This window comes from Lepagella muris, assembly GCF_004793975.1.
Taxonomy (GTDB): domain Bacteria; phylum Bacteroidota; class Bacteroidia; order Bacteroidales; family Muribaculaceae; genus Lepagella; species Lepagella muris.
Map to the genome: position 1 here is coordinate 57,672 of NZ_SRYB01000007.1, position 57,671 is coordinate 115,342.

The following is a 57,671-nucleotide window of genomic DNA, read 5'->3' on the forward strand; positions in this document are numbered from 1 at the left end:
TCTTCTTTCAGCCAAGTGGTAAGCATCTCATAGTTTGCATGGAACGGCACACCATTGTTGATGCCTGAATTGACCATGACTGACAGTGCTCCGGCGCGTATAGCCTCCTTGAAAGGATGGAAATATTTCTCACGCAGGTCTACCGGATTGATTGATGACGGGGTGCGGTCTTTTCCTGTGACGGGGTTGCCGTAAGCCATATAGTGCTTCAGACAGGCAGCCACGTTCTTGGAGCCGACATGATTCGGGTCATCGCCCTGATAGCCCTTCACCATCTCGATAGCCATCGCACCGTTGATATACGGGTCTTCACCGAAGCTTTCCCATATACGGCTCCATACCGGGTTGCGTCCGAGGTCCATCACGGGATTATATACCCAAGGGATTGCACATGCACGCGATTCGTAGGCGCATATCTCCGCACCCTCTCTTACGAGATCACGGTTGAAGGATGCAGCCATATTGATTTCCTGCGGGAACAATGTTCCCCCCTTTGTATAGGTGGTGCCGTGGTTCTGGTCAACACCATATATGTCGGGCACTCCGATATATTTCATTGAAGCGTCTTGGATTCCGCTGATGATATTATACCATATTTCAGGGTCTTGAGCCTCTCCGAGAGGAGTGTTGAGTACGGAACCGACACGATATTTCTCGAAAGCGTTCTGCACTTTTTCCGGATTGAGGGTCACTTTCCCGTCGGTAAGTGAGTCTGCGAGTATGACGTCAATGTTGATCTCACACATCTGTCCCACTTTATCGTCGAGCGACATTTTGGATACTATTTCCGACACTCGTTTTTCAAGGTCGTTGTCAGCCGGTATTGCCGGCGACATGGCTCTGTCAGACGTGTTGCGTCCGCAGGCGAGCGCAAGCAAGGATAGAGCTGCAAAGGATAATTTTTTCATTTGAGAAAAGTTGGTTAGGTTATACTGAGTTAGTAGTTCAGCAAAGGTACGAATTATATTGTAAAAATGGAAAGCTTTGATGTGAAAATTATTAAAAAATACTTCCATTGCTTCCGGATGGATGGCATCGGTTTGGTTAGCAACCGAAAAATTGTTAAATTTGCGTCATGTTTGGTAGTAATAGAGGAGGTTTTCTGGCGTCGATACCGCCGGTGACTAAAAACCTTATAATAATCAATCTTATAGTCTGGCTTGCGGAAGCATTGTTCCCACGATTTTCGGACACCATGATTCGCGTGCTTGGACTTCATTTTGTATCGGCGTCTGATTTCAACCCCATTCAGGTGTTGACCTACATGTTCTTGCATTCGCCGCAAGGGGTGGCGCACGTGCTTTTCAATATGTTCACTCTCTGGATGTTTGGATCCACGCTTGAGAGAGTATGGGGCGCACGACGGTTTATTGTGTTCTACCTTGTATGCGGCATTGGTGCGGCTATAGTGCAGGAGGTGGTGTGGACCTTTACCTGGGAGCACGAATATATAAGTGGTATCGCGCCGCTCAACGGACTTACATACGACCACATGAAAGCAGTCGTTGACAATGCGTTGGCAAAAGGGGATCCTCAATTCTTGTCGGCAGTGGCGCAGATGAAGAACCACATGGTGACAATCGGTGCATCCGGTGCGGTGTTCGGTCTGTTGCTTGGATTCGCTTTCGTTTTCCCCGACATGCCGTTGTATCTCTTCTTTATTCCGGTGCCGATAAAGGCTAAATATATGGTCATAGGGTATGGAGTGATAGAATTTTTCCTTGGAGTAGGAGCCAGCGATATGATAGCACATTTCGCTCATCTCGGCGGAATGCTGTTCGGACTGGTTATATTGTTGTATTGGAAAAAGAAAGGCATATTGAGAGGTGGCGGCTTTTATTGACAAATTCAGAGAGGCGTGTGGCTCGCGTGCATTGGCATGGCTTCTATTGGCAAACTGTGGCATATTCCTTGTAGTGTGGATGATAGTCATCATCGGCAACTATGCCGGATATCCAGGTAATTTCACTATGCAGTGGCTCTGTGTGTCGTCGTCTGCTCCGGTGGCATTGCGCCATTTCTGGACAGCTGCCACGTATATGGTGACACACTACGGATTCCTCCATCTCCTATTCAACATGCTATGGCTTTTCTGGTTCGGACGTATCCTTATGACGTCATTATCCGACCGTCATCTGACATGGATATATGCCGGAGGTGGATTTGCCGGAGCTGTGCTGTACGTGGCTGTTCATGCGCTTGTGACAGGTATGTCTGATTCCGGATCATATCTATGCGGGGCATCCGCATCGGTCTTGGCTGTGATTGCAGCCTCTGCGATTCGCACTCCCGATCTGAGACTATATCTGTTTCTGATTGGTGAGGTGAAATTGAAATGGGTTGCGCTTGGATGTATTGTCTTGACCTTTGCCGGAGTGGGTGGAGGTAATGCCGGAGGGCAGGCGGCTCACGTAGGCGGTGTGCTTTTTGGCGTGCTTTTCACGTTGGCAATCAACGCCGGATATGATCCGGTAAAGAGGTTCGCAGATAAGATGCGTGATGTCAGTAGCCGTGAGCCCATATCAATGCCAAGGCGGAAGAATGTCAGGCGCGACGGCAATGCAGTGGCAAGGGCTGCGGGGGGGAGGTTATCCGACATGTCGCGTCTTGACGAGCTTCTTGACAAGATACGTCTTTCCGGCTATGCCTCACTCACCGACGTTGAGCGGCGTGAACTGAATGCCCTGTCGCGGAAAATTGAGAAGTGATAGATAAAAACAGATACAAAATAATTTCATAAATAACTTAAATCGAGAATGTTTACAATTCCACTTGTAAATCCTCTGTTGCGCATGGCGCTGAGGATTATTTCGATAGTAGTGTTTATTCTGACGCTTATCTCCGCATACGGCGGTAAATGCAATCCGGAGTATCTCACGATTCCGGCGGTGCTGTGCCTTGGATTCCCTTATTTCGTGATACTTACCGCATTGTTGTCATTGGCATGGATACTGATGCACCGATTGTTTTTCTCTCTGCTTGGAGTGCTCACTCTTCTGGCATGTGCCGCCCCGATGTCGGTAGCCGTGCCCTTCAAATTCTCCAAGACGGCATCTCCCGGTGAGCAGACCTTCAAGATCATTTCCTGGAATGTGCTCCACACGGATGATGTCAGGAAACCGGATGCACCGACCAACAGGGCGGTGGAATATATGGTCAATTCCGGAGCTGATGTTATATGTCTGGCAGAGATGAATAATTTCAGTCCTGCAGAGTTGAAGAAGGCGAGTCCTGCCTTGATCGACAGCCTTATCCGGAAATATCCGTTCCGTGCAGGATTGTCGTCTACGGATATTAAGATATTGTCGAAGTATCCGGTCGACCGCTCGGGATTGTCGCTTGTAAACGACGGCGGTCATCACAGATTTGACTTCTTCAAGGTCAATTTCCCGAATGGGAAGATATTGAACGTCGGCATGGTGCATCTCTATTCCTACGACCTTTCGGAAGAGGAACGTCAAGTAGTGAAGGAGATGAAATCGGTCAACGGTGCCAAGTCAAGTGTAAAGGAGCTTAAGGGCACAATATTGTCGAAGTTGAGAAACGCATTCCGTCGGCGTGCGGAAAATGCACGCGATCTCCGGGCTGCCATCGACAGCATACGTCCTAACGCGCCCTTGATTATATGCGGAGACTTCAATGACGTGCCGGCATCGTGGGCATACAATATAATAAAGGGTGAGGATATGCGGGATGCGTATGCCGAGACGAATTTCGGACCGACGTTCACGTATAATCTCCATGCCTTCTATTTCCATATCGACCAGATGCTCTATAGAGGGAATCTGGAGGCATTGAGCCTGAAGGTAGGGAAAATAAATACATCTGATCATTATCCATTGGTAGGCGAGTTCGCCTTCACAAAATAATAGTCTAATACTTTTTCAGAATGAAAAAAATCTTATTGTCAACGGCAGCCGCCCTTCTTCTGGGCATGCCACTAACCCAAACAGTGATGGCTGATTCACAAAATCCATTCCTGACGGAATATACCAATAAATATGGTATTCCCCCTTTTGAGAATATCAGTATATCCGATTTCATACCTGCGATAAAGGCGGGTATAGCGGAGCAGAAGGAGAATATCTCCGCGATAACAATGAATCGTGCTGTGCCCGATTTTGACAACACTATTCTCCCGTTGGAGAATCTGTCGCCGATTCTCGACAGGGTGACAAGAGTGTTCTATCATTATGACAACGCGCTTTCAACTGATGAGTTTGCCACAATGGCAGAGGAGGCTATACCTTTGCTCAATGAGGCATCCAACGAGCTGAATCTTGACGAACAGTTGTTTGAGAAGATAAAATATGTGTATGACAACCGCGACAAGCAGAAACTGACTCCTGTGCAGAAGCGGGTCGTGGAGAAATACTACAAGAAGTTTCAGGAACAGGGTGCGGCTCTCCCTGCTGAAAAGAAGGCTCAGCTGATAAAGGTGAATGATGAATTGTCGAAGCTCTTCATCCAGTATAATAAGAATCTTCTGAATGCCACCAACTCATTCTTCGTGACGGTATATGACAAGGCGGATCTTGCCGGTCTGCCGGAATCATCTGTAGCGCAGGCTGCCGATGAGGCATCAAAGCGTGGTCTTGATGGTCTTTGGGTCTTCACCCTCCATGCTCCGAGCCGTCTGCCTGTGTTGCAGAATGCCGAGAACCGTGGTTTGCGTGAGGCTATCTATAAGGGCTATACGAACCTTGCGTCATACGGGGAATACAATAATTTCCCGGTGATAGAGAAAATCGTGAAACTGCGTGCGGAGAAGGCTAAAATCATGGGCTTTGACAACTTTGCGCAGATGATGACTTCTCGCGTGATGGCAAAGACTCCCGAGGCTGCCACGAATCTGTTGATGCAGGTGTTTGAACCGGCTGTACAGAGAAGCCATGAAGAGGTTGCCGACATGCAGGCTGTGGTCGATGCTGAGAAGGGTGGCTTCAAGATTGCACCCTGGGATTATTATTATTATGCCGGAAAGGTGAAGAAGCAGAAATACAATCTGGAGGAATCGGATGTCAGACCTTATTTCTCACTTGAGAACGTGCTGAAGGGTCTGTTCTATTGCGCTGAGAAACTTTACGGTATAAAGATGGTTGAGATGCCGGATGCCCCGAAATATATGGATGAGGTGAAGGTGTATGAGGTGGTTGACGCCAAGACCGGCGAACATATTTCAGTCTTCATGACAGACTATTTCCCACGTGCAACAAAACGTCAGGGCGCATGGATGGAGGAATTGCAGAATGCCGGACTTTATGAGAATGGCGAACAGCGTCGTCCGATAGTCTATAATGTCGGTAATTTCACCCGCCCGGTCGGCGACACTCCGGCTCTTCTCACAATAGATGAGGTGGAGACTACTTTCCATGAGTTCGGACACGCCCTGCAGGGAATGCTCACCCGCGCACCTTACCGTTCAATCTCCGGCACAAGCGTAGATCGCGACTTCGTGGAGCTTTGCTCTCAGATCAACGAGCACTGGGCTTTTGACCCCGAAGTGCTTAAGGTGTATGCCCGTCATTACAAGACAGGCGAGGTGATTCCCGATGATCTCGTAGAGAAACTTCAGAAATCATCCAAGTTCAATCAGGGCTTCGTGACCACAGAGCTTGCAGGCGCGGCTCTTCTTGACCTTGAATGGGGTCAGACAGACGGAAACGGTATAGACGTGCCGTCGTTTGAGGCAAAAGTGACAGAGAAAATCGGTATGCCGGAGGAGATCACATACCGCTACCGTTCTCCATATTTCAAGCATATATTCGGAGACGATGGCTATGCATCGGGTTATTATACGTATCTTTGGAGCCAGGTGCTTGAGGCTGATGCATGGGAGTTGTTTGAGCAGAAAGGTATTTTCGACAAGAAGACAGCAGATTCCTTCAAGAAAAACATCCTTGAGAGCGGCGATACGGAAGATGCTATGGTTCTGTTCAAACGATTCCGCGGACATGAGCCGGATGCCGGTGCACTCCTTCGTCTGCGTGGGTTTGCTAAATAATTGATAATTGATAATTGACAATTGATAAGAGACGCGGCTCCGTCAAGGGGTGCGCGTCTCTTTCCAAATAAAGCCGATATACTGTTATGATAGAGGAGAAATATATGCGCAGGGCATTGCAACTTGCCCGAGGCGGAGAGGGACGCGTCGCGCCTAATCCGATGGTGGGCGCGGTGGTGGTCGCTAATGGCAGGATAATAGGGGAGGGTTTTCATCGCACGTATGGCGGTCCTCATGCAGAGGTCAACGCGATAGCCTCCGTGCTGCCGGAGGATCGTGAATTGCTCTCCGAAGCTACAATCTACGTCACGCTTGAACCATGTTCGCACTACGGCAAGACGCCGCCGTGTGCGAAACTGATTATCGATACCGGCATACCGCACGTGGTTGTCGGTGCTCCCGACCCGAATCCGCTCGTGGCAGGACGCGGCGTGAGGATGATGCGTGAGGCTGGCATAAGGGTGGATGAGGATGTGCTGAAGGATGAGTGCATCGCGCTGAACAAGCGTTTCATGACGGCGCACACTTCCGGCAGACCGTGGATACAGCTCAAATGGGCTGAGAGTGCCGACAGACGCATGGCGGGTGTAGACGAGGAGGGGCGACCGGTGCCGGTAAGGCTGTCGTCGCCGTTGTCGTCGGTATGGATGCATAGGGAACGTGCGAACGTTGAGGCTATCATGGTGGGTGCGAATACGCGCCGCATCGACAATCCGCGTCTTGACGTGCGCTATTGGGGTGGTAGGAATCCGAGAGTGGTTGACTGCTCCGGAGAAGTGGATTGCCGCCGTCTCGTGGAAGACTTGCGTAAGGAGGGGGTGACTTCCCTTATGGTGGAGGGTGGGGCGAAACTTCTCAATTCATTTATCCGCGAAGGGCTTTACGATGAGGTGAGAGTGGAGACCTCTCCTGTGGTTTTAGGCGAAGGATTGCGCGCCCCGGCTCTTCCGGAAGATGTGCATTTGGAAAAAACTGAGAGGTGCAGAGGGAACATTATTGCTTTTTACAGACGTTAAAAAGCCCTAAAAAAGACTTATTTGTTAAAATGAAGCGAATTTGTGCTGAATATTTCCCCAAGAAATACTAATTTTGCAAATTGTAACAAGTGCGTGGAATAGAGATATGCGGGTATACCGCCTGACATCATCCATGCAACTAACCAATGTCAAAATAGTGAAAAAGACAACAACCCGTCGCATATCGTATCTGATTCCGGCCGCCATCCTGCTGTCGGGAGGCATATCATCGTGTAATAAATCAACGACACCTACAGATGAGGTGGCAGTCACTATTTCAAATGTGGCAGTGAAGAATTTCAATCTTAAGGCTGACACAAAAGTGATGGCAAACCTTGATTCCGTATTCTTTTCTATAAATCTTGAAAGCGGAGTGATATTCAATGCCGATTCTCTCCCGAAAGGGACAAAGATAAGCCGTCTCATACCGGTCATCACGTTTGCCAATGGATTGTCGAAGGCAGAGATTGTGATGAGTGGGGGCTCGGAGGAGTCGAAGACCGTCGACTATCTGAAGAATCCCAACGATAGTATTGACTTTACAAGGGATGTGAAGCTCAATGTCACGGCTGCCGACGGCACCAACACCTACACCTACACGATAAAAGTAAACGTGCATAAGGAGAATCCCGATTCATTGATATGGGATAAACTGGCAGTGACCAATCTTCCGTCGCGTATCGCCAACCCCGTTGATCAGAAGACTGTTGAGAGGGGGGATAGAGTCTACACGCTTATAGAGGAGAGCGACGGCACATACACATGGTCGTCGACCGAATCCATATCAGAATCCGTATGGGATAAGAAAGAGGTGAGTCTTCCCTTTGCCCCGGCGATAAAGAGTCTTGCCGCAACGTCAGATTCGTTCTGGATGCTTGATACAGACGGACTCCTTTATGAGTCGGCTGACGGCTTGGCATGGAGTTCCACCGGCGAGAGATGGGTGACATTGATAGGCAGCTATCTTGAATCCGTGTTGGGTGTGAAGGATGCAGGCGGCGTGATGATGCATTGCCATTATCCGGCTAATCCGATCATCAAAGACACCGAGATGGCTCCGGACTTCCCGATATATGCCCGTTCGGAATTGCGCACAATAGAGACAAAGTGGACGGAGATTCCCACTGCCCTGTTTGTCGGTGGATTGACTTCGGCAGGGGTGCGTTCCTCCCACACATGGGGCTTCGACGGCTCAACATGGACCACCATAGATTCCAAGCCTACCCCCGGACTTGAGGGCGCGACATTGTTTAAATACACGGTCTATCGTAAGACCAGCAGTGCATTCAAACAGGTGGCGTATGATGCCTGGGTGGTGCTTGGCGGCATACTCGACAACGGTGATTACAATCGTAATCTCTACATATCGTTCGACAACGGCGTTTCATGGCGTCCGGGCAGCAGCATGATGTCGCTCCCCGACGTGTTCCCGAAAATATCGGAAGCGAATGCTGTAGTGATCGACTCGCAGCTTGATGCCGATCTCAGCGACGCCTGGACCGTGACTCCCTCGCCTGATCCCGGCAAGATGATGAAGATCTCGTATGTCACCGATGGCACAGAGATAACGTGGGATTGCCCATATATCTACATACTCGGAGGAGAGATGCCCGGAGGCACATTCTCCAATGCTATATGGAGAGGCGTGCTTGCGCGGCTCGTTTTCACTCCCATTATCTGAAAAAGAATAATATAACTAATCAAAGAAAATCCCAATCGATTGAGCAGAGGTCTGATAATAAAGGTTATGACTACGGCGGCAATTACCGCCGCATTCAGCAGTGTGGCAGATGCACAGGAGGATTATCGGTTTGATGTCGGAGGCGGCATAGGGATGACCGGTTATCTCGGAGATGCCAACACGTCAAACCTGTGGAGCTCTCCATCGTGGGATATGGAGATTCTTTTCAGATATATAGTGAATCCGCGTTGGGCATTGAAGACGAATTTCTATACCGGAGGGCTTTCCGGCGATTCGTCGAAAATGACCAATGTGTTCCCCGACGGCAATACGTATAAATTCACCACCAATTTCTATGAATTTGGAGAGATGGCGGAATTTAACTTCTTTAATTATGGCATGGGAGAGAGCTACAGGCAGCTGAAGCGTATCTCTCCCTACATTACAGCCGGCGTAGGGGTGACGATGTGGAGCACGGGAGGAAAGACTTCCGGCGCGTTCACGCTCCCATTCGGTATAGGAGTGAAATATAAGCCGTCGCGCCGCCTGAATCTCGGGTTGGAATTCTTGATGAAGAAGACCTTTTCCGACCGCCTGGACGGATCCTCGCTCGATGACCCCATGGGTATAGAGAGCTCATTTATAAAAAATACAGACTGGTATTCTACGCTGACGTTCACCGTCAGCTATGAATTTAGCAAACGTTGCGCCGTGTGCAACTATAAAGACTGAATCATTATGGACGAACTTCAGAAAAAGATATCGCAGCTTGACCCGGATCGGATGCCGGTCCATGTCGCTATGATTATGGATGGCAACGGGAGATGGGCAAAGCGGCAGGGTTTCGCTCGAAGTGACGGACATGCCGAGGGCGTGTCGACGGTGCACCGGGTGACCAAACTTTCTTCAGATCTCGGAGTGAAGTATCTTACCCTTTATGCCTTCTCGACGGAGAATTGGAACCGTCCGGCAGATGAGGTCGACACGCTGATGTATCTGATAGGATGGGCAATCGAACGGGAACTCCCGGAATTGCTCCGTAACAACGTGCGGATTCATCTTCTTGGCGATATCGAAAGGATTCCGGAAGACGCACGCAACCGTCTTCTCTATGCAAGGGATGCCACCGCGCATTGCACCGGACTGCAGCTAAACATGTGTCTCAGCTATTCGGCACGTTGGGAGATAACGGAGGCGGCTCGCAAGATTGCCTGTCGTCTGGCTGCCGGAGAAATCTCGCCGGAGGATATATCGGAGGATATGGTGTCGGAGAATCTGACAACCGCCGGAATCCCCGACCCCGACCTGCTGATACGCACCGGAGGCGAGGAGAGAATTTCGAATTATCTACTGTGGCAGATCGCTTACAGCGAACTGTATTTCACGCCTGTGCTGTGGCCTGATTTCTCGGATGAGGAATATGTGGACGCAATACTCGATTTCCAGAGCAGAGAGCGTCGGTTTGGAAAGACGAGCGAACAAGTGCAGAATAACAATAATATATCATCAGAATGAAGAATCTGCTGAAGGTTTCATTGATTGCAGCCACTATGTCGGCAGCTCCCGGGGCTTTTGCCCAGGATGCTGTGCCGTCGATAGTGAACGATACAATCTATAATCCCGACATAATCTATTCTCCTATACCGAAAGTATATGAGATTGCCGGTATAAGGGTGGAAGGCATAAATCATGTTGACGACTACCTTATCATCGCCCATTCCGGGCTCTCTGTCGGTGAGAAGGTGGAGGTGCCGGGAAGTGCGCTTACCAATGCCACAAAACGCCTCTGGCGTCAGGGTCTGTATTCCAAGGTGCAGATTTCTGCCGAAAAGGCACATGGAAATAAAATCTGGCTCGTCATTTCGCTCAGGCAACAGCCCAGAATGTCGGAGATGCGCTTCAATGGCGTGAAAGGTGGTGAGAAGAAGGATATCACCGACCGTCTGTCGATGGTGCCCGGACAGCAGATCACTCCGAATATCGTGGCGCGCGCTACTCAGATCGTCAAGGATTATTATGGCGCGAAAGGTTTCAAGAATGCTAATGTCACAATCCATCAGGTGCCTGATCTCTCGAAGGAGAACGAGGTGTATCTTGATGTGAACGTCGACCGTCACAACAAGGTCAAGGTCCATAAGATATATATCGGCGGCAACGAGGTGCTTTCCGACAGAAAGGTGAAGGGAGCGATGAAGAAGACCAACGAGAATGGCAACATCCTCAATCTCTTCAAGCAGAAAAAATTTGTCGACAGCGATTATAAGGACGATAAGGTGCGAATAATCGAAAAGTACAACGAGCTTGGCTATCGTGATGCACGTATCGTGAAGGACAGTGTCGTGAAGTATGACGACAAGACTGTCGATGTCTACATCGACGTGGAAGAGGGTAAGAAATATTATATCAGCGATATAAACTGGGTTGGCAACTCTGTATATCCTACTGAAATCCTTAGCAATGTGCTTGGTATATATCCAGGAGATGTCTACAACCAGAAATTGCTTGAGAAGCGTACCACTCAGGATGATGATGCCGTCAACAGCCTTTATCTCGACAATGGCTATCTCTTCTTCCAGTTGGTTCCTATTGAGGAGCAGGTGAAGGGTGACAGCATTGCGCTTCAGATGAGGGTCATTGAGGGTCCGCAGGCAAGAATCAACCGCGTCGTGATTAATGGTAACGACCAGCTCTTTGAGAAGGTTATCCGTCGTGAACTTCGTGTGCGTCCCGGTGACCTATTCTCTAAGACCGACCTCATGCGTTCTGCACGTGAGATAGCAGCGTCCGGACATTTCAACCCGGAGACTATGGGTATAAATCCGGAGTCTAATGAGGAGGACGGAACTGTAGATATTGTGTTTGACCTTGAGTCAAAGGCAAACGATAAGGTTCAGTTGTCGTTCGGTTGGGGACAGACGGGCGTAACGGGACAGGTGTCGCTCTCATTCTCCAACTTCTCTATAAAGAATCTCTTCAATCCCGGATCCTACCGTGGCATTATCCCGCGTGGCGACGGTCAGACATTCTCAATATCTGCCCAGACCAATGCGAAATACTATCAGAGCTACAGCATCTCGTTCTTCGACCCATGGTTTGGAGGCAAACGTCCGAACTCATTGTCGGTGAGCCTTGACTATAGCCGTCAGACCGGTATCAACTCCAGCTTCTACTCGAATCAGTTCTGGAACAGTGGTTATAGTAGCCTTTGGAATTACGGTTCTTATGTCAACAATAATTCTGGCTATTATTATCAGAATGCCTACGACCCCAACAAGGTGCTTCAGGTGGCAGGCGTGAGTGCCGGATTCGGTACGCGTCTCTCCTGGCCTGACGACTATTTCCAGTTCCAGGCATCACTTTCCTACCGTTGGTATTATCTGAAGAACTGGGAGTATCTCTACTATATGAACAACGGTGTGTCAAACTCCATAATACTCGGTTTGGCATTGTCGCGTTCAAGTGTTGACCAGCCGATTTATCCGCGTCGTGGTTCTGAGTTCTCCGTCAACCTGACGATGACGCCTCCGGCAAAATGGTTCTCCGGTAAGAAGAACTGGGCAGAGCTTGCCCGCCTTGCCAACAGTGCCACCAACAGAGACACTGAGACTCGCGAGGCAGCCGCCAAGGATATGTATAAGTGGATTGAATATTGGAAGGTAAAATTCAAGAGCAAGACCTACACTCCGCTCACCGACCCGCAGGGACAGTGGACTCTCGTGCTCATGACGCGTGCCGACTTCGCTCTGCTTGGATCATGGAACAAGCACTTCAAGACTCCGTTCGAGACGTTCTACTTCGGTGGTGACGGTATGTCGGGAAGCTACACATACGCTACGGAGACAGTCGCCATGCGTGGTTATGAGAACGGACAGTTCACACCATGGGGATATGAGGGCTATGCCTACGGACGTTTCGGCATGGAGCTTCACTTCCCATTCATGCTTCAGCCTTCTACCACGATCTATGCGTTGGCATTTGCCGAGGCGGGTAACTGTTGGACCTCTGTCAAGCAGTTCTCACCGTTTAACCTGAAACGAAGCGCGGGTGTCGGTATCCGTCTGTATCTCTCCATGCTTGGTTTCCTCGGCATCGACTGGGGCTACGGTTTCGACAAGGTGTGGGGCACACGTGGCGGCAGCCAGCTTCACTTCGTGCTCGGTCAAGAATTTTAACACTTTTTCAGATGATTTTGAACCCCATGGGGAGTGCGTATGTTTAAACTATGGAGTCCCCGATGGGTCTTATAGATAAGACACGGCGGCCGTCAGATGAAGATTAAGAGTTGTCTGTCGGCCGTCGGTATCAGATTGAAGAAACAAAATCAAAACAGAAAAGAATATGAAAAAGATAATCCTTACCCTTTTTGTGGCTCTTATGGCAGCCGGTATGGCAACAGCGCAGAAGTTTGCGCTTGTCGATATGGACTATATTCTCCGCAACGTTCCCGCCTATGAGATGGCAAACGAGCAGTTGAATCAGGTGTCGCAGCGATGGGAGAAAGAGGTCAACGAGTTGTCAAAGGCAGCGGAGACAATGTATAAGAACTATCAGAGCGATATGGTCTTCCTGACCGACGACCAGAAGAAGAAACGCGAGGAGGAGATTGTAGCCAAGGAGAAAGAGGTGACCGACCTCCGTTATAAATATTTCGGACCGGAAGGGGAGCTTTACAAGAAGCGTCAGTCGCTGATGAAGCCTATCCAGGAGGATGTCTACAATGCCGTGAAAGCTGTTGCCGAGGAGAAGGGGTATCAGACCATTTTTGACCGTGCATCATCCCAAAGCATCGTTTTTGCATCACCGAGAATAGATGTGAGCAATGAAGTGCTCGCAAAATTGGGTTATTCCAAATAAATTAAGTAACTTTGCGATTATAATCCAAGGTTGCGCAAGTAATCCGGAAAAGATAGAAATTTAAATAACAAACCAAACGAAATGCTTAAGAAACTATTGTTAGTGGCAGCCGTGCTCATCCCTATGCTGGCTTCCGCACAGACACTGAAAATCGGACTCGTTGACACAGGCGAAATCTTCTCAAAGATGCCGGAATCCGCAGCTGCTCAGAAGCAGGTGGAGGATGTCAACAAGAAGTATGAGGATGAATACGCTAAACTCGGCGAGGAGATGAAGCGTATGTATGACGAGCTCCAGCAGATGAAAGAGGATGAACTCCCTGCAATCCGTGAGCGTAAGACCCGTGAGTTTACTGACTATCAGCAGAAAATCTCCCAGTTTGAGCAGCAGGCGATGCAGGATCTTCAGAAGCTTCAGCAGGAATTGATGGCTCCTATCATGCAGAAAATCCGTGGTGCTGTAGAGGCTGTAGGCAAGGAGGGTGGCTATTCTCTCATTCAGGAGAAGAATCCTCAGCTCACAATCTATTTTGCCGCTCCAGTGGTGGATATCACCGGTGAGGTAAAGGCAAAACTCGGTGTGCAGTGATTTTGCATGTGTGAAGATATTGGAAGCGGGACCTCATGGTTCCGCTTTCTCTTTTGTAAAACCTATTTCTTTTGAAAACCGCGATGACCACATGCCGGTCATCCCTCATTTTTTAAGGATATGCCAATAGGAATATTTGATTCCGGCTACGGAGGGCTTACTATTCTCCGGGAAATAGCGGAGAGACTGCCGCAATATGATTATCTGTATCTCGGCGATAATGCGCGTGCCCCATACGGTACACGTTCGTTTGACATCGTGTACGACTTCACGCTGCAAGCAGTGAAGGCTCTCTTCGAGAGAGGATGCCACCTCGTTATATTAGCGTGCAACACGGCTTCGGCTAAGGCCTTGAGATCGATTCAGCAGAATGATCTCCCCGGTATCGACCCGTCGAGAAGGGTGCTGGGGGTGATACGACCCACAGTGGAGATCCTTGATGAGGTGTCGAATTCCGGACATGTGGGGCTTCTTGCCACACCCGGCACCGTGGCGAGTCATTCGTATGCGATGGAGCTTGAGAAGATGAAGCCAACTATGCACATAACGGAGCATGCCTGCCCGATGTGGGTGCCGATTATTGAGAATAATGAGGCAGAGGGGGAGGGTGCGGATTACTTCGTCATGAAGTATATCGACGAGATCATGAAGAAAGATCCGGAGATAGACACTCTTGTGCTTGGCTGCACACATTACCCCTTGCTGATTAACAAGATAAGACGTTACACTCCGCCGGGTGTGAGGATATTTGCGCAGGGGGAGCGGGTGGCGGAGAGTCTTGCCGACTATCTTATACGCCATCCTGAGATTGAGGAGAGATGTGAGAAGAATGGGAAGATTCAGTTTCTCACTACGGAAAGCCCGGATAAATTTGATGCTCTCGCATCCATTTTCTTGGGTAAGGAAGTGAAGTCTTCAAGGATAATTTTAACCTAAGACACTTATGGATATCGAAACGATTAAGAAAATGCTGCCGGGAGAAGCTATCCCGGCATTTGATGAGTATCTGAAGAATAATCCGGATGATGACGAGGCATACCTCATGCGCGGACTGAAGCATTGGGCTGCCGGACACAGGTCGTTGGCAATCAACGACTATCTGAAGGCTATAAGCATAAACCCCGAAAGCCGTGCGACACAGGCTCTCGAGGCTGCCAACAGTATACTTGATTTCTATAATAAGGATTTATATAATCCATGATAGGCCGGAGCGGATGGATGTTATGCCTTTGATGCCTTACGCCCGAATTTCGCGCATTTGGGCGAATAGGCTATCGTGACGCAGCATCCCTCCGATTCGTAGGAGTAAAGCTCCATCTCCACAACCTCTTTCCTTATTTCGGTCGCCGGTGATTCATCCTGGTGATTCCTCATGTCGGCAACAAGCACTTGGGCTTTACCGATTACCGGGGCGGGGGCACCGGGGAGGTTCATCTGGCGGTCGATGGCAGGAAGACTCTTGATCGTGATGTCGTTTCTGAAATCAAGACCTTCGGTCATTGCTGCCTTGTAGAGAGCCTCCTTAGAGGTCCAGGCTATGATATTCGCTTCAAGGCTATCTTCACTGACTATTGCCTTCTCCTCGTCGGAGAGGAACTTATCGCGCACTCTAAGCACCTGCTCACGGTCAAGACGTTCGGCATCGATGCCCATTGCGGTGCGCGGTGCGAATTGACTGAGATTTGCTTCCGGAGTTTTCGGCAACGTAGCCACTGCGAGAAGGTGTGCGGTGTGGGTGATAGATATGCGGGATGTAAGACCAAACAGGAATGGTGCTCCGTTGGCAAAATGCCCGATTTCACGGAATCCGTCGACTCCATTCTCACAATAAATCTGCATCGCCATGTCGCGCCATAACTTTCCCGACTTGTTTTCCATGCCGGAAATCTCCTCCACCTTAATGCCGACCGGGGTAGGGTGACGCCAATAAATGAATTCAGTTTCCATTATTAATTCTGATTATCCGGTTGTTCCGTCGTCTCTTTTGGGGTATTGTCGACGGTGACTTTTACTTTGGTGATACGGTGACGTTCCACCTGCATTACCTGAAAATTGAAAGGTCCGCGTTTAAGGTTCTCTTTCAATGTCGGGAAATCCCCTTTTATCTCAAGAAGCAGTCCTGCCAATGTCTCAGCCTCTCCGTAGTCGCCGAGCACCTCCTCTTCCACGCCGGTGATATGACAGAAATCGCTTATCGAGATTTTTGCGTCGAAGATAAAGGTGTTGGCATTTATTTTCTTATATACGGATGTGGATTCGTCATATTCATCATCGATCTCTCCGACAATCTCCTCAATAATATCCTCAAGGGTCACCATGCCGCGAGTGCCGCCATATTCATCGACCACGATGGCGATGTGTATCTTCTTCTTGCGGAAATCCTCAAGAAGATCGTCGATCATGCGGTTTTCCGGCACGAAATATGGCTCGCGCAAGAGAGTCTGCCAGCGGAACGAGTCACCCTGTTTGCCGATATACGGCAGCACGTCTTTTGAATAGAGTATACCGCGTATGGTGTCTTGCGACGTGTCATAAACCGGTATGCGGGAGAATCCGGATTTCAAAATCACCTCCATAGCTTCGCTCCAGGTGTCGTGGTACTCAATGGCTGTGATGTCTACTCTGGATATCATGATGTCGCATGCCTCTTTCTCCCCGAAAGTGAGGATACCTTCCAGCAGCTCCTTATCCTTCCCCTCCTGTATGTCGGAAATCTGGAGAGCCTTCTCAAGCTCGTCAGTCGATAGGTTTTCATTCTTTTTGGTTACTACCTTGTTGACGAGGATAGATGATTTCACCATCAGCCTTGCGAGAGGGGATGTGAGCCGATAGATGATGGAGAGTGGTGTTGCGGCAGTCTTCACCCATTTCACAGTGTTGTTGCGGGCAACGAGTTTCGGGAATATCTCCCCGAAAAGCAATAATAGGAATGTCAGGAATACGGTCTGGCATAGAAAGTCTACGACCGGGCTCAGAAAGCTGACCGCCTGGTTGATTGCGTAGCTGAGCACCACGACCATTGTGATGTTGACCAGATTATTGGATATGAGGATTGAAGCCAGCAACTGCTCGCTGTTGTGCAGGAGGGTACAAACTTTTTTTGATTGTGAATCCTCTTCCTCTTCAAGAGTTTCGATCTCGGAATCGTTAAGACCAAAATAGGCTATCTCACTGCCGGAGACGAAAGCCGAGAGCATAAGGCAGCATACCGCTACAAATAGAAGGGTGCCCCACGACACCCAATTTTCCGGAGCATGCAGTTCGATTGCCTGCAAGAGTAAAGACATTAGTGTGATTGTGGGAGATGGTAAAGGGTCTGTGTCCAAAATATAGTGTATTGGTTATTATGCTGCAAAGATAATAGTTTGGCATGAGATATGCAAAAAAATCATCTTTTATACGGTTTCTACGAGGTTTTGGCGCACGTACCAGATGTAGCCGCGTATGTCGCGTATGCCCGAAGCCTCATGGAACGTCCGTATGTAGTCTGCCACCTGTTTATGATAGGATTTCACGCCTGTGTTTGAGCCGAATTTATAGTCGATTATGATGGCCTGCTTACGGTCGGGCGAAATCATGATGCGGTCCGGACGGCGATCAGTGGAATATGGGTAGAGTATCGGACGCTCATTGATCACTTTCCAATCACTCTCGAACCATTCCCGTGCCAATGGTGATGCGATTGCCTTTTCAAGCAGCTCACCCCATTCCTTAAATCTTTCGCGAGGAGCCAACCCTTTCATCTTTATGGCGGTCAATGCCCTCGGCAAGTCGTTGCTTACCTTCACCATACCCATTATGGCATGAAGGATGTTGCCTTCCGAACGTGGGTCGTTGTCAATGGCATCCGGACGTGTTGTCTCATCATCATCATTACCATCCTCCGCAGGAGTCGGTATTTCAAGGTCTCGCTCAACATACTGAAGTATTGCCGGGCTGCTGTCAACTCCATATTCCTCTATCACCAGTTCCCCCTCCTGCATGGCTGCATCCGAAGCATCAGTAGCTATCTCAACATGAGATTCCACTTCCGGTCGCTCCCCGAAAGAGAGTATGTCGGCAGTCTCATTCCAGTGAGAAATACCTTTCGGGAGCATGAAATCACTCTTGTCGGGCATCTCTATCTCATCGAGCAGCTCGTCGGCATTGCCGCATATCTCCTTCAGATAGCTTCCGAGGGCCGTGCTTACACGTTTGGGAGCCTTCGTGAAGATATATAGCTCGCTCACGGCACGGGTGAACGCCACGTAGATGGCATTCAGATTGTCCATGATGAAGAGGTCATGATATTTGAGGTACTCCTCCTCATGTTCGGTGCCGAGAAGCTGCGGCGTTGTCTCCACAGGGAGATATTTCGGCAGACCTTCATCGACGAATGATTGCGCCGTCTTTACCCATCTCCATTCCTTCTTGCGTGCGGAGGGGGTGAGGGCTGTGTTGGCGTATGGCATGATCACGCATTTGAACTCCAACCCCTTCGCCTTATGGATGGTCATGATCTGTATGGCATCCGTACCCTCCGGCGATGAGATGGATTTATCCTTCCCCTTGGTGTCCCACCAGTTGAGGAAAGAGGCGAGATCGGCAGATGAGCGTTCACAATAATCGAGCACCATATCCTGAAGCGCGGCGATGAATACCGCCTGCGACTTGCGAAGGTTCTCCGGCACGAAATTCTCCGTGATTGCCTCGATGAGAGCCGGAAGAGCCACTGATTGCATCTTTGCCAGCATATTGTTGATCACGTCGTCGGGCGCCGCCTCATTCAGGAACCCGGAGATCTGCTCCGCCACGCTGAGATTGGAATTGCGCAGTGAGTAGAACGTGAAGTTTGTGCGTATCTCCTCCCAGTTTTGGGTCTGTATGGTCTCTGTCTCCTCCTCCGGATTTACGGATAGCCCTATTGCCATCTTTCGCAGCACGCTGATGATTATGCCTGTGGCTTCAGCGGAGGATACGAGCAGGGATTCCTCACTGATGAAGTCTATTTTCCTCTCGCCGCGAGGCAATGCGGAATTATAGGCTACAATAGCGGAGATCACATCTTTGCCGAGCTGGTTCGTATCTACGAGCACGGCTATGTCGCGGCATCTGTAGCCGCGCTGCATAAGGTCGGAAATCAGCGGACAGACATCCTCTATCATGCTGTTGCCACTCTCTTCCTCCTCGCCGTCGCTACTCTCTCCACCCTTATTCTCAAAGAAGCGAATCTCCACGTAGCCACGTTCCTCTCGGTGGCTTGGAAATTGCGCCACATTATTGTAAAGGTTGCCGAAATCGAGAGTCCCCTTCACTTTATCGGTTGAGAGAAGCTGCTTTATGAGGGAATGGAAGAAGAAATTGTTGAACTCCACGATTCTGCGGTCAGACCGCCAGTTGGTGTTTTCCGCCTTGCTCATTCCGGCGGCACGATGGCGCGAGAATGTGGAGGGCACGACGGTGGTGATCAGCGACGGGTCGGCATTACGGAAACGGTAGATACTCTGCTTGGCATCGCCGATGATAAGGTTATCCTCTCCACGGCTGTCGCTCTCCGAGAGGAGCGGTTTCAGAATGTCCCATTGCATCTTCGAGGTGTCTTGAAACTCATCAATAAGGAAATTGTCGAGAGTCGTGCCGAGACGTTCGTAGATGAATGGGGTGTCGTCATCCCCGATGATTCTTTTCAATATTGAGTTTGTCTCGCCAAGCTGAATCATATTGTTGGCATCGAGAAACTCTGTCATCATTTTGCGCGCCTCTCCGAGCAATCCGAGGTAGGGGAGAAGTGTGGAGTAGATCGTCCAATATTTCCAATCCCTTGATTCGCGCAGGGCGATCCATCGGTCGTAGGCGGCATACATTATTGCAGCGGTGCGGTTGATCTCATCGGCATCCGGGCAACTTACTCCCTTCTTGAGAATCGGTTTGGTGTCGGCATCCTTCAGCGACTTGAAGAGATTCTTCGAGGATGCAGATTCGTTGATTTTTATCAGCGGGAGCTTGTTGATGTGGGAATGGAAATAACCCCGGCATCCCTCCTTCGGATTTATACCGTTACGTTTCAGCATTCGAGAGAGACGGTTGCAACATTCCTGTGCTTCCTTCAATGCCTCTATTATAGGAGGCTCGATACGGTTCTTTATCTTGAAATAAGCGTTTACGAGCGGGTCGTATTCCTCCGAAGAATCGAAATAATTGTCGAGATCGGCGCGTATCTCTTTGAAACTCTCATTCTCCAGACAATGTATCGTCTTCCGGAGTCGCGTATAGATGGATTGCCTTGTCTTGCTGCGTTGGAACACGTTCCAGTTTGAACCGGCACCTGCTGCATCATCCATCAGGCATCTCAGCCATATCTCGGCGGAAGCACCGGATTGAGGGGTATTGTTGATGGTGTCGAGAGTGGCGTCTACCGCAGCTGTGGCGAGATAGTCGGTGTCGATCTCCACCTGATAAGAATCGTTGAGGTTAGCCTCGTAGGCGAAAGTGCGCAGGATCGATTGGAAGAAAGAGTCGATTGTCGACACCTTAAAGTCAGAATAATTGTTGAGGAGCATGAAAAGTGCGTCACGGCATGCGCGTCCCACTTGCGAGGGCTCTACGCCAAGTTCCTCGGAAAATTCCTTTAGATAAGCCGTATTCTTAAGCATCTCCGGAGTCACATTCCCGGATGCTGCAAGGGCAATATCAGCAAGCTTCGCCACGATACGCTGCTTCATCTCGTTAGTCGCCTTGTTGGTGAACGTGATCGCAAGTATTCGCGGAAGCTCGTATGCTATCTCCTTCGACGTGCGTAGCCGGCATGTGGTGTTGTTTCTGAACGTGATCAGAAACCAGATGAATTTCTTTGCGAGGGTATATGTCTTGCCCGAACCGGCAGATGCGCGTTGAAGTTGAAGCATGTCTTTAATTTTGTTTTGTAACTATTTCGTCTTGTATCCGAGGCTGCGGAGTATGTTTGTCACGTCGTTCTTGCGGTCGCCCTGTATAAGGATCTCGCCGTCGCGGGTGCTCCCTCCGGTGCCGAGTTTCTGTTTGAGGGTCTTGGCGAGCGATTCGAGCGCGTCGTCGCTCCCTTCGAAGCCCTCTATGATTGTGGCGGTCTTGCCTTTTCGTCCCTTCCTGTCGGTAATGACGTATAGGGGCGACTTCTGTACAGATCCCTTCGTTGAGCCTTCATCCTTTTGGGAGCTTTCATCAGTGGGTTCCGGAGAGTTGTCTTCCGGTATTGCCCCGGAGCTTTTCAAGGCTCCGAGGGCATCTTTCCAGTCAATATTCATATCGGTGGATTTATCAGAACAAGAGCATCAGGCGTGCCTGAAAACCGTTGAGGGTCATGGGGTCATGCCCCTCGCGGTTCCATACGTGGGTGTATGAGTAGTTAAGACGCGCCGTGATGTAGGGGTTGAAATAATAGTTGAAAGTGACGTTAAACCCGTTTGCACACCCTCCGAAGATATTAGCCTTGCTATCCGAGAGAGTGGCATAGTTATAGTTTACGACACACTCAAGAGTGTTGTTTTTCGGATTAGCCACCTGAGCGGTCGACGACACATAGCTGTATCTGTCGCCGAAGAGTATGCCGCGCAGTGAGGCGTAACCGCTCTGCGCATGATAGGCGGCGAGATTCTCCCGTCGGTTGATCTGCTGGAAGAAATATTGTCCTTCAAAAGCGAATCGGTCGTATGCGAAGAGAAGTTCAGGCGAGAATTTGAATGAGTTCATAGCCTTGTCTACCGTAGCGGAGACAGCCGTCTCCTGCACTACCTTCGTTGGGAAGTTAGCCGATAGGGTGAACCCGTCATGCACGTCCTCCTCCCCCTCGAGCCTTCTTTGCGGGGTGGCGAATCCGCCGCTTATCCCGGCATGGAATGCTGGTGCGCCTTCAGATGCCGTGCGCCATACGAGGCGGGTCAGGAGTCCGTAGCCCTGTTGGTTGAAGAGCGGGGCGTTCATGACGTTGGTCCTCGCGCTCGACTCCACGTGTGCGCTTACCGCACCATAGAAGGCGGGGGTATAGTTGACGTACATCACGCCTAACTGCAATCCGGGTGTGAAGAGTGCGCTGGCGAGCGGCTGTTCAAACGTGCTTTTCAGCGAGAGGGATGTAGATTGCAGTCCGAACTGGTGGATGAAGTTGCCAAACCGTATGGAACTGTGATTATTGAATCCATATTCGAGCCAGATGTTGCGTAGCCCTAACTTGGCGTAGGCATATCCCATGTCGATGTTCGCGCTCCATTTGCCATATTTGAACTTGGCACCCAGCCTCACCTCCGGAATCGCCATTCCGTCGGGAAACTGTTCCTTCTGAGGGGATGCGTATAGCGCACCGTCCATCAGTATCCTTCCCGAAGGCGTCACCTGTAGCTTCGGGGAATCGTCGGCTATTGCCGACGCTGAGGCGAGAATAAGGGGGAGAGCCGGTAAAATAAATTTAGCTTTCATCATCTGTAGTCAGTTCGGATAGATTAGTTGTCTCGAGATTGTGATGTGTCAACGCAGCTCCTTGCGGAGGTCGTCTACAGTCATTGCCCTTGCCTTCAGCTCGCCGTCGGCAGAATATACGAAATATGTCGGAAGTACGGATACATTATATTTCACAGCTGCCTTGGAATACTCGCCGTCGGGATCAAACACCGTCACCCACGGCAGGTTCTTTGCTGCGTCGCGCCAAGAATACTGGTCGGGGTCGAGAGAGACGTGATAGAAATTCACGTTTGATCCCATCGATGAATATAGTTTCGACAGTTCAAGGTTGAGAGCCGGGGAATCGGGGTGGGTTAATACCGAAAAAATCACCACAGTCGGTTTGCCGTTGCCCACAAATTCGGAGAGCTTGCGGTTTTTGCCGTTCTCGTCGGGGAGGTCGATGTCGATCATGGTAAGTTCCTCTGCTTGGATGGTATATTTAGGACCATTGCCGGCATTGCGGCGTTTCATTGCGCTGATTGATGTGTTTTCGAGAAGCGCAGTGTGGGGATCGTCGGGACGGAGCTGCTTAAACCCGTTAGCCACGGCAGCGAAATAGCGATAGTCGCGGTCGGGATCAAACAGAGGTCTGTTGCCTATCAGCTTTGTCAGGATATGGTAGCTGACGATTGATCCTTGTCCGTCGCGCATATATTTTGTGTAGATGTCGCGTTTGAAGGAATCGAGAGAGTCGGGGTTTGCGTCGGCAGGGAGAGCCAGGACCTCCTTCTCGAAGCGTTCGAGAGCCTCCGCCTTCTGGGAGCCGGAGAGGGTGAACTCAGTGCCGAACTTGTCGAGAGAGGATGTCAGCGTGACAGTCTCTGTGGAGTCGATGGGAACGTAGATGAATCGACCGTCGATCTCGACGCGGAAAATTTCGGGAGCCGCCGGCGCGGGGCGTGAGATGGAGAAAGCTCCGGATGAGGATACGCGTGCGGAATCGATGGCTACCCATCTTCCGTGGAAATCCGACTTGGCGAGCACAACGGAGCGGTTTTCCGCTCCATAAATCTCACCTTTAATCTTGAAATCATCATTGCCGCAAGAGGTTGCGAAGACAGAAATCAATAGGGAAGCTGCTGCGAGATGCCCTGAAAAGTATGTAAAATTCCGTTTCATGTCGTAAATAAATCAGTTTTCGGGGTGCAAATATAATAAGAATAAGTGGTTTAATAGGAATAAAAGTGTTAACTTTGCGCTAAATTTCATACAGCGAAGAAAAAACAAGAAATAATTTTATATGTTAAAGCCAGTAAAGAAGACCATTGAGCTTGGCGATGGCCGTCAGATTACGATAGAGACGGGCAAACTTGCAAAGCAGGCTGATGGCGCGGTGGAAGTGCGCATGGGCAACACTATGCTCCTTGCTACCGTATGTTCTGCCAAGGAGGCAAACGAGGGGGTTGACTTCATGCCTCTCACAGTAGAGTATAAGGAGAAATATTCCTCCATCGGCAGATACCCGGGCGGTTTTCTCAAGAGAGAGGGTCGTGCGAGCGATTACGAGATCCTCACATCCCGTCTTGTAGACCGTGTGCTCCGTCCGTTGTTCCCTGACAACTATCATGCGGAGACCTTCGTCAACGTGACAATGTATTCCGCCGATGCCAATGAGGCTCCCGATGCGCTTGCGGGCATCGCCGCTTCCGCTGCGTTGATGTGTAGCGACATTCCGTTCCAAGGTCCTATCTCCGAGGTGCGAGTTGCGCGTGTGGACGGTGAGTGGGTGATCAACCCGACTTTCGCACAGATGGAGCGTGCCGACATCGAACTGATGGTAGGTGCAACCTACGACAACATCATGATGGTGGAGGGCGAGATGAACGAGGTGTCGGAAGCTGAACTTCTCGAAGCTCTCAAAGTGGCTCATGATGAGATCAAGAAGCATTGCCTCGTGCAGCTCGAGCTTATGAAGGAAGCCGGCAAGGAGGTTAAGCGTGAATACTGCCACGAGATCAACGACGACGAGCTCAGAAAGGATGTTGAGGAGAAGTGCTACGACAAGGCTTATGCCATTGCACGCACAGGCTCTGCCGACAAACACTGGCGTGCCGACAGTTTCAAGGCTGTATGCGATGAATATATCGAGAATCTTCCCGAGATGACAGAGGAGCAGCTCGCTCTCTACACTCCCGAACAGCGCGTGGCAATGGTGAAACGCTACTATCATGACGTGGAGAAAGAGGCTATGCGCCGTTGCGTGCTCGATGAGGGTATCCGTCTTGACGGTCGTAAGACCACCGACATCCGTCCCATCTGGTGTGAGGTGGATTATCTGCCGGGTCCTCACGGAACTGCGATATTCACGCGTGGTGAGACTCAGGCTCTCGTCACTGCAACTCTCGGCACCACTCTCGACGAGAAGATAGTAGATGACGTGCTCAATCAGAACAAGGAGCGTTTCCTCCTTCACTATAATTTCCCCCCGTTCTCTACAGGCGAGGCACGCGCACAGCGTGGCGTAGGACGTCGTGAGGTGGGTCATGGTAATCTCGCTCACCGTGCGCTCAAACGCATGTTCCCCGACGGATTCCCCTACACCTGCCGTATCGTCAGCGATATCCTCGAGAGCAACGGTTCTTCATCAATGGCTACAGTCTGTGGCGGCACTCTCGCCCTGCTTGATGCCGGCGTCAAGATGAAACGCCCTGTTGCTGGCGTGGCTATGGGTCTTATCTCCGACAAGGGTGCGGTGAAATATGCAGTGCTTTCCGACATCCTCGGCGACGAGGATCATCTCGGCGACATGGACTTTAAGGTGACAGGCACCGAGAAGGGTATCACTGCCACTCAGATGGATATCAAGTGCGACGGTCTCAGCTACGAGATTCTGGAGAAGGCTCTCGAACAGGCACGTCAGGGACGTCTGCATATCCTCAATATCATTAAGGAGACTATTCCGGAGGCTCGCGAGGATTACAAGCCTCATGTGCCCCGTCTGTTCACTCTCGAAATCCCGAAGGAGCTTATCGGTGCTGTCATCGGACCGCAGGGTAAGATTATCCAGGGCATTCAGGAGGAGACCGGTGCCACTATCTCTATCGAGGAGGATGAGAACCGCGGTGTAGGTATCGTGGAGATCGCTTCCAAGGATAAGGAGAGCATCGATGCCGCTCTTGCCAAGATCAAGGCTATCGTGGCTCAGCCCGAGGAGGGTGAGGTGTATGACGGCACAGTCCGTTCGATCCTCGATTTCGGTGCGTTCGTGGAGTTCATGCCCGGACGCGACGGTCTGCTTCATATCAGCGAGATCTCTTGGAACCGTCTTGACTCTATGGAGCAGAGCGGTCTGAAGGAGGGCGACAAGGTGAAGGTTAAACTTATCGAGATCGACAAGAAGACCGGTAAGTATCGTCTCTCCATGCGTGTGCTCACCGAGAAACCGGAGGGTTACGTGGAGCGTGAGGCACGTCCGCGTCGCGAAGGTGGCGACCGTGGACCGCGCCGTGAGGGTGGCGACAACCGTCCGCGTCGTGATGGCAACGGACCACGCCGCGAAGGTGGCGACCGTGGACCGCGCCGTGATGGTGGTGATCGCGGACCGCGCCGTGACAACAACGGACCGCGCCGTTTCACTCCCCGCAACAACAACGAAGAGGAGGCATAAGCCGACAACTACATAAAAACAACGGAGGGATTGACGACCGTCAATCCCTCCGCTGTTTTTTTAATTTAGAATGTAGGAGTTTGCGGAGATAGACGTGGAGAGTGGATTGATTGTCATCAATGCCGAGTTTCCTGCGTATGGTGGTGCTGACGTTGTAATGGCGTTTCAGCTCAATGTAGTTGCCGACATCCTTCCCCCTCAGACCGAGGGCATAAAGACAGGCATAGTTGATCTCATCCTCGTCAAGCCCATGCTCCGTGAGATGGCGTATGAAATGCGGATGTGAAGCGGTGAAAGTCATACGTGTGGAATCCATGAACTCCTTCTTATCCCTTTTTACCGACTCAATCCATTTCTTGTAAGGTATGGCGTATGATTCATTATTCGTAATCTCCATTGCAAGTCGAGAATTGAGCATATCAAGACGTTTCCTTATAGTCTCCTGCATCTCCGACGAAAGTTTCCGATCCTGTTCAAGCAATGTGCCGAGATGCTCCATCTCATCCTCCAATTGAGATTTCTCCAGACGTAGGTTCTCCAGTTCGAGAGCCTGACGCTCCAGTGCATTCTCGGCAGCAATCCTCTGTAGCTCGCTATTCTCTTTCTCTTTCTGAACCGTCTTAATCTCCATATCGCCCATGGCTTTCTTTGATTTCATATCCCTGAAGAGATAATACAAGGTGGCGGATACCAATGATAGGAATAGGAACGTAATGACAGATACCCATATAATAGAATATCGCTTCTGCTTCTCCATGAGATTGCTGATCTCAAGCGCGTATTTCTTCTCGGCAAACAGTAGGTCGCTTTCAAAAAGGTTGGTGTCATACCTTGCCAAATGTCGGGTAAAATTCACCTGGCAGTCCAACGCCTTGCGGAAGTCACCGATACTCTCGTATGCAGATTTCATTACCGAGAAATACCTCAATGAATCGGTAGGTTCCAATTCAATCCCTTTGAGGCATTCCAATGCTTTCTCCCCCTCTCCTAAAGTGGAGTAGCCGTAAGCCCTGCTGAGCCGCATGGTCTTGGATGAATCCGTGGCGCAATAATTGTCAAGCAGCTCTCTCTTTTCCGAATCTGAGCCATACGTCATTATGTAGGTTATATACGACGGTAGGAAATCCTCCTCCGTTTCGGGATACTCCTTCACCAATCGTTGACAGACCTTCAATATGCTGTCTGCCCGCGATTTCTCTTCAAGTATAACATTGTTCACCAGTGCATTAGTATAACTTCTTACAGCGGGACGCATTTTATGTAATGATTCATATATCGGCGCAGCGATCAGTCTGATTTCAGCTTCCTCCTTCAGTTTATATTGTCGGTCATATAGCACAGACTTTGCCACAAGGAGATGGGCGAAAGTCAATGAATCGGTTATACCCTTGACTTCCGACGCATACATATATGTCTCCATCGCCTTGTCATCCTCCCCTCTGTTTCGGAATATTCGTCCTTGATAATATAAGGTTCGCAACCTCTCATCGGGAGAGCCGTTTTCAAGATAGTAGTTGATTGCCGGTTGAAGCACATCAAAAGTTGTCGTATCGATATATCTCTTATCCAAAGCCATTGACTTCAGCAAGGAATGTCTTGCCTTCATCTCCCGATTGTATAATTCATCCTCTTTGATCGCATCAAGAATAATCAATGCACTGTCGGGTGCTGTATCAAGAAGATTTTCCGCTATATTCATCTGTTGACTCGCTTCATTCTTCTCACCTCTGTTGCATCCAACAGAGATAGATAAGAAAATCAGAAGAACAAAGATGAGTAATGCTATATGTATAGGATATTTCATAAATATGGACTGATTTTTATGATTTAAGTGCAAAATTAAGCAAAATTTGATGGAATACAATATTTTAGCCTATAATAATGCTGACCGGATGCCCGTCAGCCGTTAATAAAAAAGTGGTCCTGTTAAATATTGCTAAAAAAATAAATTTATATATTATTGATAATCATAAAAATAAAAATCACTCCGTTAAATTTTTTTTCTTGCTGTTAAATGCTTTTTTATTTAACTTTGCACCGAATCAAACAAAAATAACTTGAATCATCATGAAGAAACTTATCCTTTTATGTATGTTCCTCTTCTCATTCTCAATCTCGACATTTGCCGACAAGGAGGAAATCATAATAACGAACCACAATAAACGGAATCCCTCTAAGGAGGAACGTGCACCAATGCGAATACCGTTACATGTGGTGTATGATACCGACACTCATATAATGGAAGTGACGGCACCGGAAACAATAGCAGCCGAAGTGTTCGTATATAATGCAGCAGGGACAATCGTCAGCTATTCCCCAGTGCTTAACTCAACCCTAAACATTCCGGATGATCCCGGCACATACACAATCCTCATCCAGTCTGATAGCTGGTATGCAGATGGTGAGATAATATTTTAAAATGTTAAAAATCCATATACTCATAATTATACTGAGTATAAGAATACCAATGATGTCACAATTAAATATCATTTTTTGAATTTCCATATTAACAAATTTCCTTTTGTTTCAGCTATGGATAATGATCATTTATTCATAATTTAACAAAGGGATAAATATTCACAAACTAAATTTTTTAAATTATGTATTTTTTATCAAAAGACCTTCTTGAAGAGATATCCAGAGACGGGATGTCACAAATCTTTGGAGGAGTAAGCGAGCCCGATGATGGGGACAAGGAAATTGACAACGGGAGAAATTGCGATGAAATCAACAATGGCATCAATTGTGATGTCATCAACAATGGAGTGAATTGCTCAGTGATCAACAATAAAGTTAATTGCGCACAAATCAACAATAAAGTTCATTGCGAGGACGTGTGATAGCCGCAAAAATCTGTGAAATTAGTCAGTCCTACCAGACTGTAGGGCTGACTATAAAAAAAGAGACAATGAATGAATATGAACTGAATCCCTTCGTCATAACCCAAAAAATCACAGACGACATCTGTCTGTTGACTAACTTTGTGGATGGAAGCCATATCCTTTTGAATTCCGGTATAGCCAATATCATATATAACCAGGAGAAATGCTTGTCCTCCTTATCAGAAACCCATCCTGATATATTCCGGCGTCTGCTGGATGGTCAATTCATAATCCGGGAGAATAGTGAGGAATACAGGGAGAGGATCATCAAGCAAATGAATTCATCACGGAATGACTCTGAACTATACCATGTCATTGTTAACCCGACATTGGATTGTAATCTTGACTGCTGGTACTGCTATGAGAATAAGATACCGGGCAGTGCAATGTCTACGGAAGTGACAGATGCTGTCTGCAAAAATATTAAAACTCATTATGACTCCAATCCCTATAAGGTCCTGAAGGTCTCTTTTTTTGGTGGAGAACCGTTCCTGCGTCCCATGGCGATTCAACGTATCGTGGAGTTCTGCAGGAATTTCTGCCTCCTGAACACAGTCTCTCTCATCCTTGACTTCACCACAAACGGTACACTGATAACAAGAACAGTCCTTGACACGATCAGGGAGTGCACCTGCATGTTCCAGATCACCCTTGACGGTAATAAGGAACAGCATAACCGCATCAAGAAACCCAGATATGGTGATCCGGACTCATTTGCAATGACAATAAACAATATACACAGGATACAGGAAACAATCCAAAATTCATTTGTCGCTGTCAGGATAAATTTTGATGGTGAGACCCTGAATCGATTTGATGAGATACTGGAAAAGTTGGATGACCTTGACAGAAAACGAACAAAGATAATCCTAAAAAAAGTCTGGCAAATCGATTCCGAATCCATATCGCCAGATATTGTCAACAGGTGCATTGACAAAATACTTGATAGAAATTTTATATTGGACTATTACAGTCAGGGAGGTGTATGCTTTGCCGACCGCAGGAATCAGATAACAATAAATTTTGACGGGAATATATACAAATGTACGACAATCAAACGTTTTGACAATGATAATGCATTAGGTCAACTTGATTGTAACAACGGCAATGTAATCTGGGATGAGAGTAAAATCGCCTATCTTTCTAACGAGGGGATACCCTCAGGATGCCATACCTGCCAGATGTTTCCATCCTGCGGCGGTCCCTGCAGGAAAAAGACACCCGGATGGAAAGATGAGGACTGTTTCCTTAAATCCCAAAGAATGAGTATGGAGGAGTATGCCCTGATACAATTTAAGGCCGAGATGACAAAAAGGGGAATCATCAGAGCAGGTGCCACAACGGCATGATTATGAAATAATCATGCCGTTACACCCATTTCCTTCAGTAACAGACCATATCGATTAAATCCATTGACCCAATCAAAAATTACTATGTACAAAGTAAAGAACATAGACTCCCTGCTCAAGATGTTGATATTTCTATACGCGGTATTGGCGGGAGAGGCACACTCGCTGATAAGGGTAGACTGCCGCATAACCACTGATGACGGCTCCTTCACAACAGGGAATATCTCGGTGAGCGATTCCGTCGGCTCCCCGGTGCAGTCTCTGTCAGTATCCGTACCGGACTTCAGTCTCACGCTGCCCGGTGCAGGAAGCTACGGGATCTCTGTCAACGCATTGGGATACAAGGACTGGGAGAGGCAGCTGACCCTGACCGGCGACACGACACTCGACATCCGGCTCGTCACCAACTCACGGATGCTCCAGGAACTGACAGTGACGGGCAACACATCCTCAAGGACAACGGCGACAGGGGAGGTCTTCAGACTCTCACGGCAGGCAAAGGCCTCGGGGGACCCCTACATGGCGCTCTCGGAGATCCCCATACTTGACGTCAATGTCGCCAACCAGTCTATCAGGACAAGGGACGGCTCATCACCCCTCATCCTTATAGATGGCAAATATCTAAATTCCGGGGTTAACCCGATCGACCCGAGATTCATAGAGTCGGTGGAGGTCATGGAGGTGACCAACGCGAAATACCTTCAGATGGGGTTCTCCTCCATCGTGAACATCACCCTGAAGAGAGACGTCCCCTCCTACACCTACGTCGAGGCAAGGACAAGACACGACATCCCTCCCAGGGAGGGGTTCGGGGGAGCCAACTTCGAGTTCGGTACCCCCAGGTTTGCCGTATCCGGAAACCTGTTCGGCAAGTACCTGCACAAGGACAAGGTCATCTCCACCACGGAGGAGAGGCTCGGTGACAATTCCAAGGAGAGTCACGCGTCCGGCTTGTCGGACATGCTCGGCTGGGACGGTTACCTGATGATGAAGTGGATCCCGACGAAGGACAACTACTTCGCGGCAACCGTGAAGGGTAAGGATGGGCACACTGACCAGTCCGTGACCGCCACCGGGTTCTACAACAGCACATCCGTCGAGAACCTCTCGTCCACACAAAAGAACAGGATTGTTGACGGAGGAATGTTGGCGGCTGCCTATTATGAACACACTTTCAGCAACAAGGATCAGTTGACATCCTATTTCCACTACAACCGGGGATTTTATGATGAGGATAACCGTAACGATGAGACAATCACAGAACCGGATGAGGAGGAAGAGACCTCAGTCTATTGGAATTTCCAGAAATCTGTCCGTGACCAGTATGTAGCCTCGGTTGACTATAATTCATCAGAGCGTAGATTCGGGAGTCTCTCCGCCGGCAACGAGTACAGGTACACGCGTGACAGGGTCCGCAGCCTGGTCACAGAACCCAATGAGCGCAGACGCCTGATACAGCAGAGCAACTACACATATATCTCATATAATCACAATTGGGAGCGTGTGTACATGATGCTGTCAGCCGGAATCCAGTATATGGACATCAATGCGGAGAATGCCCGCACCGGATGGTGGAGACCGAGGATATCGGGCTCCGTCACATGGCGGCTCGGGAAGGACAGGAAGATCCGCGGTTCATATACAATGAACAATTCGTTGCCGCCGTCGGCTTACATGCAGAGATTCAACACGTCGGTCGACCCGTGGGTCCGCATTGAGGGGAACCCCTACCTTGTGCCGATGAGGATACAGACGGTCAGGCTGAATTACGACAAGAGCTTTTCAAAAATCCGTCTTAATGGATACGGCGTATACCGAAGGAAAAGCGACATGATTGAATCTTATATCCGCAATGAGGAGAATGTTTCGGTGCATACCTACCGCAATAACGGGGTGTATCATTCCTATTCCATTGGCGTGAGCGCGACAGTAAGATTTGGGTCACTGAAGATAATGGCAAATGTGGAATCCTTGAACGAACGTTATCAGGGACAGGGTTACAGGCATTCCTTCATCCTTGGTGGAAATGGAATTTGGACTTTTGGCAAATTCTTCATATATGCAGATATTAATTGGCGCAACAGGGATTACTCACCATACTCCATCACCAGATACAGGAACCCACTGACAGCCCATATACAGCTTACATGGCGACCGGTAAAGCCTCTCCAACTGACCTTGGGGCTGCCATATTTCTGGGGTGTGAGACGCATGGTGACAACGACCGAGAAAGGGGAATATTTCAAGATGTCAGACATACGCTACAAAAGCGAGAGTCTGCGCCCATGGATACTGATATCCTGGACCTTGCGTAAGAATGCCAAATATAAGATTGCAGACAAGATTCCCAATCTTTGATATAGTGAATTATTGGAATGAAACGTAAAGTCATCTTCCAAAGACAATTGGACTCGATGCAGTGCGGGGTGGCGGCACTCACAATGGTGTGCCGTCACTTCGGTGCCGACTATACCCTTGATTTTATAGGGCAATATTGCCACGCCACCACGGAGGGTGTCTCAATGCTCGGAATATCACAGGCGGCAAATACCCTTGGGTTGGATACTATGGCGGCGAAAGTCACCATCAGCCAATTGTCAGAAGCCCCCCTTCCATGTATCCTACACTGGAACCAGAATCATTTTGTGGTGCTTCACAGGATTTCAAGAAACGGCAGACGCTTCCATATCGCGGATCCGGGCAAAGGTTTGCGCCGACTGGACAGGGAGGAATTTTCAGACCAATGGCTCAGCACCGTCTCCGGTGGGGAACGCAAGGGAGTTGCACTCTTCCTTGAACCGAACGAGAGGTTCGGCAGCATAATGGAGGAGAAGCCGGAGCGACGTTCCTTCCGTTTCATGATGGGGTATCTGCGGCAATATAAGAGGTATTTCTTTCAGATATTTCTCGGTCTGCTGTTGGGCTGTCTGCTGCAACTGATAATGCCCTTCCTCACGCAGTCGATTGTGGATATCGGTATCAGGCATGAGGATATAGGCTTTATATGGCTTGTGCTTCTCGGTGAGCTGATGATTGTCATCGGGCGCACAGCCACGGATTTCATCCGCCGATGGCTGCTCCTTCATATCTCCATGCGCATCAACATATCGCTTGTCAGCGACTTCTTCATCAAGCTGCTTAAACTGCCAATGTCGTTCTTTGACACGAAGCTGATGGGGGATTTGCTGCAACGTATCGGGGACCACAGCCGTGTGCAGAACTTCCTTACGGGACAGACCCTCAACATCATCTTCTCATTCCTCAGTTTCATCATATTCGGCATCGTGCTGCTCGTCTATAACCGGCTCATATTCCTTGTGTTCACGATATGCAGTGTGGGTTACGGGGGCTGGATCGCCATGTTCCTGAGTCGCAGGAAGGTGCTGGATTATGAGCTTTTCGAGAGGCAGGCAATCAACCAGAACCGGACATACCAGTTCATCACCTCCATGCAGGAGATAAAGCTTCAGGATTGCGAGCGTCGTCGACGTATGGAATGGGAGGACACACAGGCAGACCTGTTTGCGGTGCAGATGAAGTCGCTGAAGCTCCAGCAGACGCAGGAGGCAGGGAGTATCTTCATCAATGAGGTGAAGAATATTATTATCACGGTGCTTGCAGCAACGGCTGTCATAGAGGGGCAGATGACGCTCGGGGAGATGCTCGCCGTGCAGTATATAATCGGGCAGCTGAACTCCCCCGTGTCGCAGTTCATGCAGTTCATCTACTCGCTGCAGGATGTGCGGATATCGCTTGAACGTATCAATGAGATACATGAGGGGAGGAACGAGGAGACTCAGGAGAATCAGGCTACCGGATTTGCTTCTGAAAAATCAATCGCGGTGGATTCAATTGACTTCAAGTATGACCCTCACGCACTGAAGAATACACTGGAGGGTATATCATTCGATATTCCGGATGGGAAGGTGACAGCTATTGTCGGTGCATCCGGAAGCGGGAAGACCACACTCATAAAACTCATGCTTGGATATTATCCTGTCATGTCGGGTAGTATCTCGATAGCGGGACGCAATATAAACGAGTACAACCTCAAATGGTGGCGTCGGCACTGCGGTGTCGTGATGCAGGACGGGGTGATATTCTCCGAGTCGATAGCGAGGAATATTGCCGTGGATGACAATGAGATTGATCCGGAACGTCTGCGTGAAGCGGCACGCATAGCGTGCATAGATGATTATGTGATGTCGCTTCCGTTGAAATATGACACGAAAATCGGACGAGACGGCGTGGGTCTGAGTCAGGGACAGAAGCAGCGCATACTCATAGCGCGTGCCGTCTACAGGAATCCGGATTTCATATTCCTTGATGAGGCGACGAATGCTCTTGATGCGAGGAATGAACGTGCCATTGTGGAGAACCTTGACGTGTTCTACAGGGGGCGCACGGTTGTTGTCGTGGCGCACCGTCTCTCCACGGTCAGGAATGCCGACCGCATAATCGTGCTTGACGGTGGACGTGTCGTCGAGACCGGGAACCACGATTCCCTCATTGAGAGGAAAGGGGCATACTACAATCTTGTGAAGAACCAGCTTGAATTAGGCAACTGATATGAAGATAGATACAGATAATAAGACAAATATGGCAACTGACAAGAGGATAGACAAGACGGTTGTGACGATGGATAAGGACAACCATGACAACATCGGGCTCCGCTCGGAGAAGGTGAGGGAACTGCTCGGAGAGATACCACCCTCACTGGTGAGGTGGGGCACTGCCATCATCGCAATCGTATTCATCGGATTGGTGGCAGCCGTATGCCTGTTGCCCTATCCCTACTCCAACGGGGAATCTATCCTCCGGCATTTCATAGGATAATCACATGAAGGGATTAGCACGAAGAAACATAAGAAATAAAAGAAATTTTTTAAATTAAAGGATTAGTATTCAATTTTATAATAAAAAGATTTCTTTATTTTCTTTCATTTCTTCGTGCATATCAAGAGAATGGGGATTGTAATTTTTTGGAGATTAGTGTAATTATTTTGCGGTTGGATTGTCATTATAGAAAGGATTTTATTTTAATCATTGATAAATCAATATTATGAAACCGATTATCCCTCTGATTCTCGTTGCTGCATACTCCTCTGTCGCTATCCACGCTTATAGGATTTCCGGAAAGGTGACTGACGGATATACCAATGTGGGTCTGCCGTATTCCACAATAAAGGCTATCTCCAAGACTGACTCGGTGTTGGCTGTTGCTCAGAGCGGTGCAGAAGGTGAGTTCTGCATTGAGTCCGACATGAAGCCGGACAGTGTGGCTGTGGAATGTGCCGGATATATCGGCTCAATCTTATCGGTGGATTCCCTTGCATCCCTCAAGGAGGTGGTCATAAGGCTGGAGCCTTACTCGTCGGTGGAGCTTGAAGGCATCACTGTGTCGGCATCGACAGTCACCACAAAGGGGAATGTGCAGACATTCATAATCACGGATCAGATGCGTCGCAATACGATAAATGCCATGGACCTGATCAACAAGCTGCCGGGATTCATAGTTGACCCGATATCCGAATCGGTGAGTGCAGGAAGTGCGACCGACATAAAGATTATCGTTGACGGGCAGGAGGTGTCGCAGTCATACTACCGCTCCATAAATCCGGCACGCATAAAGAGCATGGAGTTCATCCGCAACAGTTCGGGACGCTATTCCCAATATCCCGCCATACTCAACATCGTGCTGAAGAAGGGGTATGAGGGGATTGACATAAATCTCAACGGACGGTATTTCCAATTCCTTAGCGGTGTGCCTACTGACAATGAGACGTTATCCGCCAACCTTGCCTCATCCTACAGGCGTTGGAACTATTTCATATCAGGTGAGTTCACGCGAGGCACCTCCACCTCCAACACCGGGAGCGACCTCGACATATTCGGCAAGACAACGGTCACACGTCCGATGTCACCCGTGGATGACCCCGACAAGGATGGGAACAGGCGCAAATGGCTGGGGAATGCCGGGGTGTCGGTACGCCTCACCCCACGTCAGACCCTGACCGCCCAGTTCCTCTATGACCATGCCGACAACCATACTCGTGAGTCATCACAGAGTATCATTTCCGGTGAATCCGGCATAACCGACATTGACAGCCGCTATGAGACCAACAATTATGTTGCCGGAATCTCATACCGCAACTCCGTGTCGAAGAGGTTTTCACTGTCGGCTGATGTAACCTACAACTGGTATGATATACGTCAATGGCAGGATATCCGCAAGGGTGGCGACTACGGCATGACCTCCGTGGATGGGGACAAGGACTATATGAATGGGTACGCCGAGGCATATTTCAAGCTCAACAAAAGCCTTTCGCTCAATGTCTCATACGAATATACACACCGCAACTACAACACCGTCAACAATCACGGGTCAGCGGTGGCGTATATGGAGAACCGTCACCGTCCGGTTGTAGACTTCAGATTCAGCCACGGTTCATTCTCCGGGAATGTGGGTGTGTCGTATCTTGACATACTCGCCCGTAATGACGAGACCTCCAGCCATCAGCAGACCTTCCTTCCGAGGGTTAACCTGCATTGGGAGCCAATGAGGAATCTTGCGCTGAGCGTGGAGTATTATTCATCGACGTTCTATCCGAACCTTGACAGGCTCTCCGCGCAACGCTGGCTCGTATCCGACCGTGTGTGGCAGTCGGGCAATCCGGGCCTTGAGGCATCCACGATGAATTATCTGGAGACGCGCCTGAAACTGTGGCGTAATTTCACTCTCACATACATGTTCCGCCATTCCTCCAACGATGTCGCCACCTCCTTCGCACTCTCTGACACGGCTGAACCCTCGATTGTCGGCTCCTACATCAACACACGCTTCATCCACCAGTATGCCGGACTCCTGTTCTCGAAGGAGCTTTCCGGAGAGGTGGATATTGACGTCAACACCAATTGCCAGTGGTATTCCCGTAAGACCGACGGCACCGTGAATCATGGACGCACATTTTACTTTGACGTGTCGGCCAACTGGAACATATTCAAGAGTGACTATATCCTGAGCGCGAACCTTTTCCTTCGGGATGACCGTATGCCGTTGCCGCAGGGTGTTGAGAAGACGCATTGGGAGACGTGCTTCCTCTCCTGCTCCAAGATGTTTCTCAACAACCGACTGAAGGTGAATGTCGGTGTCAATCTTCCGCTGCATCTTCTTCCGCACGTTGACCGCACGTCAATCATCACGCCTGATTTCCGTTACGAAAGGTCGGAGGATTTCTGGAAAGGCACGTCATGGAAGGCGTTGGTCAACATACAGTATGTGTTCAGCAAGGGACGCACGCCTCGCAAATCCGGAAGCATGACCTTCGAGTCAGAGAAGGATTGAATGTCGGCATTTCATCGGATAATCACAAGAAGGGATTAGCACGAAGAAATATAAGAAATAAAAGAAATTGATTTTGAGTAAATTATATTAAAATTTCTTTTATTTCTTTCTTTTCTTCGTGTGTTCCATAACTCTGAATATTTTGAAAAGTGTAAAAAAAACGGGTTGAAAAAGTTTGAAAAGTGTATTTTTTATTGCTGAAATTATTTGAAAAGTGTAATTTTGCGGAGTTAAGTAACTAAATTAACAATCTTAGAGATTGCTAAGTAATCTTAAAAGTGAATTTTATGTTGTTCCGTAAGATAAGAAAGACTATCGCCAATCATCTGTCGTCGGGTTCAGACAAGATTCTTCTTGTCGAGGGCGCACGTCAGGTTGGTAAATCGTATATCATACGTAATGTGGGTGAGGAATTGTTTCCGAATTTCATAGAACTGAATTTTGTGAAGGACAATGAAGGCCTGCAAATTTTCAAGAATGTGAGATCGGTAGAAGATTTCTATCTTCTTCTGTCATCCATGTACGGGAGTCGTCTCGGAGACTGCTCTGATACACTGATATTTCTTGACGAGATACAGGAATATCCCCAATACATCACATGGCTTAAATTCCTTAGGGAAGATAGACGCTACTCCTTCATTGCCAGCGGAAGTTTTCTGGGTCTTTCCCTACGAGATACAACCTCGTTGCCGGTCGGCAGCGTAGTGCGAAAAGAGATGTATCCACTCGATTTCGAGGAATTTCTTATTGCCAATGACTTTGGTGCAGATGTTTTGGCTGTCATGAAACAGAAATTTCTTCAACATGAGTCGGTAATGGAAGGTTTGCATAACCGGGTGATGGATCTTTTCAGACGGTATCTGCTTGTAGGTGGTATGCCGGATGCTGTCAATGCATATATCGGCACCCATAATATGTCGGAGATTCGTCAGGTTCAGGAGGATATCCATAGAATGTATCTCGCAGACGCATCAAAGTATGAAGAGGATTATGGAAAACGGTTGCGTATCCGGAGAATATATGAGATGTTGCCCTCACAGATGGAAAATAAGAAAAAACGTCTTGTGGCAAAGGAGATAGACGATAGGAAAGGGGCACGCTTCTCGCAATACCGGGAAGAGTTTGAGTATCTCCTGTCGTCGGGTATTGCATTGGGGGTTGACGCCATATCGAATCCCAAATTCCCGTTGGTGGAGTCCCTTGTCAAGAATCTGGTGAAACTATACATGAATGATGTCGGCATGTTGACCAATCTGTTGTTCCGCTATAATGTGGCTCCTGTGCTTAATGATGAGCGTAGTGTCAACTTAGGTTCTGTATATGAGAGCGTGGTGGCGCAGGAGCTACAGGCTCATGGTCACAGACTGTTCTACTACGACAACCGCAAGGTTGGCGAAGTGGATTTTATAATCAATGACTACGCGACATTGAGTCCTCTCCCAGTGGAGGTGAAATCCGGGAAAGACTACACGGTCCACAGTGCTCTGACGCGTTTCCTCAGTGTCAAGGATTATGGAATAGATAGGGGCATTGTGTTCAGCAATACCCGTGAAGTTAGCACCGGTCCCAAAGGGATTGTATACATGCCTGTCTACTATGTCATGTTTCTTGACGCATCAGCACCTGCGGAACCGCTTCTGATATAACTTTAGCCGATGAGATGGCGGATGTCGGCTTCGGTGCCGTTGAAGGGTCCGGTGTGGGCGAGTTTGATTGTACACATGGCGGCGGCGAATTTACCTGCCTCAACGTAGTCGGCACCACGGCTCCGGCTGTAGAGATAGCCTGCCATGTAGGTGTCGCCACAACCTGTCGCGTCAACCACGTCGGTCGTGGGGTAGGCGGGAATGTCGTAGAATTTGCCGTCGGTATATATCAGCGAACCTCTGTCGCCAAGCGTCAGCAGAACCTCGCGGCATCCCCATGCGGCAAGCCGACGTGCCGCTTCGCGTGGGTCCGTGGTGCCGGTCAGCGTCTCCATCTCCTTCTCATTCGCCTTCAGAATATCGATATATTTTAGAGCCTCTGTCTTGTCTGCCCAATCCACGGGATGCACCTGCTCCCCACGGACCTCGCGGAGATAACCCTGCGCATCGACCGAGACTATACCTTTTGACGAGAGCAATTTCAGTGCGTCGAGTGAGAAATCGTCGGCAAGGAGAGTGCCGAGGTGGAATATCTTGGCTTCTACATCCTTCAGGTTGTCTACAGTGAAGGGGTCTGCCTTGGCGAGAACGCGCTGTGTGCGGTCGTTGGGATTGTCGCCATATTTATTTTCGAAAAACACCGACTTACGGCTGGGAATGACGTCTACTTCGATGCCGCGCTTGCGTATATCCTCCACGGCTCCCATTTCCGTGGGACCGACGGAGGTGAGCAACCGGAATCCGGTGTGGTCAAGGTTGGCGAGTGCGTGAGCCACGTAGAAGGCTGTGCCTCCCGGCATATAGGTTTCAAGACGTGGTGTTATTATCTTGTCGAGGGTAATGTGCCCTATGCAACATATTTCAGGAATCATATTCTTTTTTAGTTATCTGAGCAGGAGAGAGGCTTGTATATGTGTGGTTATCTCTTTACTTGCCTCATTGCGTATAGGAGCACGGCGCAATAGGCTATCGTCGGGACGATGAAGGAGGTAGACATGTCGGTCTGTGCCGCCACCCATCCCATTAGGAACGTGCCGACCGCTCCGCCGAGAGGGGTCATCATTAGGAATGAGGATGCTATCTTTGTGGATGATCCGCAGCCGCTGATGGTGATGGCGAATATCGTCGGGAACATTATCGCCTCGAATGCGTAGCAGATGAAGAGTCCGGCACGCGACAGGGTGCCGATGTTCAGAGTGACGAGGAGCGCGCCGACAACGGTCATGACAGCACAGATGAGGAGCACTTTCTCTGCACGCACATAGTTCATTATCGCGCTTCCGGTGATACGGGCAAGAAGGAAGAGCCCGAGCGCACCGAAGGAGAGCACCCATGTGGCGGTCATCTTATCCATCCATCCGTCGGAGGTGACGTAGTTGATGAAGAGGCTGTTGATGGCTATCTCGGCTATCTCATAGCAGAAAAGGGCTATGACGCCATATCTGAATCTTGGGGATGACCATAGGCTGCTTATTGTCTTGCCGAGAGAGGTGTTGTGGCTGGTGACGTTATCTGAATCGTTGTCGGAGTCACCGATTTCGGGGAGTTGCACGCGGGAGAAGAGAAGGGCGACGAGTAGCACCACGCATCCCATCGCGGCGTAGGGGACGGCTACCGAACTGTTTTCGTCGGAGAATAGGAATCCGCCCACGAGCACCGGACCGAGTATGCAGCCGAGTCCGTTGAACGACTGGGCGAAGTTGAGCCGGCTTGCAGCCTTCTCCGGTGCGCCTAATTTAGCGGCGTAGGGGTTGGCGGCAGTCTCCAGCACCGCCAGACCGCAGCCGATCACGAAGAGAGCGGCAAGGAATATGCCGAATGATCCGATGGCATCGCCGGGAATGAAGGCGAGTGCGCCGAACCCGAATAAGAGAAGCCCGAACACCACGCCACGCCTATAGCCATAGCGCGTTATGAAGATTCCGGCGGGGAGTGCCATGAGGGCATACGCCACGTAGGTGGTGGCCTGAATCATGGTGGAATGGAGCACTGAGATTTCCATCGATTCCTGGAAATGCTTGTTGAGCACGTCAAGGATGGAGCGGGCAAAACCCCACATGAAGAATAGTGAGGTGATGAGAATGAACGGTAGGAGATACCTGTTGCCTTCGCCCTGTCGGCGGGCGTAAGTAGAAACTTGTTTTGTCATGTCTGGTTGTGGATTGATGGTGTCCGACTGTTGAAGTTGTCTGAAACTCCTTTTTGAAAGGGTACCATCTGTTAGGTTCTGCAAAAATAATCAATTATTGCGAAATAATCGTCATGACAGGGGCTAAACCATGCGGATTGAGGGCTAAAAAACGATTTATAGACCGTAAAATGGGTGTCAGAAACGGAATCCGATGTTGGCGGAGAAGTTTTCGACAGAGCTGAAGAGGGAATACGTGCCGCTCTTGTACCAGTGTCCGTTCATCTTCCCGATAAGGCTGAAGAAGAAATTCCCGAGATTGTACGTAAGCGACATACGGGCGTTGATGTTCATCGCAAACATGAATTTCTCCCCTTCAAGAGAATCCTCGTAGCAATGGCTCAATCCAATCGAGGGCATTGCGGTGAGGTTGAAAAGAAGTTTCGGTTTTATCACCCAATTGTAGCCATATCCGAATAGGGCGCAATAAGATTTGTAATGGAATAGATAGTATGATGCCGGAATTGTGAGATAGGGCAGGAGATTCTCTGGCAATTCCTTGAAGTTGAATCCGATCTTGAGGTTGTTGTAGTTGAACCCCGCCATGAACGATCCCTGGCTTCTCTTTTGTATCTTGGAGAAGTTATAGGTGGCACCATGCGAATACCGTTTGTTGTTGAAGAAATAATAAGCCTCGATTCCGAAATTATAAAGTTCTACGCCGGGGAATCTCTCTTTGATTAAATGTCCGTCATGATATTTGCCGAACTGTCGTAGAAAAGTGCCTCCGGTGTTCTCCTGATAATGTATCTCGGCGTTAAACAGGGCGCAGTTGAAGCCGAATTCCCATTTCTTATGTTGGATTGGGTCGTTGCTGAAAAATTTTGCCAAGTCGTAGGTGGCACCGACGCTCACCGCCATATACTGTATGTATCCGCCTATATTGGAATAAAGATTGCTTAGCATCTTTGTCCTCATCTTTCCAGGCAGGGTCATGGCATAGCTGTCGACCCAGTTGTCGTTGAGCACTCTGACTTTCCAGCGTTTACCGGTACCGACCACGTATGCCGGGTCGTATGAATTGAAGAATCGGTCGCCCCAGTTGTAGACATCGACGCAGAATTTGAGGAAGCGGGGGTATCTTACGGTGGTGTCCTGCATGTTGAGTTTGCCACGTTTCGCGAGATCCCACCACCAGGTGCCCCCCGGCTTTGCATCAGGCAGAGGTTTTAGGTCGGAAATTTGTGGAGTCGGCGCGGCACAAGAATAACTTATGTCGATGAGGTCCGGATCCTTGCCAGTAGCGTAAACATTCCCGTAAACAGCGTGATCGGCGGCATTGCCACGTCCGAAGAGAGGCATTGCCGTCGAAAAGAAAGCGATAAAAATCAGTAGTGTGAAACGTATGTTCATTTCGCGAACTGTAATTTTCCACAAAATTAATCAAAATTGGTTAAATAAAAAACTGATTCTATCATTATGAAACTTTGATTGTAATTATTTACTGCAATAAAACTATTTAAGTGAAGCAAGTTTGCAAACTTGCTTCACTTAAATAGTTTATGGTTTAAAGTTTATGGTTTATTATTATTAAATTTTTTATAATGAAAAGATTCATGGATTTCCGTGAATCTTAAACCTTAAACTATAAACTGTAAACTACTGAAGTGCAGCTTGCGAAACTTCAGTAAAAATATAAATGTGTGAGTCAACTTTATAATTTGGGAAATATTATAAGCATTAAATGGCAAATTAAGTTTAGGAATTATCCATATCTCTAAATAAGAGATACTTATTTAAATGCAAATTTATAAATAATATTTGAAAATCACAGTTTTCTGATAATAAAAAATCAAATAAAAATACATTTGCAAGTCGTTTTAGATTAACTTGTTTAGCAAATGTAAAAATATCAGATATGTATATGAGTGATTTTTAGGTATATATAAATTATCCAGATCTCTTATTTAGAGAATCAATTAAATCACTGTTTAGAATGTATAAATTATGTCTTAACACAAGGGATGAATTGCTTATAATAAATTTGGAAAAAATTGCTTATTTTCAAGCAAATGGCAATTATACTCATCTAAAATATATGGACGGAGAAACTCATCTGATAACTCTTGGAATTTCTAAGATCGAGGAATTGATACGCATGACTTGGCCAAAGGAAAGACTATCTCCTTTTATTCGATTGGGAAGAAGTTTGATTATAAATCAAACATTCTTGTCAGAGATAAGCGTGCTCAAACAGAAACTAATTCTTTCTGATTGTGGCGTACATTCTTATTCTTTAAATGTGCCGAAACCACTTCTAAAAGATTATAAGGAAAGGATAAATGAATTTTACTTGAATAAGAAAAAAACATAATGATATGGCTTCTGAAGTAATTATTGGCAGGTATGTCGGATCTCCCGTTAAAATCCCTTCTGATAGGGATGCTGTTAGTGGACAGCATGTAAAGATATCCATTTTAGATAATGGCAGATGGAAACTGGAGGATTTGAAATCTTCAAATGGTACATTTGTCAGGGATGAAAATGGTGAATTTCATAGAGTCTTTGCCAAACAAATTCAAGAGTCTGATATAATCCGACTTGGGAATGGGGGTGCAAATAGCTTTGTGTTTGCGGCTCATCGTGCATTTGCTCAGGATGATTCGTATGTCTATGAATTTAAGCAACTTCGTAAACTTCTAAAGCATCAGAAGGATAAAGAGATGAAACAAGAGAAGAAAATTGAGATAACCGGATGGATATCGAAACTATCCGGATTGGCAGTGATTGGACTATGTGCTGTAATAGGATCAATTAAGGGTATTAATATAGATCCCAATACGAGGTATATATTGATTGCAAGTGCTCCTGTTGTAGTCGGGCTTATATTTAGTGGAGACACCAAACGATTAAAGGATTTACGGAAGAAAAAAGAGCGTATTCTTCTGTGTCCTAAGTGTGGTCGCCCGATATCTGAATTTGATATTGAACTTGGACAGTGTTCACGATGTAAGGCTAAATAATTATATTAAGTATGAAAGAAATAGTATTATCCCTTTTATTCATGATTATTTCCTTGGGGAATGTAGAAGCCAGAACTTTCGTTTTAGCAACGGGGGTATCCAATTATGGTAACGAGGATATTAATCTAAATCAGACCACCAAGGATGCAAAACGTTTTAAGGAGGTTATGGAGACTCAAACAAAGGATATAACATTGCTCACCAGTAAGAATGTGACGCGTGAAAATGTGCTTGAAAAACTCAGAGCTATATGCAATCGAGCAGAAAAAGGGGATCGTGTGATATTCTTTTTTAGCGGACATGGAATGCCTGGTGCAATCTGCGGTTATGATAAAGCAATCTCATACGATGACTTGATTTCAATCTTATCAGGTTCTGAGGCAAGTGAAAAGATTTGCTTTATAGATGCGTGTTATGCCGGTTCCATGGCAAAAAATGCGACAGACGACGGTTGGAAGAAAACCGTAAAGGGTGCCAAGGGTCAGATTTTCTTTGTTTCCTGTCGGTCGGATGAGTATTCCGTTGAAAGTCCTTTTATAGGTGCCGGTTTCTTTACGCAAGCTTTACTGAAAGGTCTAAGGGGGAAAGCTGATAAGGATAATAACAGGCAGATAACGGTTATTGAACTTTTCAAATATATGTATGGAGATGTGTTAAGACGCAGCAAGGGGGAACAGCATCCTCAGCTGATAGCACCCTCCAGCCTGCATGACATCGTAATAAGTAAATGGTAAGGTTGATGTTTTTAGAATCGTCAATTCGTACACGAACCCGCAAGGTTCACACGATATATTTTGAAAAATTTGTTTTGGTATGAATCATACTGTTAACTTTGTGTCACTAAACAAATAGACATTATGAGTGTAACAACCACAATTAATCCGCCGGCAAAAGGTAATTCCGGTGAAAGCAAGAAAAAATTTGCTACCTATGCGACAACGTCTGCCGCAGCTGTCATGACGGGGGTGGCAAGTTCGAAAATAATATCAGAATTTGGAGGGGATAATGGCGAAAATGAAGATACGGGGATTGAACAAACTAATTCCCAAAGCGAAAATTGTGGCGCGTCAGTACAAGATGTGTCAGGTGCCGGAAACGCCGATGTCACTTCATCATCCTGCTCTTCCGTATCTTCCGGTATATCGTCAGCTCATCCTTCCTCTTCCGGTATGGAAGTTATACCTGAAGAAGAACCTATCACATCACAGCAAAACGGGAATAGTGTTTCGGAGGTAATGGAAATTGACCCGGCTGTTCCTGTAGAGAATGAAATTGCAGAATCTCCCGTCTCTGGAAAAGAAACATTAGATTCTGATGAAGTAGCAGATGCAATTATTGCTGAAGACCGGATTGATCCCGACGATATAGATATGAATGATGTGATAAATTTTAGTGAGATAAATAGAGTATATACTGTGGAGGGGGAAAGTTATACGACAGCGGCTTTTCAGGATGTCGCTGGAAATCGGCTCGTGATGGTCGATGTTGATGGCGATGATGTCTTTGATCTCGTTACAGATTATAATGGAAATGTGATGGGCGAAGTCTCTGATGTGATCACTGTCGATGATGTGGAACTTGCTATAACAGGAGATGACAAATATCTCGCACATAACGGGCATGAAATTACAGATGAATTTGGAGCGGATACCATTGTTCAAGACATTATCTACTGATTTATGGGAACGGTAGATTATATTGTATTCAATTGCCTTAATCCGGAGTGTAGGAAGAAGATAAGACTTTCACGCCCTGCATTATCAGGCGTTTATGGCGTGAGATGTCCTTATTGTGGTGCGGATAAACAGCTGCGTCTCAAAGGGATGGACGTTTTGACATCGTCTGATTCTCCTACGCAGTCTTCAGAACCTTTACAATCAGCCGCACCTTCCCCGACTCCGGTTGTCGCCGATAATTCTTCACTTCCGGTCATAGAACTTCATGATGATTTCATAGTGGGGATCACATATAAGATAACATGTCCTCACTGCAAGAAGATGGAATTTGGATTTGTGACCGAAAAACCCGGACATCGTGCTATCCCATGTCCATCCTGTAAGGGAAAATGTGGTGTTGATGTGAGGAAAAATACGGAGGAGATAATAATTACAGAACAACTTCAGATGTTCAAAGGGAAACTCATATTGTTGCGCAGAGGATGGTTGAATAAGGAATTTCCTCTTCAGGATGGGAAGAATGTGATTGGAAGGTATGATGAGGTGGAAAAGTCAGACATCGCTATTAGAAATGATTCAAGCATATCGCGCCGGTCAGTAGAGATAGAGGTCAAAAGGACAGACAGGGGTTACTCATTCAAACTGAATGTACTTAAAGCTACAAATCCGGTTCTACATAACAATAATCCGCTACTGGAGGGAGAATCGGTTTCCTTGAATTTCGGAGACGGTATCATAATGGGACAGACCAGATTCAGATTTGACAAAGATGTAAGATGAAGATTCAATTAAAACAACCATATTCATTCTGTCAGATAGGAAAGCGTGCGAATCAGGAGGATGCGCGTTTCCCAGACAGTGATGTCCCTTGTGGGTCAGACCGTTTTTTTGTAGTTTGCGACGGTGTTGGGGGACAGGATAAAGGGGAGGTGGCAAGCCGCACGGTGGCCGACGCTATAGGTGACTGTATGTCTGGGATTGATTTGTCGGATATCTTTACCTATGAGGACTTCCGTAAGGTGCTCGACCATGCCTTCTCATCGCTGTCTAAACAGATTTCCAAGGAGACGCAGGCAATGGCGACGACAATGACATTCGTTTGCTTTCATGCGGGAGGTGTATTCTGTGCCCACATGGGCGATAGCCGGATTTATCATATACGGCCCGGGGTCGGCATCCTGTATCAGAGTGAGGATCACTCGTTGGTCAACGAGTTGGTGCATTCCGGCAATCTGACACCGGAGGAAGCCATTGGTCATTCGAGAAGCAATGTCATTACGCGGTGTATCAGACACGTTGAGAAAGGACTGGAGAGACCTGCCGCCACTACGTTACAGATTGAGGATGTGGAAGAGGGGGATTATTTTTTCCTTTGTACTGACGGTGTCCTGAATATGATTGATGACGGGGAATTGTTTTCACTTTTGTCATCAGATGAAAGCGATAAGGATAAGATCCGGCTTATCGCAGATAAAAGTTTCGGAAGTCCCGACAACAATACGGCATATCTCATAGGGATAGGGCGCGTTGAGGATACAGCCTCGCGTGGTAGCGTTTCTTATAAGAAGGATTACGATGTGAATGTGGTGGATACGGCTCCTCTCGGCAGTTTAAATATGACTGCGATAGAGGTTATCCCGTCTGTCGAGACTACTGGACAAAAAATCATAAGATTCTTTAAAGATCTGTTCAGCTGATATGGGCGACGCGAAGAAGATATCCGGAGCATTGTCTGAGGGGACAGTCGTCGTTTCCTCCACGGCTCGGTATGTTGTATCAAGAGTTCTTGGAGCCGGTGGCTTCGGTATTACATATAAGGTCATACGGCAGTCTGACGGTCTTATCTTCGCGTTGAAGGAGTATTTCCCGGATAAACTCTGTGAACGCGGGGATGGCGACACTATGTCGTATCTGAAAACAAACGCACAGACCATGGAAACCGGGCTGCATGACTTCATAACTGAGGCAAGGAGATTGAACCGGGAGAATATCTCTCACCCCAATATTGTGTCAGTCGGGGAAGTGTTCAGAACCAACAACACGGCGTATTATGCTATGGAGTATATTGATGGGTGCAACCTCCGTCAATATGTTAAGAATAATGGAGGAAAGCCTCTCACGGTGGAAGAAGCATTGAGTGTGATGCGTCCGGTTTTGCAGGCGGTCTCAGTGATTCATGGGCACATGCTGACGCATCTTGACATCAAGCATGAGAACATAATCCTCACGGTGGAGGATAACGATTCCTTGCGTCCTGTTCTCATAGACTTCGGACAGTCTAAGCATTATGATAAGAAAGGGAACGCAACCTCCCAACTGACTAACGCGGGATGCAGTGAGGGATTTTCTCCTCCGGAGCAATATCTGGGACTGTATGAATTTACTCCACAGGCAGATGTGTATGCCCTCTGTGCGACGCTGCTGTATCTGCTGACAGGGAAACAGCCCGTAAAATCCTCTGAGATTTCGGCAACAGTGATAACCGGGATGCTCGGGGAAGATATCCCCGCCCATATAGTGAATGCTATCATATCAGGGATGCGCAAGGATAAGGTGGATCGTACATCCTCGGTTGAGCTCCTTGCGAAAAATCTTGGCGTTGATATTTCTTCAGAAAATCACGAGGGTAACGTGACGCGTCTGTTGGCTCGTCATAAGCGTGGTAAGAAGTTTGTTTTTCATAGAATCTCAAAATATTCCCTGACCGCAATTTTAGTGGCAGGAGGAATTGCTTTGACAGTGGGATTGGTCTGGCTTGCAAATCGTCAGAGCCGTACACAGGAGGAATTGTTGACATTGGCTATAGAGACAAATAACTGTGCGGAATTATTGAGATTCGCCAATAAGGATTCAGTAAGAGCATTCTTACCATACGCAAGATGTATGGTTGACAGTTTGAATTATGAAGAGGCATCCAAATTTGCGATAAAGGCATTGGCGTGTCCGGGGGATTCAATAGAAGCTACTCTGCTTATTGAAAAAATCAATGGTTTGAAAGAGACTAAGCAGCCTGCAGATAATCATAACACAGATAATGGTGTGTCCGATATTATTCCAGAGACTGAGGATGGAGTTCTCGATGCCATTCATCGGAATAATTTTGGAGAATTACGTCGATTTGCGGAAGATGGAGAGGTACGTACATTCTATCCTTTGGCTAAACTATATTTTAAGAGAGAGGATTATGAGAAAGCAAGATATTGGGCGGACAAAGCAATAAATGCGAAGACCGATGTTGAGGTTTCCCGGAATCTTATTCATGAAATAAATAAGAAAGATAGAGAGAGGATTGTTTCAACCGGACATACTCCCGCACCATCGCCAGATAATTCTCAACCTTATAACGAAGACAATTCCAAAAGTCAAGCGTCAAGATTGGAGGAAGCCATAAAGGATCCGTTTAAAGGGGCTGGTATGTTGCTCAAACTTGCGGTACATGAAAATTATATACCTGCATATTATCATTATGCCCGTCAGCAACTTAAGTCAGGAGATATTTCCGGTGCACGTGAATATTTAAAAATGAGCATTGAATCGGGGGTTAACGTAAAGCAATGTCAGGAGTTGCTTGAAGTTCTTGATGAGTAAAATTGACTATAAAAACAAGTGGAACCTATGAATAATAATGTAATAAAGAAAATAATTTTAATAATAATTTTTACTTTTGGCAATACTTCCATATTTGGTCAGTATGCTGACCGATATTTCGAAGAAGGAGAAAGAGCGTATGAAGAAGAAAGGTATTCAGATGCATTGAAGGCATTTAAAATGGGTGCTGACCTCGGCGACAAATATTGTTGTGGTAAACTTGCAGGAATGTATCTTTTTGGAATAGGTGTGCCGGTTGATTATGTTGCCGCTCGTAAGTGGGGTCAAAAAGGGTATGAATTAGGCAATTCATTTTCGGCAGGTATTATGGGTTATTCCTATCTGATGGAATTTGGGATAGAGAGTGAAGAAATGCTGGAGAAGGCTTTGCCATATTTTGTTTTTTCATATAATGCAGTAGAGGTAGATGAGGAAAATGCTGGTATATACGGTAATATAGGCATACTTATAGCGTCTACATACATGACAAAAGGAGAAATAACCGAATCTATTGAATGGATTGAAAGGATAATGACGGATTATCCGGATTACATACCCGTTATCGGCTGGGCATCATATCTATATTTAGGACTGGAAGAATACGATAAGGCAGTGGAATTAGCGACCAAGGCGGATATGGAAGGTAACCTTCAGGGTACTTTTGTATTAGGTTACTGTATGGCTTATGGTAAAGGCATACTTAAAAATGAGTTAGGCGGTTTTAAAAAAATACGTAAGGCTGCTTTGACCGGTGCTATTGACGGTGCCGCATATACTCTGGCGGAATGCTATTATAACGGAGTGGGTACAGAAATCGATAAGCAGAAAGCAAAAGAATGGTATCAGAAAGCAGCGGAAGCGGGCGATAAGAATGCACGTGAGCAATTGGAACTTTTATTTTGAAAATATATGGAATGATCAAAGTTTGAGAATAAATTATGAGGATAAATTTTCGTGTTATATACTTCATGGTATTTTCAGTTATTTCAATTGTCTCCTTTGCGGAAAAGATGCCGTTTCCGATAAGTGTGTTTAAGAAGGCCAATAAAGGAGATATTGCGGCACAGGTGTCGATGGGGTGGTTCTTTATGAAAAACGGAGATGAAGATGATGCTTTGAAATGGTGGATGAGAGCGGCAGAAGTTGGGAATGTCGAGGCATGTCTTAATCTGGGGGATTTTTACATGGTACGGAAAGATATGAAGGCAAAATATTGGTATGAAAAAGCGGTAGAGCTTGGAAGTGCGAAGGCATCGAGGGGATTAGCGGTATATTATCAAGATATGGAACATAATACCGAGGAGTCTCTCCGATGGATGACAGATGCCGCAAATAAAGATGACACTGAATCTCAATTTATATTGGGAAACTGGTATAGGCATGATGAACCGTTAATTGCTATCTCGTGGTATGAAAAGGCCATTGAGAAAGGTGATGTCAGAGCGATGCATAGACTTGCTGATACTTATTACCAAATCAAGGATTATGAACATGCTTTCTATTGGTATAAAGAAGCGGCTGAGAAGGGAGATATTGAATGTCAGAGTCATGTCGGCTATATGTATACTTACGGAAAAGGTGTGGATATAAATCATAAGAAGGCCGGATATTGGATTAGACGGGCGGCCGAGAGTGGTTATAGTGTGGCTCAATTTAATCTTGGTCTCTTTTATTCGCGAGGTTCAATAGGATTGGAAAAAGATGAAAGAAAAGCGTTTGATTGGTTTAAGCTGGCCGCGCAGCAAGGACATTCTGGTGCGCAATATAATGTAGGGGTCTATTATTTTAAGCAGAATCAATCTGAAGAGGCTCGCAAATGGTTTCAACTGGCTGCGGAAAATGGAAGTGAGGATGCCATATCAATATTGAAACGTCTCTAAGGGAACTGATGAAGAAAGAGATCTGTCCAATACATATTGATGAGCGAAATATTGGTGGGCGGCTGACTTCTTGACAAATATTCATACAAGAACCGATGAGGTTCGTACAAGATATTTTGAAAAGTTTGATATCTTGGAAGTAGAGTGATAACTTCGTGGCAGAAACAACTTAATAACAAATATAATGGATACCCAAAGACTTAATGCCACTCCTGAAAACGGAGAATCGGGCAGTGAATCAAAGATGTGTGCCAAAGCGAAGAAAATTGTCGGTAAAACGGCATGTTTTGCCGGTACCGCAGGTCTTGGTGTTGTCGGAACGATGGCGGTACAGGCAATCAATATTACGGAAGATTCTGATACAGCTATCGGAGATGTGACAAGCACATCGCCGACTTTTTCCGGTGGAGACATCGGGGAGGTGGTTGAGACTACTGTTACTGATTTTGACCCGAATGACATCATGATAGTGGATGTGGAGGAAGTGCCTGTTGCTAATGTTGCCGAAATTCAGACAAATGATACGGCGCAAGGTACACACCATTCAACCCTTGCCTCATCCATTGAACCCCAGCCGATAACTGCGGAAAACAGGGAGAATCCCGAATCGGTGGATAACCTGATTGCGAACATAGATACACCGGATGAGATTGACCCCACTATTGAGATTGATTGCGTAGAGATAGATGGAAAGGAAATATATGTCGGTCCTGACGATTGTGAAGAATTGGTTGATTATTCCGAAGAATTGTTTTGGTCAGGAGATGATGATCTTGCAGTAGGAGATGATTTGTCAGTACCTGATGTATTGGATGATATATTGAATATTTAAATTTAGAAAGTATGCGTAAACGATTATATGTCTTAGGAATTGCGATATCATTGGCTTTCTGTTTGATTGATGTCTATGCACAGCAGACAATTGAGGAAGCAACAGATAGTATCAAGAACATAATGGCTCTTGCCAAGAAGGGAGATGCCGTCGCTCAAAATGAAGTGGGGGGATGGTATTATCGCGGACGTCACGTTAGGCAGAATTATGAGGAGGCGTTGCAATGGTGGTCAAAGTCTGCTAAACAAGGGAATGTAGAGGCAATCGGCAATATGGGTTTGTGTTATCAGACAGGTCATGGCGTAGGTGCTGATTCTCTCCGTGCTGTCAAGCTTTATCAGCGTTCGATAAAAGATGGAAATAAGGCTCTTTTTAATCAAAATGTGAATCTTGCCGAAAAGGGAAATGTCTTCAGCAATATGCTTATTGCTTCATGTTTTCAAAATGGTTTTGGCGTAGCAAAAGATCTGGATAAGGCAGAGCAGTATCTTACAAATGCAGCTAATAGGAATTGTGTCACAGCACAACGTGATCTTGGCTTGTTATTACTTAATGGTAAAAGATCAAGAGAAGCTTTCCAATGGTTTAAGAAGGGAGCTTCCAGTGGGGATATTTCAAGCACGTTCTATTATGGCAAGATGCTTGTTGAGGGTCTTGGTGTTAAGGCAGCTAAGAAAGAAGGTGCAAATTACCTTTTAAAGACGGCTGAAGCAGGTTTCCCTCAGGCAATGTACTATATCGGCAATTGCTATATGGATGGAGAAGGTCTGACAAGAAATGCAGAGCAAGCAATAAAGTGGTATAAGTCAGCTGCCGGAAAAGGTGTGCCGAATGCTCAGTGGAAATTAGCGCAATGCTATCGTGAGGGTATTGGTACGGATATAAATTTTGATCAGGCATTATATTGGTATGCGGAATCTTTACAGAAAGGCTATTCCAGAGCATTCCGACAACTTATTGTGGATTCCATTTCAGGTTCTCCTTTTGTCGCTTATTTAAAGGGAGTCAAGGCATATACAAATAAAGATTTTGAAACAGCCTTAAAAGAATTTAAGATAGTGGAGAAGGCTAAGATTGCCGATGGTAAAGTGATGGAGGCCGCTGTAATTGCAAATCCGAATTATGCGAAACATAATATTAAGAAAGGGATAAAGCTGCTTGATGATGTATCAAAAACTAATGCTCTGGCTATGTATTTGCTTGGTGCGTTGTATGAGGCAGGGAAAGGAGTCAATAAAGATATGAAAGTAGCAGTGGCCTACATGACTAAGGCTGCGGATATGGGTTATGGTGCAGCAGAGTGCGCTTTGGCCGATATGTATTTTGAGGGGCGTGGAGTTGAGCAGAGTTATCAAAAGGCTGTGGCTTTATATGAAAAGGCAAATGCTCAGGGCCAATTGAATGAGAATGCGGCCAAACGTTATGCATCTTGTTATGAAAACGGTTGGGGTGGTCTTGAGAAAGATTCTGTTAAAGCGGAAGAGATATTGAAGACCGATTGCAAAAACCATGTAAGCGAGATTTTGAAATTGGTATAATAATAGAATATGGGTCTCTTACAAATAAATTTATCATATAGCCATAAATAAATTTAGATTATGAATTTTATAACAATTATCTTGTCATTATATATAACAATATCGATTTCTGCACCAAGATATTTGTCCGAAGAATTCATTGAAAAAATGAATAATAGGATTAAAGTGCATGAACGTAATAATAAATTTGCGGCAACAGTAGTTTCATTGCAAAATTTAACTCCAAGACAAGCTTTCGAGAAAGGTATTCTGGCATACAATAATAAAAACTATGTAGAAGCACTTCCGCTGTTAAAGAAAGCAGTGCAGGGAGGAATATCGGAGGCTTATGAACCTCTGATCCATATGTATGCTCACGGTGATTATGATGGTAGTGGTAAGGGTAATTATTCTGAAGCGTTAAGATGGACGGCTATGGCAATAAATACATTTTTTAATATGGAAGAAGGTGCCGGTCGAAAACAGTTGTATGCGGTGGTAATGTCTAACTATGGTCCCTTGTGTTTCCTTGTCGGAGACTATAAGGAGGCGATTGATCACATGGCAGAAGGTCTTAAAAACGGAAGGTTCCCTAAGGATTCATTTTTAATGAATGTAGTTGCAGCCAGCTATTATAAGTTAGGGAATGTCAGGAATGCAAAAGAGTTCTTAAAAATGGCGACCGAAACGAATTCTAAGAATGACTATGACTCACATGTAACTAATGCTATCCTTTCAAAAATTTATTTTGATAAACAAGATTATACTAATGCTTTGATATTATCGGAAGATGCAGCGAAGACGGGTAAGGTTCCATTGGCAGCTTATGTATATGGGGCATCATTGATAAAAACAAACAATCATCCAAATATTGGTAAGCAATGGGTGCAGGCCGCCGCTCAGTATAATTATTCAGGAATTATTGAGATCAACTGTTTTGAAAATGAGATAAAACAATATTGGTATACAATTAGGGATATTTCGTATTGATATCGGTTGCATGTTATACCTCCCCCGTCGCATCATATTGTGTGGCGGGGGAGTTTTTTTGATTTCAGCGGATGCCGCGTTTGTTGAGGGCTGCCTGGTAGCGGCGGGCGTTGGCGAGGTGCTCCTGATATGTGGAGGCGAAGTTATGGCGTCCGGAGAAGTCCTCTTTCGCGCACATGTAGATGTGGTCGGAGGGTTGCGAGTTGAGGATTTGGTCGATTGTGGCTACGCTGGTAGTGCGTATCGGACCGGGAGGAAGTCCGGTGTTGAGATACGTGTTGTAAGGTGAGCGTGTCTTCAGATGTCCGCTTAGTATGCGGCGTAATGCGAAGTTGCCTATGGCGTATTTCACGGTGGGATCCGCCTGTAGTTTTATACCCTTCTTGTAGCGGTTGATGTATAGACGTCCGATCTCATCCTTCTCGTCGAGTTTATTAGTCTCCTCATCGACGATTGATGCTATTGTCATCACTTCGGCGGGGGATAACCCTAATTCCTTCGCCTTTGCCGTGCGCTCCTCATTCCATATTTTCTTATAGTTGTCGCCTATCTTGGAGATGAATGCCTCGGGGGATGCTGTCCAGTAAAACTCGTAGGAGTCTTCAAGGAACAGGGATAGTGCCTGCTCTTTCGTGAGTCCGTATTCGGAGAGCAACTTCTCATCGTTGAGAGTCTTCAGGAGTTGGTCGGATGTGAAGTCGAGTTTTGCCGCCACTTTCTTTGCAAGATTCTCCTTGGTGCGGAAATGGTTGATTGTGACGGTGAGTGGTTGCTGTGCTCCATGTGAGAGCCTGTGCTCCGCTTGTAGGGGCGACATGCCTTGCTCAATGAGATACGCGCCGTGACGCTCTCCGAAATCAGAACCTCTCAGCTTTGCCACTCTCATCACTTTCTCGGCATAGTCATCGTCAAGATATTTAGAGATAGAGTCTTGCACCATCTCTCTGGTGGCATGGTGGGGAATCTTTATCAGAGCGTCTTTTGCTGCCTTCTCAATGAGTAGTGGCAGACACATCAGTATGACCGCCACGACCACGGAAAGAATTATGAATATCGTGGCTATCCTTATCGATCTCTTCTTGTTTTGCGGCTTGGGTATATCGTTTCCCGGAACCGGCGGTACATTTTCCGAGGTTTGCAGAATATTTTCCTGAGTTGGTGGTATATTTTCCTGAGCCGGTGTTGTGTCCCCTTGAGCGGGGATGTGGTCTTTTTCGGGGACAGGAGGTGTGTTTTCTTCCATAATTCTGGGGATATATACAGATAAATCACGTGGCTCTCTTCACAGATGAAGCGTGCCACGTGTCAGATTTTTAGTATGAAAAGAGTGGTCAACCCGTCATTGCAGTAGGGGATATGTCGATGATTGAATTTGCTGCGTTAGCCGCCGGAGAATTTCGGTCGTTGCGAATCCCCATCGAAGGGTTGATTGCGGAGAAGATGTGCCTTATTTCTTGGCTTTTATCTTCTCGAGCTGAGGCTCGAGAGCGTCAAGAGCAAGATCAACAGCCTCTTCGAAAGTGTCGGCTGTCTTGGATGCGAATAGATCCGCACTGCCGGGGATATGGAGCTTGATACCGGCTTCTTTGTTCATAGCGGTCTCAGGTTTTACGAGAGTCAGAGTGACGTCTACATCGTTGATAGCCTCAAAACGGCGTGTGATCTTATCAATCTTTTTGTTGACGAAAGCAACAAGTTTCTCTGAGATGTCGAAATGAATCGCTTTAATCTTTACGTCCATAACTTTAATTTTTATGGTTATTGTTTCGTTATGCCGTGAAAAGACGGCATAGGGTGTTGGATTTTCGAGACCGGAGAGTGAGTTCTTCGTTTACAAAGATAAACAATAAAACTGAATGAAAGGATTATTTTGGGATAAAAATTTTGAAAAATTTTTCCGACCGTTGATTTTGTGTATAATTATTCGATTATAATGGTATATTTCAACGGAAGCCTATCCTTGGGCTTCCGTTGAAAGTGGTTTGCGGCATTTGGATGTCGGCATAGCGTATGGTTGACAGATCTTCGGGCGAGGGGGAATTGATTGCGGCGAGTCGTTCCGCCATGGCAGGAAGTATCTCAAGTTGTACGATATTCATGACATATCTTGCATTCCCGAAATTCTTGTCGCGCCTGGCGAAATCACGGTTAATCCTTAGCTGAAGCTGCTTCTCGGCTTCCTCTTCAATGGAGAATTTCATCTTATTGAAATATCTTTTTGCAATCTCCATCAGTTCATCGGCAGAGAAATCATGGAAATGGAAATGGTTTGTCTCCGGTATCCTTGATTTCAGACCGGGATTCAGTTCCAGCATTTTCAGCATTGGCTCGGTATATCCTGCCAATACGAGCATCCAGTCGCGTCTGCTTTCGTCGGCGAGGGCGGTCATGAGCGATTCCAACACGAATTTGCCGGGATCCTTAGGATCGGAAGGCTGGTGAAGCTGGTATGCCTCATCGATGAAAAGGATTCCACCCTGTGCCTCGTCGATAGCCTTGATGATATTCTCACCCTCGGAGGAGTAGAATTGCCCGATTAGGTTGGCGCGTTCGCGGAATACGACGTGCCCTTTCGAGAGTACGCCTGCCTTTTGAAGCAATTTACCGAGAT

Annotated in this window: 48 protein-coding genes (2 of these 48 cut by a window edge); 34 read left to right on the plus strand and 14 right to left on the minus strand. The window is 47.3% G+C overall.

What is annotated here, in order from left to right; all coding sequences use genetic code 11:
* Nucleotides 1-908: the 5' portion of a glycoside hydrolase family 3 N-terminal domain-containing protein gene (locus tag E5331_RS06485; RefSeq protein ID WP_123483693.1), read on the minus strand. 1,432 nt of this gene lie to the left of the window's left edge; the window shows 908 of its 2,340 coding nt (coding positions 1-908); it begins with the start codon at nucleotides 906-908; its stop codon lies beyond the left edge, outside the window.
* Nucleotides 909-1,075: 167 nt separating this feature from the next.
* On the opposite strand from E5331_RS06485, the gene E5331_RS06490 reads away from it, so the two are divergent.
* The 13 genes from E5331_RS06490 (at nucleotide 1,076) to E5331_RS06550 (ending at nucleotide 15,344) form a co-directional block, all read left to right on the plus strand.
* Nucleotides 1,076-1,843 (plus strand): rhomboid family intramembrane serine protease, encoded by a 768-nt coding sequence (locus E5331_RS06490; RefSeq protein WP_123483694.1) that lies wholly within the window; start codon nucleotides 1,076-1,078, stop codon nucleotides 1,841-1,843.
* Nucleotides 1,827-2,708, plus strand: coding sequence for a rhomboid family intramembrane serine protease (locus E5331_RS06495; protein ID WP_123483695.1), 882 nt, complete (start codon nucleotides 1,827-1,829; stop codon nucleotides 2,706-2,708). The genes E5331_RS06490 and E5331_RS06495 overlap by 17 nt, the downstream gene beginning before the upstream one ends.
* 48 nt (nucleotides 2,709-2,756) lie before the next feature.
* Nucleotides 2,757-3,869 (plus strand): endonuclease/exonuclease/phosphatase family protein, encoded by a 1,113-nt coding sequence (locus E5331_RS06500; RefSeq protein ID WP_123483696.1) that lies wholly within the window; start codon nucleotides 2,757-2,759, stop codon nucleotides 3,867-3,869.
* A gap of 20 nt (nucleotides 3,870-3,889) precedes the next feature.
* On the plus strand, nucleotides 3,890-6,004 hold the full coding sequence (locus E5331_RS06505; protein WP_123483697.1) for a M3 family metallopeptidase: 2,115 nt from the start codon (nucleotides 3,890-3,892) through the stop codon (nucleotides 6,002-6,004).
* 86 nt (nucleotides 6,005-6,090) lie between these two features.
* The gene (ribD, locus tag E5331_RS06510; protein WP_123483698.1) at nucleotides 6,091-7,020 is read left to right on the plus strand and encodes a bifunctional diaminohydroxyphosphoribosylaminopyrimidine deaminase/5-amino-6-(5-phosphoribosylamino)uracil reductase RibD; all 930 of its coding nucleotides are present in this window, start codon (nucleotides 6,091-6,093) and stop codon (nucleotides 7,018-7,020) included.
* Between the two features lie 157 nt (nucleotides 7,021-7,177).
* Nucleotides 7,178-8,701 carry a DUF6242 domain-containing protein gene (locus E5331_RS06515; RefSeq protein WP_135984138.1) on the plus strand — a complete coding sequence of 508 codons (1,524 nt, stop codon included), beginning with the start codon at nucleotides 7,178-7,180 and terminating at the stop codon, nucleotides 8,699-8,701.
* 66 nt (nucleotides 8,702-8,767) lie between these two features.
* Nucleotides 8,768-9,433 carry a type IX secretion system protein PorG gene (porG, locus tag E5331_RS06520; protein WP_123483700.1) on the plus strand — a complete coding sequence of 222 codons (666 nt, stop codon included), beginning with the start codon at nucleotides 8,768-8,770 and terminating at the stop codon, nucleotides 9,431-9,433.
* A 6-nt stretch (nucleotides 9,434-9,439) separates the two neighbouring features.
* Complete coding sequence (locus E5331_RS06525; RefSeq protein ID WP_123483701.1) at nucleotides 9,440-10,216, plus strand: isoprenyl transferase; 777 nt, start codon at nucleotides 9,440-9,442, stop codon at nucleotides 10,214-10,216.
* Entirely contained in the window at nucleotides 10,213-12,873 is a 2,661-nt protein-coding gene (locus E5331_RS06530) for a BamA/OMP85 family outer membrane protein (RefSeq protein WP_123483702.1), read from the plus strand. The genes E5331_RS06525 and E5331_RS06530 overlap by 4 nt, the downstream gene beginning before the upstream one ends.
* A gap of 166 nt (nucleotides 12,874-13,039) precedes the next feature.
* A complete protein-coding gene (locus tag E5331_RS06535) occupies nucleotides 13,040-13,555 on the plus strand; it encodes an OmpH/Skp family outer membrane protein (protein ID WP_123483703.1) in 516 nt (171 codons plus the stop codon).
* A gap of 81 nt (nucleotides 13,556-13,636) precedes the next feature.
* Nucleotides 13,637-14,143, plus strand: a complete 507-nt coding sequence (locus E5331_RS06540; RefSeq protein ID WP_123483704.1) for an OmpH/Skp family outer membrane protein — start codon at nucleotides 13,637-13,639, stop codon at nucleotides 14,141-14,143.
* Nucleotides 14,144-14,263: 120 nt separating this feature from the next.
* Nucleotides 14,264-15,079 carry a glutamate racemase gene (murI, locus tag E5331_RS06545; protein ID WP_123483705.1) on the plus strand — a complete coding sequence of 272 codons (816 nt, stop codon included), beginning with the start codon at nucleotides 14,264-14,266 and terminating at the stop codon, nucleotides 15,077-15,079.
* Between the two features lie 7 nt (nucleotides 15,080-15,086).
* Nucleotides 15,087-15,344: a tetratricopeptide repeat protein gene (locus E5331_RS06550; protein ID WP_135984140.1), complete on the plus strand. Its 258-nt coding sequence runs from the start codon at nucleotides 15,087-15,089 to the stop codon at nucleotides 15,342-15,344.
* 20 nt (nucleotides 15,345-15,364) lie between these two features.
* On the opposite strand, the gene E5331_RS06555 is transcribed toward E5331_RS06550, so the two are convergent.
* The 6 genes from E5331_RS06555 to E5331_RS06580 form a co-directional block, all read right to left on the minus strand.
* Nucleotides 15,365-16,090, minus strand: a complete 726-nt coding sequence (locus E5331_RS06555) for a 4'-phosphopantetheinyl transferase family protein (RefSeq protein WP_123483707.1) — start codon at nucleotides 16,088-16,090, stop codon at nucleotides 15,365-15,367.
* 2 nt (nucleotides 16,091-16,092) lie between these two features.
* Entirely contained in the window at nucleotides 16,093-17,430 is a 1,338-nt protein-coding gene (gene gldE / locus E5331_RS06560) for a gliding motility-associated protein GldE (protein WP_123483708.1), read from the minus strand.
* Nucleotides 17,431-17,538: 108 nt separating this feature from the next.
* The gene (locus tag E5331_RS06565; RefSeq protein WP_123483709.1) at nucleotides 17,539-21,027 is read right to left on the minus strand and encodes a UvrD-helicase domain-containing protein; all 3,489 of its coding nucleotides are present in this window, start codon (nucleotides 21,025-21,027) and stop codon (nucleotides 17,539-17,541) included.
* Nucleotides 21,028-21,048: 21 nt separating this feature from the next.
* Nucleotides 21,049-21,405 carry a translation initiation factor gene (locus E5331_RS06570; RefSeq protein WP_123483710.1) on the minus strand — a complete coding sequence of 119 codons (357 nt, stop codon included), beginning with the start codon at nucleotides 21,403-21,405 and terminating at the stop codon, nucleotides 21,049-21,051.
* Nucleotides 21,406-21,418: 13 nt separating this feature from the next.
* Nucleotides 21,419-22,576, minus strand: coding sequence for a porin (locus tag E5331_RS06575; protein WP_123483711.1), 1,158 nt, complete (start codon nucleotides 22,574-22,576; stop codon nucleotides 21,419-21,421).
* A gap of 45 nt (nucleotides 22,577-22,621) precedes the next feature.
* Nucleotides 22,622-23,716 carry a thioredoxin-like domain-containing protein gene (locus E5331_RS06580; protein WP_123483712.1) on the minus strand — a complete coding sequence of 365 codons (1,095 nt, stop codon included), beginning with the start codon at nucleotides 23,714-23,716 and terminating at the stop codon, nucleotides 22,622-22,624.
* Between the two features lie 121 nt (nucleotides 23,717-23,837).
* Here E5331_RS06580 and pnp point away from each other — a divergent pair, with 121 nt between their 5' ends.
* Nucleotides 23,838-26,204, plus strand: coding sequence for a polyribonucleotide nucleotidyltransferase (pnp, locus tag E5331_RS06585; RefSeq protein WP_123483713.1), 2,367 nt, complete (start codon nucleotides 23,838-23,840; stop codon nucleotides 26,202-26,204).
* A gap of 40 nt (nucleotides 26,205-26,244) precedes the next feature.
* Here the strand turns inward: pnp and E5331_RS06590 are convergent, their stop codons facing one another.
* Complete coding sequence (locus E5331_RS06590) at nucleotides 26,245-28,008, minus strand: hypothetical protein (RefSeq protein WP_135984142.1); 1,764 nt, start codon at nucleotides 28,006-28,008, stop codon at nucleotides 26,245-26,247.
* A gap of 263 nt (nucleotides 28,009-28,271) precedes the next feature.
* Here E5331_RS06590 and E5331_RS06595 point away from each other — a divergent pair, with 263 nt between their 5' ends.
* The 8 genes from E5331_RS06595 (at nucleotide 28,272) to E5331_RS06630 (ending at nucleotide 39,426) form a co-directional block, all read left to right on the plus strand.
* Nucleotides 28,272-28,622, plus strand: coding sequence for a hypothetical protein (locus tag E5331_RS06595; RefSeq protein ID WP_123483716.1), 351 nt, complete (start codon nucleotides 28,272-28,274; stop codon nucleotides 28,620-28,622).
* Nucleotides 28,623-28,804: 182 nt separating this feature from the next.
* On the plus strand, nucleotides 28,805-29,044 hold the full coding sequence (locus E5331_RS06600; RefSeq protein WP_123483717.1) for a hypothetical protein: 240 nt from the start codon (nucleotides 28,805-28,807) through the stop codon (nucleotides 29,042-29,044).
* A 68-nt stretch (nucleotides 29,045-29,112) separates the two neighbouring features.
* On the plus strand, nucleotides 29,113-30,435 hold the full coding sequence (locus E5331_RS06605; RefSeq protein WP_123483718.1) for a radical SAM/SPASM domain-containing protein: 1,323 nt from the start codon (nucleotides 29,113-29,115) through the stop codon (nucleotides 30,433-30,435).
* Between the two features lie 84 nt (nucleotides 30,436-30,519).
* Nucleotides 30,520-32,793 carry a TonB-dependent receptor gene (locus E5331_RS06610; RefSeq protein WP_123483719.1) on the plus strand — a complete coding sequence of 758 codons (2,274 nt, stop codon included), beginning with the start codon at nucleotides 30,520-30,522 and terminating at the stop codon, nucleotides 32,791-32,793.
* A 17-nt stretch (nucleotides 32,794-32,810) separates the two neighbouring features.
* On the plus strand, nucleotides 32,811-35,003 hold the full coding sequence (locus E5331_RS06615; protein ID WP_135984144.1) for a peptidase domain-containing ABC transporter: 2,193 nt from the start codon (nucleotides 32,811-32,813) through the stop codon (nucleotides 35,001-35,003).
* Between the two features lies 1 nt (nucleotide 35,004).
* The gene (locus E5331_RS06620; protein WP_123483721.1) at nucleotides 35,005-35,271 is read left to right on the plus strand and encodes a hypothetical protein; all 267 of its coding nucleotides are present in this window, start codon (nucleotides 35,005-35,007) and stop codon (nucleotides 35,269-35,271) included.
* 226 nt (nucleotides 35,272-35,497) lie between these two features.
* Nucleotides 35,498-37,780, plus strand: coding sequence for a TonB-dependent receptor plug domain-containing protein (locus E5331_RS06625; protein WP_135984146.1), 2,283 nt, complete (start codon nucleotides 35,498-35,500; stop codon nucleotides 37,778-37,780).
* Between the two features lie 287 nt (nucleotides 37,781-38,067).
* A complete protein-coding gene (locus tag E5331_RS06630; RefSeq protein WP_123484725.1) occupies nucleotides 38,068-39,426 on the plus strand; it encodes an ATP-binding protein in 1,359 nt (452 codons plus the stop codon).
* 2 nt (nucleotides 39,427-39,428) lie between these two features.
* Here the strand turns inward: E5331_RS06630 and E5331_RS06635 are convergent, their stop codons facing one another.
* From E5331_RS06635 to E5331_RS06645, 3 genes are all read right to left on the minus strand, one after another.
* A complete protein-coding gene (locus E5331_RS06635) occupies nucleotides 39,429-40,295 on the minus strand; it encodes a PfkB family carbohydrate kinase (RefSeq protein WP_420813760.1) in 867 nt (288 codons plus the stop codon).
* A gap of 50 nt (nucleotides 40,296-40,345) precedes the next feature.
* Nucleotides 40,346-41,575 (minus strand): sugar MFS transporter, encoded by a 1,230-nt coding sequence (locus tag E5331_RS06640; RefSeq protein ID WP_123484727.1) that lies wholly within the window; start codon nucleotides 41,573-41,575, stop codon nucleotides 40,346-40,348.
* Nucleotides 41,576-41,752: 177 nt separating this feature from the next.
* On the minus strand, nucleotides 41,753-42,967 hold the full coding sequence (locus E5331_RS06645) for a DUF4421 domain-containing protein (protein WP_123484728.1): 1,215 nt from the start codon (nucleotides 42,965-42,967) through the stop codon (nucleotides 41,753-41,755).
* 583 nt (nucleotides 42,968-43,550) lie between these two features.
* Between E5331_RS06645 and E5331_RS20955 the strand changes: the two genes are divergently transcribed.
* The 12 genes from E5331_RS20955 to E5331_RS06705 all read left to right on the plus strand — a co-directional run bounded on the left by E5331_RS20955 (nucleotide 43,551) and on the right by E5331_RS06705 (nucleotide 55,060).
* Entirely contained in the window at nucleotides 43,551-43,928 is a 378-nt protein-coding gene (locus tag E5331_RS20955; protein ID WP_123484729.1) for a LytTR family transcriptional regulator DNA-binding domain-containing protein, read from the plus strand.
* A 4-nt stretch (nucleotides 43,929-43,932) separates the two neighbouring features.
* A complete protein-coding gene (locus tag E5331_RS06655; protein ID WP_123484730.1) occupies nucleotides 43,933-44,577 on the plus strand; it encodes an FHA domain-containing protein in 645 nt (214 codons plus the stop codon).
* A gap of 11 nt (nucleotides 44,578-44,588) precedes the next feature.
* Nucleotides 44,589-45,311 (plus strand): caspase family protein, encoded by a 723-nt coding sequence (locus E5331_RS06660; protein ID WP_123484731.1) that lies wholly within the window; start codon nucleotides 44,589-44,591, stop codon nucleotides 45,309-45,311.
* A gap of 123 nt (nucleotides 45,312-45,434) precedes the next feature.
* The gene (locus tag E5331_RS06665) at nucleotides 45,435-46,253 is read left to right on the plus strand and encodes a hypothetical protein (RefSeq protein ID WP_123484732.1); all 819 of its coding nucleotides are present in this window, start codon (nucleotides 45,435-45,437) and stop codon (nucleotides 46,251-46,253) included.
* A 3-nt stretch (nucleotides 46,254-46,256) separates the two neighbouring features.
* The gene (locus E5331_RS06670) at nucleotides 46,257-47,033 is read left to right on the plus strand and encodes an FHA domain-containing protein (RefSeq protein WP_123484733.1); all 777 of its coding nucleotides are present in this window, start codon (nucleotides 46,257-46,259) and stop codon (nucleotides 47,031-47,033) included.
* Nucleotides 47,030-47,950, plus strand: a complete 921-nt coding sequence (locus E5331_RS06675; RefSeq protein WP_123484734.1) for a PP2C family protein-serine/threonine phosphatase — start codon at nucleotides 47,030-47,032, stop codon at nucleotides 47,948-47,950. Before E5331_RS06670 ends, E5331_RS06675 begins: the two co-directional genes overlap by 4 nt.
* A 1-nt stretch (nucleotide 47,951) precedes the next feature.
* Entirely contained in the window at nucleotides 47,952-49,841 is a 1,890-nt protein-coding gene (locus E5331_RS06680; protein ID WP_135984148.1) for a serine/threonine-protein kinase, read from the plus strand.
* 27 nt (nucleotides 49,842-49,868) lie between these two features.
* Nucleotides 49,869-50,744, plus strand: a complete 876-nt coding sequence (locus tag E5331_RS06685; RefSeq protein ID WP_135984150.1) for a tetratricopeptide repeat protein — start codon at nucleotides 49,869-49,871, stop codon at nucleotides 50,742-50,744.
* Nucleotides 50,745-50,779: 35 nt separating this feature from the next.
* Complete coding sequence (locus E5331_RS06690) at nucleotides 50,780-51,721, plus strand: tetratricopeptide repeat protein (protein WP_123483584.1); 942 nt, start codon at nucleotides 50,780-50,782, stop codon at nucleotides 51,719-51,721.
* 184 nt (nucleotides 51,722-51,905) lie between these two features.
* Nucleotides 51,906-52,553: a hypothetical protein gene (locus tag E5331_RS06695; RefSeq protein ID WP_123483583.1), complete on the plus strand. Its 648-nt coding sequence runs from the start codon at nucleotides 51,906-51,908 to the stop codon at nucleotides 52,551-52,553.
* Nucleotides 52,554-52,564: 11 nt separating this feature from the next.
* Complete coding sequence (locus E5331_RS06700; protein ID WP_123483582.1) at nucleotides 52,565-54,091, plus strand: tetratricopeptide repeat protein; 1,527 nt, start codon at nucleotides 52,565-52,567, stop codon at nucleotides 54,089-54,091.
* Nucleotides 54,092-54,151: 60 nt separating this feature from the next.
* Nucleotides 54,152-55,060 carry a tetratricopeptide repeat protein gene (locus tag E5331_RS06705; protein WP_123483581.1) on the plus strand — a complete coding sequence of 303 codons (909 nt, stop codon included), beginning with the start codon at nucleotides 54,152-54,154 and terminating at the stop codon, nucleotides 55,058-55,060.
* A gap of 64 nt (nucleotides 55,061-55,124) precedes the next feature.
* Here the strand turns inward: E5331_RS06705 and mltG are convergent, their stop codons facing one another.
* The 3 genes from mltG to E5331_RS06720 form a co-directional block, all read right to left on the minus strand.
* Nucleotides 55,125-56,303, minus strand: a complete 1,179-nt coding sequence (mltG, locus tag E5331_RS06710) for an endolytic transglycosylase MltG (RefSeq protein WP_123483580.1) — start codon at nucleotides 56,301-56,303, stop codon at nucleotides 55,125-55,127.
* Between the two features lie 204 nt (nucleotides 56,304-56,507).
* Entirely contained in the window at nucleotides 56,508-56,801 is a 294-nt protein-coding gene (gene hpf, locus E5331_RS06715; RefSeq protein WP_123483579.1) for a ribosome hibernation-promoting factor, HPF/YfiA family, read from the minus strand.
* 202 nt (nucleotides 56,802-57,003) lie between these two features.
* Nucleotides 57,004-57,671: the 3' portion of an AAA family ATPase gene (locus E5331_RS06720; protein ID WP_123483578.1), read on the minus strand. The gene runs 925 nt beyond the window's last position; 668 of the gene's 1,593 nt are visible here — the last part of the coding sequence; its start codon lies beyond the right edge, outside the window; its stop codon occupies nucleotides 57,004-57,006.

What these genes read in the sequence shown, in the direction of transcription:
- E5331_RS06490 (WP_123483694.1), top strand. Translation starts at nt 1,076, where the DNA reads ATGTTTGGTAGTAATAGAGGAGGTTTTCTGGCGTCGATACCGCCGGTG.
- E5331_RS06500 (WP_123483696.1), top strand. Translation starts at nt 2,757, where the DNA reads ATGTTTACAATTCCACTTGTAAATCCTCTGTTGCGCATGGCGCTGAGG.
- E5331_RS06505 (WP_123483697.1), top strand. Translation starts at nt 3,890, where the DNA reads ATGAAAAAAATCTTATTGTCAACGGCAGCCGCCCTTCTTCTGGGCATG.
- ribD (WP_123483698.1), top strand. Translation starts at nt 6,091, where the DNA reads ATGATAGAGGAGAAATATATGCGCAGGGCATTGCAACTTGCCCGAGGC.
- porG (WP_123483700.1), top strand. Translation starts at nt 8,768, where the DNA reads ATGACTACGGCGGCAATTACCGCCGCATTCAGCAGTGTGGCAGATGCA.
- E5331_RS06525 (WP_123483701.1), top strand. Translation starts at nt 9,440, where the DNA reads ATGGACGAACTTCAGAAAAAGATATCGCAGCTTGACCCGGATCGGATG.
- E5331_RS06530 (WP_123483702.1), top strand. Translation starts at nt 10,213, where the DNA reads ATGAAGAATCTGCTGAAGGTTTCATTGATTGCAGCCACTATGTCGGCA.
- E5331_RS06535 (WP_123483703.1), top strand. Translation starts at nt 13,040, where the DNA reads ATGAAAAAGATAATCCTTACCCTTTTTGTGGCTCTTATGGCAGCCGGT.
- E5331_RS06540 (WP_123483704.1), top strand. Translation starts at nt 13,637, where the DNA reads ATGCTTAAGAAACTATTGTTAGTGGCAGCCGTGCTCATCCCTATGCTG.
- murI (WP_123483705.1), top strand. Translation starts at nt 14,264, where the DNA reads ATGCCAATAGGAATATTTGATTCCGGCTACGGAGGGCTTACTATTCTC.
- E5331_RS06550 (WP_135984140.1), top strand. Translation starts at nt 15,087, where the DNA reads ATGGATATCGAAACGATTAAGAAAATGCTGCCGGGAGAAGCTATCCCG.
- E5331_RS06555 (WP_123483707.1), bottom strand. Translation starts at nt 16,090, where the DNA reads ATGGAAACTGAATTCATTTATTGGCGTCACCCTACCCCGGTCGGCATT.
- gldE (WP_123483708.1), bottom strand. Translation starts at nt 17,430, where the DNA reads ATGTCTTTACTCTTGCAGGCAATCGAACTGCATGCTCCGGAAAATTGG.
- E5331_RS06565 (WP_123483709.1), bottom strand. Translation starts at nt 21,027, where the DNA reads ATGCTTCAACTTCAACGCGCATCTGCCGGTTCGGGCAAGACATATACC.
- E5331_RS06570 (WP_123483710.1), bottom strand. Translation starts at nt 21,405, where the DNA reads ATGAATATTGACTGGAAAGATGCCCTCGGAGCCTTGAAAAGCTCCGGG.
- E5331_RS06575 (WP_123483711.1), bottom strand. Translation starts at nt 22,576, where the DNA reads ATGATGAAAGCTAAATTTATTTTACCGGCTCTCCCCCTTATTCTCGCC.
- E5331_RS06580 (WP_123483712.1), bottom strand. Translation starts at nt 23,716, where the DNA reads ATGAAACGGAATTTTACATACTTTTCAGGGCATCTCGCAGCAGCTTCC.
- pnp (WP_123483713.1), top strand. Translation starts at nt 23,838, where the DNA reads ATGTTAAAGCCAGTAAAGAAGACCATTGAGCTTGGCGATGGCCGTCAG.
- E5331_RS06590 (WP_135984142.1), bottom strand. Translation starts at nt 28,008, where the DNA reads ATGAAATATCCTATACATATAGCATTACTCATCTTTGTTCTTCTGATT.
- E5331_RS06595 (WP_123483716.1), top strand. Translation starts at nt 28,272, where the DNA reads ATGAAGAAACTTATCCTTTTATGTATGTTCCTCTTCTCATTCTCAATC.
- E5331_RS06600 (WP_123483717.1), top strand. Translation starts at nt 28,805, where the DNA reads ATGTATTTTTTATCAAAAGACCTTCTTGAAGAGATATCCAGAGACGGG.
- E5331_RS06605 (WP_123483718.1), top strand. Translation starts at nt 29,113, where the DNA reads ATGAATGAATATGAACTGAATCCCTTCGTCATAACCCAAAAAATCACA.
- E5331_RS06610 (WP_123483719.1), top strand. Translation starts at nt 30,520, where the DNA reads ATGTACAAAGTAAAGAACATAGACTCCCTGCTCAAGATGTTGATATTT.
- E5331_RS06615 (WP_135984144.1), top strand. Translation starts at nt 32,811, where the DNA reads ATGAAACGTAAAGTCATCTTCCAAAGACAATTGGACTCGATGCAGTGC.
- E5331_RS06620 (WP_123483721.1), top strand. Translation starts at nt 35,005, where the DNA reads ATGAAGATAGATACAGATAATAAGACAAATATGGCAACTGACAAGAGG.
- E5331_RS06625 (WP_135984146.1), top strand. Translation starts at nt 35,498, where the DNA reads ATGAAACCGATTATCCCTCTGATTCTCGTTGCTGCATACTCCTCTGTC.
- E5331_RS06630 (WP_123484725.1), top strand. Translation starts at nt 38,068, where the DNA reads ATGTTGTTCCGTAAGATAAGAAAGACTATCGCCAATCATCTGTCGTCG.
- E5331_RS06640 (WP_123484727.1), bottom strand. Translation starts at nt 41,575, where the DNA reads ATGACAAAACAAGTTTCTACTTACGCCCGCCGACAGGGCGAAGGCAAC.
- E5331_RS06645 (WP_123484728.1), bottom strand. Translation starts at nt 42,967, where the DNA reads ATGAACATACGTTTCACACTACTGATTTTTATCGCTTTCTTTTCGACG.
- E5331_RS20955 (WP_123484729.1), top strand. Translation starts at nt 43,551, where the DNA reads ATGTATAAATTATGTCTTAACACAAGGGATGAATTGCTTATAATAAAT.
- E5331_RS06655 (WP_123484730.1), top strand. Translation starts at nt 43,933, where the DNA reads ATGGCTTCTGAAGTAATTATTGGCAGGTATGTCGGATCTCCCGTTAAA.
- E5331_RS06660 (WP_123484731.1), top strand. Translation starts at nt 44,589, where the DNA reads ATGAAAGAAATAGTATTATCCCTTTTATTCATGATTATTTCCTTGGGG.
- E5331_RS06665 (WP_123484732.1), top strand. Translation starts at nt 45,435, where the DNA reads ATGAGTGTAACAACCACAATTAATCCGCCGGCAAAAGGTAATTCCGGT.
- E5331_RS06670 (WP_123484733.1), top strand. Translation starts at nt 46,257, where the DNA reads ATGGGAACGGTAGATTATATTGTATTCAATTGCCTTAATCCGGAGTGT.
- E5331_RS06675 (WP_123484734.1), top strand. Translation starts at nt 47,030, where the DNA reads ATGAAGATTCAATTAAAACAACCATATTCATTCTGTCAGATAGGAAAG.
- E5331_RS06680 (WP_135984148.1), top strand. Translation starts at nt 47,952, where the DNA reads ATGGGCGACGCGAAGAAGATATCCGGAGCATTGTCTGAGGGGACAGTC.
- E5331_RS06685 (WP_135984150.1), top strand. Translation starts at nt 49,869, where the DNA reads ATGAATAATAATGTAATAAAGAAAATAATTTTAATAATAATTTTTACT.
- E5331_RS06690 (WP_123483584.1), top strand. Translation starts at nt 50,780, where the DNA reads ATGAGGATAAATTTTCGTGTTATATACTTCATGGTATTTTCAGTTATT.
- E5331_RS06695 (WP_123483583.1), top strand. Translation starts at nt 51,906, where the DNA reads ATGGATACCCAAAGACTTAATGCCACTCCTGAAAACGGAGAATCGGGC.
- E5331_RS06700 (WP_123483582.1), top strand. Translation starts at nt 52,565, where the DNA reads ATGCGTAAACGATTATATGTCTTAGGAATTGCGATATCATTGGCTTTC.
- E5331_RS06705 (WP_123483581.1), top strand. Translation starts at nt 54,152, where the DNA reads ATGAATTTTATAACAATTATCTTGTCATTATATATAACAATATCGATT.
- mltG (WP_123483580.1), bottom strand. Translation starts at nt 56,303, where the DNA reads ATGGAAGAAAACACACCTCCTGTCCCCGAAAAAGACCACATCCCCGCT.
- hpf (WP_123483579.1), bottom strand. Translation starts at nt 56,801, where the DNA reads ATGGACGTAAAGATTAAAGCGATTCATTTCGACATCTCAGAGAAACTT.